At 71.2% G+C, this 57,671-nt stretch carries 45 protein-coding genes and 1 riboswitch (1 of these 46 running past the window's edge); of the genes, 29 read left to right on the forward strand and 16 right to left on the reverse strand.

All coding sequences use genetic code 11. The annotated features are described in order from the left end of the window. Positions 1-144: 144 nt before the first annotated feature. From ACFFIA_RS20625 to ACFFIA_RS20655, 7 genes are all read left to right on the forward strand, one after another. On the forward strand, positions 145-1,308 hold the full coding sequence (locus ACFFIA_RS20625; RefSeq protein WP_377253171.1) for a cysteine desulfurase family protein: 1,164 nt from the start codon (positions 145-147) through the stop codon (positions 1,306-1,308). A gap of 198 nt (positions 1,309-1,506) precedes the next feature. Next, positions 1,507-2,586 (forward strand): tRNA 2-thiouridine(34) synthase MnmA, encoded by a 1,080-nt coding sequence (gene mnmA / locus ACFFIA_RS20630; protein ID WP_377253172.1) that lies wholly within the window; start codon positions 1,507-1,509, stop codon positions 2,584-2,586. Beyond that, the gene (locus tag ACFFIA_RS20635; RefSeq protein ID WP_377253173.1) at positions 2,579-3,550 is read left to right on the forward strand and encodes a uroporphyrinogen decarboxylase/cobalamine-independent methonine synthase family protein; all 972 of its coding nucleotides are present in this window, start codon (positions 2,579-2,581) and stop codon (positions 3,548-3,550) included. Before mnmA ends, ACFFIA_RS20635 begins: the two co-directional genes overlap by 8 nt. A gap of 64 nt (positions 3,551-3,614) precedes the next feature. Then, positions 3,615-4,253, forward strand: a complete 639-nt coding sequence (locus ACFFIA_RS20640; RefSeq protein ID WP_377253174.1) for a transporter — start codon at positions 3,615-3,617, stop codon at positions 4,251-4,253. Beyond that, positions 4,250-4,552, forward strand: a complete 303-nt coding sequence (locus ACFFIA_RS20645; RefSeq protein ID WP_377253175.1) for a winged helix-turn-helix domain-containing protein — start codon at positions 4,250-4,252, stop codon at positions 4,550-4,552. Before ACFFIA_RS20640 ends, ACFFIA_RS20645 begins: the two co-directional genes overlap by 4 nt. Position 4,553: 1 nt before the next feature. Beyond that, positions 4,554-5,414: an ABC transporter ATP-binding protein gene (locus tag ACFFIA_RS20650; RefSeq protein WP_377253176.1), complete on the forward strand. Its 861-nt coding sequence runs from the start codon at positions 4,554-4,556 to the stop codon at positions 5,412-5,414. Positions 5,415-5,416: 2 nt separating this feature from the next. Next, entirely contained in the window at positions 5,417-6,154 is a 738-nt protein-coding gene (locus tag ACFFIA_RS20655) for an ABC transporter permease (RefSeq protein WP_377253177.1), read from the forward strand. Between the two features lie 158 nt (positions 6,155-6,312). Here the strand turns inward: ACFFIA_RS20655 and ACFFIA_RS20660 are convergent, their stop codons facing one another. Continuing rightward, positions 6,313-7,677, reverse strand: a complete 1,365-nt coding sequence (locus ACFFIA_RS20660; protein WP_377253178.1) for a TrpB-like pyridoxal phosphate-dependent enzyme — start codon at positions 7,675-7,677, stop codon at positions 6,313-6,315. Positions 7,678-7,718: 41 nt separating this feature from the next. Here ACFFIA_RS20660 and ligA point away from each other — a divergent pair, with 41 nt between their 5' ends. Together ligA and ACFFIA_RS20670 are read left to right on the forward strand one after the other, a co-directional pair. Next, positions 7,719-9,845, forward strand: coding sequence for an NAD-dependent DNA ligase LigA (ligA, locus tag ACFFIA_RS20665; protein ID WP_377253180.1), 2,127 nt, complete (start codon positions 7,719-7,721; stop codon positions 9,843-9,845). A gap of 123 nt (positions 9,846-9,968) precedes the next feature. Next, complete coding sequence (locus tag ACFFIA_RS20670; protein WP_377253181.1) at positions 9,969-12,023, forward strand: putative bifunctional diguanylate cyclase/phosphodiesterase; 2,055 nt, start codon at positions 9,969-9,971, stop codon at positions 12,021-12,023. Between the two features lie 9 nt (positions 12,024-12,032). On the opposite strand, the gene ACFFIA_RS20675 is transcribed toward ACFFIA_RS20670, so the two are convergent. From ACFFIA_RS20675 to ACFFIA_RS20690, 4 genes are read right to left on the reverse strand one after another with little or no spacing between them, the layout of a single operon-like run. Further along, positions 12,033-13,076 carry an NlpC/P60 family protein gene (locus ACFFIA_RS20675; protein WP_377253182.1) on the reverse strand — a complete coding sequence of 348 codons (1,044 nt, stop codon included), beginning with the start codon at positions 13,074-13,076 and terminating at the stop codon, positions 12,033-12,035. A 12-nt stretch (positions 13,077-13,088) separates the two neighbouring features. Then, positions 13,089-13,580 carry a poly-gamma-glutamate biosynthesis protein PgsC/CapC gene (locus ACFFIA_RS20680; protein WP_377253183.1) on the reverse strand — a complete coding sequence of 164 codons (492 nt, stop codon included), beginning with the start codon at positions 13,578-13,580 and terminating at the stop codon, positions 13,089-13,091. Further along, the gene (gene pgsB, locus ACFFIA_RS20685; protein WP_377253184.1) at positions 13,577-14,755 is read right to left on the reverse strand and encodes a poly-gamma-glutamate synthase PgsB; all 1,179 of its coding nucleotides are present in this window, start codon (positions 14,753-14,755) and stop codon (positions 13,577-13,579) included. The genes ACFFIA_RS20680 and pgsB overlap by 4 nt, the downstream gene beginning before the upstream one ends. Position 14,756: 1 nt before the next feature. Next, positions 14,757-16,796, reverse strand: coding sequence for a HAMP domain-containing protein (locus ACFFIA_RS20690; protein WP_377253186.1), 2,040 nt, complete (start codon positions 16,794-16,796; stop codon positions 14,757-14,759). A 302-nt stretch (positions 16,797-17,098) separates the two neighbouring features. On the opposite strand from ACFFIA_RS20690, the gene gatC reads away from it, so the two are divergent. The 3 genes from gatC to gatB all read left to right on the forward strand — a co-directional run bounded on the left by gatC (position 17,099) and on the right by gatB (position 20,440). After that, a complete protein-coding gene (gatC, locus tag ACFFIA_RS20695) occupies positions 17,099-17,398 on the forward strand; it encodes an Asp-tRNA(Asn)/Glu-tRNA(Gln) amidotransferase subunit GatC (protein ID WP_377253187.1) in 300 nt (99 codons plus the stop codon). Between the two features lie 73 nt (positions 17,399-17,471). Further along, the gene (gatA, locus tag ACFFIA_RS20700) at positions 17,472-18,950 is read left to right on the forward strand and encodes an Asp-tRNA(Asn)/Glu-tRNA(Gln) amidotransferase subunit GatA (protein WP_377253188.1); all 1,479 of its coding nucleotides are present in this window, start codon (positions 17,472-17,474) and stop codon (positions 18,948-18,950) included. Beyond that, on the forward strand, positions 18,947-20,440 hold the full coding sequence (gene gatB, locus ACFFIA_RS20705) for an Asp-tRNA(Asn)/Glu-tRNA(Gln) amidotransferase subunit GatB (protein WP_377253189.1): 1,494 nt from the start codon (positions 18,947-18,949) through the stop codon (positions 20,438-20,440). The genes gatA and gatB overlap by 4 nt, the downstream gene beginning before the upstream one ends. Positions 20,441-20,488: 48 nt before the next feature. Here the strand turns inward: gatB and ACFFIA_RS20710 are convergent, their stop codons facing one another. After that, positions 20,489-22,054 (reverse strand): metallophosphoesterase family protein, encoded by a 1,566-nt coding sequence (locus tag ACFFIA_RS20710; protein ID WP_377253190.1) that lies wholly within the window; start codon positions 22,052-22,054, stop codon positions 20,489-20,491. A gap of 46 nt (positions 22,055-22,100) precedes the next feature. Beyond that, entirely contained in the window at positions 22,101-23,297 is a 1,197-nt protein-coding gene (locus tag ACFFIA_RS20715; RefSeq protein WP_377253387.1) for a PQQ-dependent sugar dehydrogenase, read from the reverse strand. Between the two features lie 214 nt (positions 23,298-23,511). On the opposite strand from ACFFIA_RS20715, the gene ACFFIA_RS20720 reads away from it, so the two are divergent. Beyond that, positions 23,512-24,438, forward strand: a complete 927-nt coding sequence (locus tag ACFFIA_RS20720) for a 2-hydroxyacid dehydrogenase (RefSeq protein WP_377253192.1) — start codon at positions 23,512-23,514, stop codon at positions 24,436-24,438. Here the strand turns inward: ACFFIA_RS20720 and ACFFIA_RS20725 are convergent. Continuing rightward, positions 24,432-24,782: a PH domain-containing protein gene (locus ACFFIA_RS20725; RefSeq protein WP_377253194.1), complete on the reverse strand. Its 351-nt coding sequence runs from the start codon at positions 24,780-24,782 to the stop codon at positions 24,432-24,434. The genes ACFFIA_RS20720 and ACFFIA_RS20725 overlap by 7 nt on opposite strands. 156 nt (positions 24,783-24,938) lie before the next feature. Here ACFFIA_RS20725 and ACFFIA_RS20730 point away from each other — a divergent pair, with 156 nt between their 5' ends. Further along, on the forward strand, positions 24,939-25,241 hold the full coding sequence (locus ACFFIA_RS20730) for a beta propeller repeat protein (RefSeq protein ID WP_377253195.1): 303 nt from the start codon (positions 24,939-24,941) through the stop codon (positions 25,239-25,241). A 136-nt stretch (positions 25,242-25,377) separates the two neighbouring features. Beyond that, the gene (locus tag ACFFIA_RS20735; protein ID WP_377253196.1) at positions 25,378-28,038 is read left to right on the forward strand and encodes a putative bifunctional diguanylate cyclase/phosphodiesterase; all 2,661 of its coding nucleotides are present in this window, start codon (positions 25,378-25,380) and stop codon (positions 28,036-28,038) included. A 724-nt stretch (positions 28,039-28,762) separates the two neighbouring features. Here ACFFIA_RS20735 and glyA read toward each other — a convergent pair. Together glyA and ACFFIA_RS20745 are read right to left on the reverse strand one after the other, a co-directional pair. After that, positions 28,763-30,031 (reverse strand): serine hydroxymethyltransferase, encoded by a 1,269-nt coding sequence (glyA, locus tag ACFFIA_RS20740; RefSeq protein ID WP_377253197.1) that lies wholly within the window; start codon positions 30,029-30,031, stop codon positions 28,763-28,765. 25 nt (positions 30,032-30,056) lie between these two features. Further along, positions 30,057-30,143: riboswitch (ZMP/ZTP riboswitch) on the reverse strand. Between the two features lie 5 nt (positions 30,144-30,148). Further along, entirely contained in the window at positions 30,149-31,171 is a 1,023-nt protein-coding gene (locus tag ACFFIA_RS20745; RefSeq protein WP_377253199.1) for a LacI family DNA-binding transcriptional regulator, read from the reverse strand. A 295-nt stretch (positions 31,172-31,466) separates the two neighbouring features. On the opposite strand from ACFFIA_RS20745, the gene ACFFIA_RS20750 reads away from it, so the two are divergent. The 4 genes from ACFFIA_RS20750 to ACFFIA_RS20765 all read left to right on the forward strand — a co-directional run bounded on the left by ACFFIA_RS20750 (position 31,467) and on the right by ACFFIA_RS20765 (position 37,165). Further along, positions 31,467-32,735 (forward strand): extracellular solute-binding protein, encoded by a 1,269-nt coding sequence (locus ACFFIA_RS20750; protein WP_377253200.1) that lies wholly within the window; start codon positions 31,467-31,469, stop codon positions 32,733-32,735. Continuing rightward, complete coding sequence (locus tag ACFFIA_RS20755; protein WP_377253202.1) at positions 32,736-33,728, forward strand: carbohydrate ABC transporter permease; 993 nt, start codon at positions 32,736-32,738, stop codon at positions 33,726-33,728. Continuing rightward, positions 33,728-34,618, forward strand: coding sequence for a carbohydrate ABC transporter permease (locus ACFFIA_RS20760; protein ID WP_377253203.1), 891 nt, complete (start codon positions 33,728-33,730; stop codon positions 34,616-34,618). The genes ACFFIA_RS20755 and ACFFIA_RS20760 overlap by 1 nt, the downstream gene beginning before the upstream one ends. Before the next feature lie 84 nt (positions 34,619-34,702). Next, positions 34,703-37,165 (forward strand): glycoside hydrolase family 2 protein, encoded by a 2,463-nt coding sequence (locus ACFFIA_RS20765; RefSeq protein ID WP_377253204.1) that lies wholly within the window; start codon positions 34,703-34,705, stop codon positions 37,163-37,165. 301 nt (positions 37,166-37,466) lie between these two features. On the opposite strand, the gene ilvD is transcribed toward ACFFIA_RS20765, so the two are convergent. Beyond that, positions 37,467-39,311: a dihydroxy-acid dehydratase gene (gene ilvD, locus ACFFIA_RS20770; RefSeq protein WP_377253205.1), complete on the reverse strand. Its 1,845-nt coding sequence runs from the start codon at positions 39,309-39,311 to the stop codon at positions 37,467-37,469. A 197-nt stretch (positions 39,312-39,508) separates the two neighbouring features. On the opposite strand from ilvD, the gene ACFFIA_RS20775 reads away from it, so the two are divergent. The 6 genes from ACFFIA_RS20775 (at position 39,509) to serA (ending at position 48,792) form a co-directional block, all read left to right on the forward strand. Further along, positions 39,509-41,779, forward strand: a complete 2,271-nt coding sequence (locus tag ACFFIA_RS20775) for a putative bifunctional diguanylate cyclase/phosphodiesterase (protein WP_377253388.1) — start codon at positions 39,509-39,511, stop codon at positions 41,777-41,779. Between the two features lie 260 nt (positions 41,780-42,039). Continuing rightward, positions 42,040-43,830, forward strand: coding sequence for an acetolactate synthase large subunit (locus tag ACFFIA_RS20780; protein WP_377253389.1), 1,791 nt, complete (start codon positions 42,040-42,042; stop codon positions 43,828-43,830). Between the two features lie 13 nt (positions 43,831-43,843). Then, positions 43,844-44,359 carry an acetolactate synthase small subunit gene (gene ilvN, locus ACFFIA_RS20785; RefSeq protein WP_173041747.1) on the forward strand — a complete coding sequence of 172 codons (516 nt, stop codon included), beginning with the start codon at positions 43,844-43,846 and terminating at the stop codon, positions 44,357-44,359. A gap of 59 nt (positions 44,360-44,418) precedes the next feature. Beyond that, positions 44,419-45,432, forward strand: a complete 1,014-nt coding sequence (ilvC, locus tag ACFFIA_RS20790) for a ketol-acid reductoisomerase (protein WP_377253206.1) — start codon at positions 44,419-44,421, stop codon at positions 45,430-45,432. 189 nt (positions 45,433-45,621) lie between these two features. Further along, positions 45,622-46,851 (forward strand): mannosyl-3-phosphoglycerate synthase, encoded by a 1,230-nt coding sequence (gene mpgS / locus ACFFIA_RS20795; protein ID WP_377253207.1) that lies wholly within the window; start codon positions 45,622-45,624, stop codon positions 46,849-46,851. Positions 46,852-47,193: 342 nt separating this feature from the next. After that, on the forward strand, positions 47,194-48,792 hold the full coding sequence (gene serA, locus ACFFIA_RS20800; RefSeq protein WP_377253390.1) for a phosphoglycerate dehydrogenase: 1,599 nt from the start codon (positions 47,194-47,196) through the stop codon (positions 48,790-48,792). A 48-nt stretch (positions 48,793-48,840) separates the two neighbouring features. On the opposite strand, the gene ACFFIA_RS20805 is transcribed toward serA, so the two are convergent. Together ACFFIA_RS20805 and ACFFIA_RS20810 are read right to left on the reverse strand one after the other, a co-directional pair. Continuing rightward, positions 48,841-49,194 (reverse strand): hypothetical protein, encoded by a 354-nt coding sequence (locus tag ACFFIA_RS20805; RefSeq protein WP_377253209.1) that lies wholly within the window; start codon positions 49,192-49,194, stop codon positions 48,841-48,843. A 303-nt stretch (positions 49,195-49,497) separates the two neighbouring features. Further along, the gene (locus ACFFIA_RS20810) at positions 49,498-50,370 is read right to left on the reverse strand and encodes an FAD:protein FMN transferase (protein ID WP_377253211.1); all 873 of its coding nucleotides are present in this window, start codon (positions 50,368-50,370) and stop codon (positions 49,498-49,500) included. A 204-nt stretch (positions 50,371-50,574) separates the two neighbouring features. Between ACFFIA_RS20810 and ACFFIA_RS20815 the strand changes: the two genes are divergently transcribed. Continuing rightward, positions 50,575-51,606: a 3-isopropylmalate dehydrogenase gene (locus ACFFIA_RS20815; RefSeq protein WP_377253212.1), complete on the forward strand. Its 1,032-nt coding sequence runs from the start codon at positions 50,575-50,577 to the stop codon at positions 51,604-51,606. A gap of 103 nt (positions 51,607-51,709) precedes the next feature. Next, the gene (locus tag ACFFIA_RS20820) at positions 51,710-52,807 is read left to right on the forward strand and encodes a branched-chain amino acid aminotransferase (protein ID WP_377253213.1); all 1,098 of its coding nucleotides are present in this window, start codon (positions 51,710-51,712) and stop codon (positions 52,805-52,807) included. Positions 52,808-52,879: 72 nt separating this feature from the next. Here the strand turns inward: ACFFIA_RS20820 and ACFFIA_RS20825 are convergent, their stop codons facing one another. Then, positions 52,880-53,605 (reverse strand): tyrosine-protein phosphatase, encoded by a 726-nt coding sequence (locus ACFFIA_RS20825; RefSeq protein WP_377253214.1) that lies wholly within the window; start codon positions 53,603-53,605, stop codon positions 52,880-52,882. A gap of 115 nt (positions 53,606-53,720) precedes the next feature. Further along, positions 53,721-54,185 (reverse strand): PRC-barrel domain-containing protein, encoded by a 465-nt coding sequence (locus ACFFIA_RS20830; RefSeq protein WP_377253215.1) that lies wholly within the window; start codon positions 54,183-54,185, stop codon positions 53,721-53,723. A gap of 213 nt (positions 54,186-54,398) precedes the next feature. Between ACFFIA_RS20830 and cimA the strand changes: the two genes are divergently transcribed. Then, the gene (gene cimA / locus ACFFIA_RS20835) at positions 54,399-55,991 is read left to right on the forward strand and encodes a citramalate synthase (RefSeq protein WP_377253216.1); all 1,593 of its coding nucleotides are present in this window, start codon (positions 54,399-54,401) and stop codon (positions 55,989-55,991) included. Here cimA and ACFFIA_RS20840 read toward each other — a convergent pair. Further along, complete coding sequence (locus ACFFIA_RS20840; protein ID WP_377253217.1) at positions 55,965-56,990, reverse strand: endonuclease/exonuclease/phosphatase family protein; 1,026 nt, start codon at positions 56,988-56,990, stop codon at positions 55,965-55,967. The two genes, cimA and ACFFIA_RS20840, sit on opposite strands and share 27 nt — an antisense overlap. A gap of 222 nt (positions 56,991-57,212) precedes the next feature. Between ACFFIA_RS20840 and ACFFIA_RS20845 the strand changes: the two genes are divergently transcribed. Further along, a protein-coding gene (locus ACFFIA_RS20845) for a TrmH family RNA methyltransferase (protein ID WP_377253218.1) crosses the window boundary here: on the forward strand, positions 57,213-57,671 show its 5' portion. 66 nt of this gene lie beyond the right edge of the window; only the first 459 of its 525 coding nucleotides appear in the window; the start codon lies at positions 57,213-57,215; its stop codon lies off the right edge, out of view.

A 57,671-nucleotide genomic window follows, 5' to 3' on the forward strand; every position in this document is an offset into this window, starting at 1 on the left:
GCTGGCTGACTTCGGTGTGGTTGGTGATCTGTTCAAGGTCGTCCCCCAGGCGACCGACGAGATCCGCAAGCGTAAATAGCGGGCGTAGATGTCACAGGCCGGGCCGGGGAACCTCCCCGGCCCGGCGCATTAGGCTGATGTGCGATGGCCTACATGGATCACGCCGCGACGACGCCGATGCTCGGCGAGGCGATCGAGGCGTACGTCGCCGCCGCCCGCGACGTCGGAAACGCCTCGTCGCTGCACGCCCCCGGCCGGCGGGCCCGCCGCACCGTCGAGGAGTCGCGCGAGCGGATCGCCGCCGCACTCGGCGCCCGCCCCTCCGAGGTGGTCTTCACGGGCAGCGGCACCGAGAGCGACAACCTCGCCGTCAAGGGCATCCACTGGGCCCGCCGCGACACCGCCCGCGGGCGCAACCGCGTGGTCGCCAGCGCGGTCGAGCACCACGCCGTGCTCGACTCGGTGCGGTGGCTGGAGGAGCACGAGCACGCCGAGGTCACCTGGCTTCCGGTCGATCCACTGGGCCGGGTGCCGGTGGACGCGCTGCAGGCCCTGCTCGATGCCGCCGGTGACGAGATCACCGTGGTCACCGCGATGTGGGCCAACAACGAGGTCGGTACCCTCCAGCCGGTGACCGCGCTGGCCGCACTCGCCGCCGAGGCGGGCGTCCCGTTTCACACCGACGCGGTCCAGGCGGTCGGCCAGGTGCCGGTCGACTTCGCGGGCAGCGGCGCGGCGGCGCTCACCATCAGCGGCCACAAGCTCGGCGGACCCACCGGCGTGGGCGCGCTGCTGCTCGGCCGCGATGTCGCCTGCACGCCGCTGCTGCACGGCGGGGGGCAGGAGCGTGACGTACGCTCCGGCACGCTCGACGTCCCGGCCATCGCCGCGTTCGCCGTCGCGGTCGAGGCCGCGGTGAAGGCACAGCAGGAGACCTCGGCCAGCCTGAGCGCACTCCGCGACGACCTGGTTTCCCGGGTACGGCAGGCGGTCCCCGACGCGATCTACAACGGCGACCCGAGCGACCGGCTGCCGGGCAACGCCCACCTGTCCTTCCCCGGCTGCGAGGGCGACGCGCTGCTTCTCCTGCTCGACGCGCAGGACATCGCCTGCTCGACCGGCTCGGCCTGCTCGGCGGGCGTGGCCCAGCCGTCACACGTCCTGCTGGCGATGGGCGCCGACGACGACCGTGCCCGCTCGTCACTGCGCTTCACCCTCGGCCACACCTCCACCTCCGCCGATGTGGACGCGCTGGTGGCAGCCTTGCCCGGCGCGGTCGAACGGGCCCGGCGAGCCGCCGCCCGCTGACCTCGCTCCGCGCCCTGTCTCGGATATGCGAGCTTGAAAGAGCTCCACAGCACGCCGAAGACCGGGGCCAGGAGCGTGACCGTCACGGCGGCGACCGGGCCGACCCGGGCGAGCAGGCGAAACCACAGTACGCCCCTCAGCGCTCGCCAGGGCGTTCCTCGACTTCGTGGAGAAAGAGGGTCCGGTTACCGTTGTCGGGTGAGAGTCCTGGCCGCGATGTCCGGTGGGGTCGACTCGGCGGTGGCTGCCGCGCGGGCGGCCGAGGCCGGGCACGACGTCACCGGCGTGCACCTTGCGCTGGCGCGCAACCCGCAGACCTACCGTTCCGGCGCCCGTGGATGCTGCACGCTGGAAGACGCCCGAGACGCCCGCCGCGCCGCTGACGTGATCGGCATCCCCTTCTACGTGTGGGACATGGCCGACCGCTTCCACGAAGACGTGGTCGACGATTTCGTGGCCGAGTACGCGGCGGGTCGTACCCCCAATCCCTGCTTGCGCTGCAATGAAAAGATCAAGTTTGCCGCGGTGCTCGACCGGGCCGTGGCTCTGGGTTTTGACGCGGTCGTGACCGGCCACCACGCGCGCCTCGGCGCCGACGGCCTGCTGCGGCGCAGTGTGGATCTCGCGAAGGACCAGTCGTACGTGCTCGCGGTGCTGCGCCGCGACCAGCTCGACCGGTCGATGTTCCCGCTCGGCGACTCGACCAAGGCGCAGGTGCGCGCCGAGGCGGCCGAGCGTGGGTTGGCGGTGGCCGAAAAGCCCGACTCGCACGACATCTGCTTCATCGCCGACGGCGACACTCGCCGTTTCCTCGCCGACCGGTTGGGCGAGGCGCCCGGCGACATCGTCGACGCGCGGACCGGCGCGGTGCTGGGCGCGCACAGCGGGGCGTACGCGTACACGGTGGGGCAGCGCCGCGGCCTCGCCCTCCGCGAGCCGGCGGCGGACGGGCGGCCGCGCTACGTCCTGTCGATCACGCCGGTCACCAACACCGTGACGGTCGGGCCGGCCGAGCTGCTCGACGTCTCCGAAGTGGTCGCTGACCGTCCGGTGTGGACGGGCGGGCCGGAGCCGCACGGGCCGGTCGAGTGCGAGGTGCAGCTCCGTGCCCACGGTGAGAGCACGCCGGCCACCGTCGAGCTGGACGGCGGCCGCCTGCGCGCGTCGCTGCGCCGCCCGGCGCGGGGAGTGGCGGCGGGGCAGGCCCTGGTGGCCTACCGGCCCGACCCGGCGGGCGACGTCGTGCTCGGATCGGCGACGATTGGCAGCCGTGACTGACTTTCCCTGGCCGCGTGGCTCGTCGACGGGGATCGGCTCGCTGCCCGGCACCGACATCGCCGAGGCGCAGCGGATCGTCCTCGGCGAGCTGCCCGACCTCCCGCACCTGCCCGAGCTGCCCGACCGCGGCCCCGGCGCCGACATCATCGGGCGGGGCGCGGCGTTCCTGGTCGACCTGCCCGTCGAGCTGTACGCGGCCCGCTGGCGGGTCGCCGCCCGCCCCGGCCGTGACCGCCGCCGCGCCCTCGACCTGATCGAGCGCGACCTCGACCAGATGACCGAGCAGGCGGGGGAGTTCGACGGGACGTTCAAGGTGCAGGCGGCCGGGCCTCTGACGCTCGCCGCCAACATCGACCTCGCGCTCGGCGGCCGCGTGCTCCGTGACCACGGCGCGGTGCGCGACCTGAGCGAGTCGCTGGCGGAGGGGCTGCGGGCGCACGTGGCCGACGTACGCCGCCGGCTGCCCGCCGCCACCATCCTGCTCCAGCTCGACGAGCCCTCGCTGCCGGACGCGCTGGCCGGGCGGATCGCGACGGACAGCGGGCTGCACACGTACCGGTCGATCGAGGCGTCGACCGCCAGCACGCTGCTTCGCACGGTCGTGGAGGCGGCCGGGGCGCCGGTCGTGGCGCACTGCTGCGCGCCCGGCGTACCGCTCGACGTGATCCGCTCCAGCGGCGCGGCGGCGGTCGCGCTCGACCTGTCGCTGGTCGACAAGCTCGACCCGCTCGGCGAGGCGATCGACGCCGGGCTCGGCCTCTTCGCCGGTGCCGGCAAGAGCACGGGTGCCGCCGTCGCCGACCAGGTGCGCGGCGTGTGGCGACAGCTCGGCTTCCCCGATCAGCGGCTGCCCGACCAGGTCGTGGTCACGCCGGCGTGCGGGCTCGCGGGGTCGACGCTGCCCGAAGCCCGCCGCGCGCTGACGGCGGTCCGCGAGGCCGCCCAGCGCCTGTCCGAGAGCTGACGACCGGTCGCACGCGACCAGCGGGCGGTTTGCGCAAAGAGGTTTATGGCATAAAGTAGTTTGCATGACGCCGACCGACGACGATGCCCCACCCGCCTCGCCCGCGGAGTCGCTCGAGCTCATCCAGCGCGAGCAGGCGGCGGCCAGCCGGAGCGTCGCGCTCAGCCCGCTGGTCTACTTCCTGCCCTGGGGCGTGGCGTGGCTGGTCGGCTTCGGCCTGCTCTTCCTGCGCCACGGGCCGGACGACCGGGTCTTCGTGCACCTCCCCGCCTGGCTTCCGCTCACCGCCCTCTTCACCCTGGGGGCGCTCGCGATGGTCAGCACCGTCGTCGTCTCCGCGGAGAAGGGGCGGCACGTCGAGGGCCGCTCGTCCTGGCAGGGCATGGCCTACGGGTTCGCCTGGTTCTTCGCCTTCGCCGGGGTGGGCAGCACGGTCAGCCGGTTCGACCAGTTCCTGCCCGAGCCCCAGCGAGGCCTGCTCTGGGCGTCGGTCTCGGTGGGGACGGTCGGCGTGATGTACATGGCGGGCGCTGCCATCTGGCTCTCCCGCGACATGTTCGTGCTCGGCGCCTGGCTGACGCTCATCAACATCGTCGGGGTCTACGCCGGGCCGGGATGGCACTCGCTGCTGATCGCGGTGGGCGGCGGGGGCGGGATGATCCTGATCGGCGTCCTGCTGTGGCTCCGGGGTCTGCGGCTGTGAAGGACCTCGATCCGGTGATCCACGCCCAGGCGCGGCTCCGCATCATGGCCGTCCTGTCCAGCGTCGGCGAGGGCGACCGCATCACGTTCACCCGCCTCCAGGAGATCCTGGACATGACCGCCGGCAACCTCTCGGTCCACCTCACCAAGCTCGAGCAGGCCGGCTACGTCGAGGTCGTCAAGTCGTTCCGCGGGCGTACGCCGTCGACCTCCGCCGGGCTCACCCGCCGCGGGCGCCTCGCCTTCGACGACTACACCGCCGCCGTGCGGGCGCTCATCGACCAACCCAAGGAGCTGTGAAATGCCGCTCGCCCGGGCCATCGAGGCCACCCGGCGCTACGGTGCCAACCTCGCGCTCGACGGGGTGACGCTCGACATCCCCGAGGGCGGGGTGGTGGGCATGCTGGGCCCCAACGGTGCCGGCAAGTCCACATTGATCAGTCTGCTGGTGGGGCTGCGGCGCCCGACCAGCGGCCGTGTCGAGCTGTTCGGCGGTGACCCCCGCGACCCCGCGTGCCGCCGCGAGATCGGTGTGACGCCGCAGGAGACCGGGCTGCCGAGCACGCTGCGCGTGCACGAGTGCGTGGCGTTCGTCGCCGCGCACTACGCCGACCCGGTCCCGACCGGCGACCTGCTCGACCGCTTCGGCCTCGCCGATCTGGCCCGGCGGCAGACCGGCGGCCTGTCCGGCGGGGAAAAGCGCCGGCTGGCCGTCGCGCTGGCGTTCGTCGGCCGGCCGCGGCTGGTCTTCCTCGACGAGCCCACCACCGGTCTCGACGTGCGGGCGAGGCGGGCGCTGTGGGACACGATCCGGGACTTCGGGCGGGCGCATACGGTCGTGCTGACCAGCCACTACCTGGAAGAGATCGAGGCGCTCGCCGACCGGGTGGTGGTGCTCGGCCAGGGGCGTGTGCTCGCCGACGACACGGTGGCCTCGATCCGCGGCATGGTCGGCATCCACCGGGTCAGCCTCACCGCCCCCGACCTCCCCGACCTGCCCAACGTCGTCGGCCTCGAGCGGGTGGACGGCCGCACCTCCCTGTTCACCGCCGACGCCGACCAGCTGGTCCGCGACCTCGTGCACGCCGGGGTGCCCTTCCACGGCCTGCAGGTCCAGCCGACCACGCTGGAAGAGGCGTTCCTGACCCTGACCGGACGGTAGCCATGTCCCTCGCCCTGACCCATGCCCGGTTCCGCATCCTGGAGACCATCCGCGTCCCGGTCGCGGTGGTCGGCGGGGCCTTCTTCCCGGCCGCCTCGATGCTGTTCTTCGTCGTGCCGTTCGCCGGTGACGAGCCGGTCGCCGCCACGTACGCGACCGCGTCGATGGTGATGTTCGCGGTCATGACCAGCTCGCTGTTCACCTACGGCGTGGGCGTGGCCGAGGACCGCGCCCAGCCCTGGGACGCGTACACGCGCACACTGCCGGCCGGGCCCGCCGCGGCGTTCGCCGGCAGGATCCTCTCGGGGCTCACGTTCATGGGCATCTCGCTGGTGCCCGTGGTCCTCATCGGATGGTTGTTCACCGCCGCGTCGGCCTCGCCCGGGCAGCTCCTGCTCGCGCTCGGGAGCGTGGTGGTCGGCGCGCTGCCCTTCACGTTCATGGGCCTGGCGATCGGCTACGCGTTGCCCACGAAGGCCGCCCTCGCCGTCGCCCAGATCATCTTCTTTCCCCTCGCCTTCGGTGGCGGACTCCTCTCCGCGCCCAACAACGCGCCCGGCTTCGTCGAGACGATCGCGCCCTACCTTCCGACCCGCGGCGCCGTCGAGCTGGTGTGGGCCGCGGTCGGCGACTTCCGCGTGTCGCCGACATCGATGGTCGCCCTCGCGGCCTGGACCCTGGCGATGGCCGCGCTGGCCGCCTGGGCCCACCGACGCGACGAAGGCGCCCGCTTCGCCTGATCCGGCGAGGAACCCTCGGGACGATCCAAGGCAAGACAAGACATAGGGCTACCGCGATGTCCGCCGTGCTCCGGGCCGCTGCTCCCGCGGCCGCACCGTCCGCGATCCACGGGATCGCCAAGGGCTGTTTCCGTGGCGTCGCCTCTTGGGAACGATCTTCAGGCGGGCACCTTCGGCAGCGCCGCGACCGAGGAGGCCACGTCGGAGTCGGAGAGTTCGTGGTCGACCAGGTCGCCGGCGAGGTACGCACCATAGGCGGCCAGGTCGAGGTGACCGTGCCCGCAGAGCGCCGTGAGGATCACCTTCTCCTCGCCGGTCTCCTTGCAGCGCAGCGCCTCGTCGACGCAGGCGGCCAGCGCGTGTGTCGGCTCGGGGGCGGGGACGATGCCCTCGGTGCGCGCGAAGCGTACGCCCGCCTCGAAGCACTCCCGCTGCGTCTTCGACACCGCCTCGATCAGCCCCAGCTCGTAGACGTGCGAGATGAGCGGGGACATGCCGTGGTAGCGCAGGCCGCCGGCGTGGATCGGGTCGGGGATGAAGTCGTGCCCCAGCGTGTGCATCTTCATCAGCGGGGTCATGCCGGCGGTGTCGCCGAAGTCGTACGCGTACACGCCCTTGGTCAGCGACGGGCAGCTCGCGGGCTCGACCGCGCGGATGGTGACGTCCATGCGGCCGGCGAGCTTCTCGCGCAGGAAGGGGAAGGCGAGGCCGCCGAAGTTGGATCCGCCGCCGGTGCAGCCCACGATCACGTCGGGCGTGAGCCCCACCTTGGCGAACTGGGCGATCGCCTCCTCACCGATCACGGTCTGGTGCAGCAGTACGTGGTTGAGCACGCTGCCCAGCGCGTAGTTGGTGTCCGGGTTCTGCGCGGCCACCTCGACCGCCTCGGAGATCGCGATTCCGAGCGAGCCGGGCGAGCGGGGGTCCTTCTCCAGCACGGCGAGGCCGGCGGCGGTGAGGTCCGAAGGGGACGGATGGATCACGCCGCCGAACGTCTCGATCATGATCTTCCGGTATGGCTTCTGGTCGTACGAGGCGCGCACCTGCCACACCTCGCAGTCCAGCCCGTACTGCGAGCAGGCGAACGCGAGCGCGGTGCCCCACTGCCCCGCCCCGGTCTCGGTGGTGAGCCGGCGGATGCCCGCGGCCGCGTTGTAGTACGCCTGGGGGACGGCGGTGTTGGGCTTGTGCGAGCCGGCCGGCGACACGCCTTCGTACTTGTAGAAGATCTTGGCGGGGGTGCCGAGCGCCTTCTCCAGCCGGTGCGCGCGGAAGAGCGGCGAGGGGCGCCAGAGCCGGTAGACGTCGAGCACCTCGTCGGGGATGTCGATCCACCGGTCGGTGGCCACCTCCTGCAGGATCAGCTCCATCGGGAAGAGCGGCGCGAGGTCGTCTGGACCGATTGGCTGGAGCGTGCCGGGGTGCAGGACCGGCGGCGGGGGGCTCGGCAGATCGGCGAGCACGTTGTACCAACGACGAGGCATCTCAGACTCGTCGAGCAAGATTTTGGTCGGCTCACTCATGGTCAGTCAACTTAGTCGTACCCAGCGGTTACGGTGCAGTGGTGTCTGAGGAAGTCATCCCACAGCAGGTCACTGCGGAGCAGGTGGAGGCGGCTGGCAAAGAGCCGCCGGCCGATGTCCGCGAGCGTCACGCCGCGCTCGCCGCCGAGGTTTCCGATCATCAGTATCGGTACTACGTGCTCGACGCGCCGACCGTCTCAGACGCCGAGTTCGACCGGATGCTGCGGGAGCTGGAGGCATTCGAGGAGGAGTTCCCCGCGCTTCGCACCCCCGACTCGCCCACTCAGCGCGTGGGCGGCACCTTCTCCACGCTCTTCACGCCGGTGGAGCACGCCGAGCGGATGATGTCGCTCGACAACGCGTTCGACGACGAGGAGCTGGCCGCCTGGGCCGAGCGGGTCGAGCGCGATGCCGGCGGCCCGGTGCCCTACCTGTGCGAGCTGAAGGTCGACGGGCTGGCGGTCAACCTGACATACGAGAAGGGGCGGCTCGTGCGGGCCGCCACGCGCGGCGACGGGCGCACCGGCGAAGACGTGACCAACAACGTGCGCACCATCCGCGACGTGCCCGAGCGGCTCGCCGGCGACGAGGTGCCCGACTTCGTCGAGGTGCGCGGCGAGGTCTACTTCCCGGTCTCCGCCTTCGGCGACCTCAACGCGGGCCTGGTCGAGCAGGGCAAGGCGCCGTTCGCCAACCCGCGCAACGCGGCGGCCGGCAGCCTACGGCAGAAGGACCCCCGGATCACCGCCTCGCGCGGCCTCCGCATGGTGGTGCACGGCATCGGCGCCCGCCACGGCTTCCAGCCGCCGGCACAGAGCGCCGCCTACGAGGTGCTGAAGGGCTGGGGCCTCCCGGTCAGCGAGCGGTGGCAGGTCAAGCCAGACCTGCCCGGGGTGCGGGAGTACATCGGGTACTACCGGGAGCACCGCCACGACGTCGAGCACGAGATCGACGGTGTGGTGGTCAAGGTCGACCCCGTGAGCATCCAGGGGCGGCTCGGCTCGACCAGCCGGGCGCCACGGTGGGCGATCGCGTTCAAATACCCGCCCGAGGAGGTCAACACCAAGCTCCTCGACATCCGCGTCAACGTGGGGCGCACCGGGCGGGTCACGCCGTTCGCGGTGCTCGAGCCGGTGCGGGTCGCCGGCTCGACGGTGGCGCTCGCGACGCTGCACAATGCCCGCGAGGTCGAGCGCAAGGGCGTGCTGATCGGCGACACGGTGGTGATTCGCAAGGCCGGCGACGTGATCCCCGAGGTGCTCGGCCCGGTGATGGAGCTGCGGCCAGACGGCGCCCGCCGGTTCGAGATGCCCGAGCGGTGCCCCGAGTGCGACTCACCGCTCGCGCCCGCCAAAGAAGGCGACATCGACATCCGCTGCCCCAACAACCGCTCCTGTCCCGCGCAGCTCCGCGAGCGTGTGTTCCACCTGGCCGGGCGGGGCGCGTTCGACATCGAGGTGCTCGGCTACAAGGCGGCGGTGGCGCTGTTGGAGTCGGGCGTCATCCAGGACGAGGGCGACCTGTTCGAGTTGACCGCCGACGACCTCATGCGCTCCGACTTCTTCGTCAACAAGGACGGCTCGCTCGGCAGCAATGCGACCAAGCTGCTGGAAAACCTCGCGGAGGCGAAGGAGCGGCCGCTCTGGCGCGTGCTGGTCGCGCTCTCCATCCGCCACGTGGGGCCCACCGCCGCGCAGGCGCTGGCCCGCCACTTCCGTTCGATGGACGCGATCGAGAAGGCGTCGCTGGAGGAGCTCGCCGGGGTCGAGGGCGTGGGGCCGACGATCGCGGAGAGCCTGCGGGAGTGGTTCACCGTCGACTGGCACCGCGAGGTCGTCGACAAGTGGCGGCGGGCCGGCGTGCGCATGGCCGAGGAGGTGGTCGACGAGGGTCCGCGCCCGCTGGAGGGGGTCACGGTCGTGGTGACCGGCACGCTCTCGACGTACTCCCGCGACCGCGCCACCGAGGAGATCACCGCGCGCGGCGGCAAGGTGAGCGGTTCGGTCTCGAAGAAGACCGGCTTCGTGGTGGTCGGCGACAATCCAGGATCGAAGTACGACAAGGCGGTCTCGCTGAAGGTGCCGGTGCTCGACGAGGCCGGTTTCGATGTTTTGCTCGAGCGTGGGGCGGAAGCCGCTCGAGAGGTGGCACAGAGCGTGGATGAATAACGGGCGCGTCTACTCGCGTATCTCAAGTTAGTTACGACTGTTGGCGAATACTCCCTGCCTGGCGCGTTCGCGCACCTATGGTGGTGGACGGTTCGCGGACAGGTGTGACGGCGGGAGGATCGCATGGAGGCCGCAGCGTCGCGGAACTCCGTTCCTGCCGAACGGGCTCGTCCATTCTTCGCATTCGTATTGGCGGTCATCACAGTGGCCGCCCTTCTCGGCGCGGTACCGCTGGCCCGCCTGCCGGGTCAGGTGGCCGACCTGCCGGCCGCGTTTTGGGTGATGGCCGGGCTGGCGGTGCTGGTGGACGCGCGCCCGTTCACCCCGCCCGGGCGACGGCAGAGTTCGGCGGTGTTCCCGTCCACCTGCTTCACTTTTGCGATCATGCTGGGCTGGGGACTGGCGCCCGCGATCGCCGTGCAGGCCGCGGCGGTCGTGGTTTCCTCGTGGCGCATGCGACACGTGTGGTGGCGCGCCGCGTTCAACGCCTCCCAGTACGCGATCGCCCTCTCCGCCGCGTACGGGGTGAGCCGCCTCGCCGACCTCGAAAAGATCGGCTGGGGCGACGTGGCGGTGGTGGCGGCGGCCGCGGCGGCCTGGTTCGTGGTCAAGTACGGCTCGGTCACCATCGCGGTACGCCTGCTCTTCGGCGGTCGGTGGTGGGCGATGTTCCGCCAAGGGCTCCCGTTCGAGCTGCTTTCGATGGGCGCGCTGCTGCTGCTCAGCCCGGTGCTGCTGGCCGCCGCGCAGGCGAGTGCCGCGCTCATCCCGCTGGTGGTGGTGCCGCTCTACGCGGTGTACCGGATGGCCCGCCTCTCGACCGAGCAGGAGGAACGCTCCCGCGTCGACCCGCTCACCGGACTGGCCAACCGCAAAGCGCTGCTCGGCGAGGTGGCCGACCAGGTGCCCGCGCACGCCGAGCGGCTCGCCAACGGCGGCACTGACGGGCACCTGGCGCTGCTGGTGCTCGACCTCGACCGGTTCAAGCACGTCAACGACGCGCTGGGGCACGCGGTCGGCGACCGGCTGCTGGTGGAGGTGGGCGGCCGCCTCACCGGCGTCGTACGCCCCGGCGACATCGTCGCCCGCCTCGGCGGTGACGAGTTCGCGATCCTCGCACCGGGGCTGGCCGGCGTCGAGGATGCCCGCGATTTGGCCGCCCGGGTCGTGGAGGCGCTGGCCGAGCCGGTCGCGCTGGACGGGCTGCCGCTCGACGTCTCCGGCTCGGTGGGCATCGCGGTGTACCCGGCCCACGGCGAAGACTTCGCGACCCTGCTGCGCCACGCCGACGTGGCCATGTACGACGCCAAGCACCGGGGCGACACGGTCGCCGTCTACGCGCCCGAGTCCGACCACAACTCGCCGGAGCGGCTGAGCCTGCTCGCCGACCTCCGGCGGACGCTCGACCACACGGGCAGCCGCGAGATCACGATGTACTACCAGCCGCAGATCGCGATCGACACCGGCGAGGTGGTGGGCGTCGAGGCGCTGCTGCGGTGGCGGCATCCGCGGCACGGCATGGTCGACCCCGAGGAGCTGATCCGGGTCGCCGAGCAGAGCGCGGTGATGCGGCTGCTCACGCGCCGGGTCGTCGACGACGTGATCGAGCAGGTCGCCAAGTGGAGCGCCGCCGGCCTCGACCTGCGCGCCGCGGTCAACGTGAGCGTCCGTGACCTGCACGATGGCGAGATCGTCGACCAGATCGCCGACCTCCTCGTCCGGTACAGCCTCCCCGCCGAACGCGTCCAACTGGAGATCACCGAGAGCGCGCTGATGGCCGACCCCCGTCGCGTGCTGGCCACCATCGCCCGGCTCGACAAGATCGGCGTGGCCATCGCACTCGACGACTTCGGCACCGGCTACTCGTCGATGCAGCACCTGCGCCGCCTGCCGCTCGCAGAGGTCAAGGTGGACCGCTCCTTCGTACTCGGCATGGCCACCGACGCCGACGACGCCGCCATCGTCCGCTCGGTGATCGAGCTGGCCGGCGCGCTGGGGCTGCGGGTGGTCGCCGAGGGCGTCGAGGACGAGCGCACGTGGCGCCTCCTCCACGCCGCCGGCTGCCACGTGGCGCAGGGTTGGTTCTACGCCCGCCCGATGCCGGCGGAGGAGCTGGTGGCGTGGCTGTCCCGCTACCGCGCCCTCAAACCCAACGGCCCCACAGAGGAGCCCGCGTAGGGCTCCGGGTCAGATGCGGCGGGCGGTGCGGAAGCGGACGGCGTAGTGACCGGAGCCGTCCAGCAGGGAGTCGCCGCCGGTGTCACCGAGCGTGGGGCCGTTGGCCTTGGTGCGGCTGGAGATGAAGCGGTGCCGGCCCTCGCTGTCGACGCCGAGGTACATGCCCATGTGCTCGATGTGGTCGTTGAGGACCGGGCCGCCGTTGAAGAAGACCAGGTCGCCGGCGTTCAGCAGCTCGTACTCGCGGGCCTGCGTGCCGCGGTTGGGCATCAGTTGGAGGCCGGGGCCGAAGCCGGCCATCGCGTACGCGCGGCGTGGCAGGCCGGCGCCGCGCGTGTTGGTGCCGCGGAGGGGATAGCCCATGCGGTAGCCGTACACCATGCGGAGGAAGCCGGAACAGTCGAGGCTGCGGATGTGGTCGGGGTCGGGGCGTTCCTTCTTGCCGTCCGGAAACTCCCACTCGATACCGAGGTAGTCGTAGAAGTCGGAGCGCTCGGCGCGGCCGTCGGGGTCGGTGTCGGAGAGCGGGCCGAACGCGGCGTCGCGCTCGCCGCCCTCGACGTACTCCATCGCGATCGCCAGCGCGTCGGGGCTGCGGTCGGCGAGGGCCTTCTCCAGCCAGGGGCGTACCCAGGTCTCGCTCTCGGACGACTTCTGCCAGACGCGCGGAGCGATGCGTATCCAGGCGTCGGTGGTGACCGTCGCGGTGGTGTGCGCCTCCTCGGCGAACGTACGGCTGGGGCCGGTGACGCGCACCGTGCGCGCCTTGTCGGTGAAGACCGCGAGCGTGCCGCCGGCCGCGTCGACCACCAGCGTGCGGGGCGGGTCGCTCACGCGCTTGAACTGGAGTTCCTCGACGGGCGGGGGGACCGCCTCCGGCTTCGCCTCGGGGCCGGTGGCCGCCGCGGGGGTGGAGGGGGACGCGCTTCGCGCCTGGTACACGACCAAAGTGCCGACTCCGAGCACGAGCAGGGCCGCGGCGCCCGCGCCGAGCCAGCGCCGCCGGTCGGTGCGGCGCCGGTCGGCCCGCCAGTCGCCATCGTGCTGGTACATCGACACTCCCTCCTACGTCACCGGCACCAGGCCGGTGAGGATGCCGCTGATCACCACGCCGTACGTCGCCGCGGAGACGACGGTGGTCGCGAGGATGGTGGCGCCCTTGGGCTGGCGGATCAGCTGGTACGCGATGAGGCCCGGCGCGACGAAGCCGAGCGTCTGGTGGGCGAAGAGCAGCGGTACGTCGCGCTGGATGATCAGGAACGCGGTGACCTGGAGCAGCACGCTGAGCAGTACGACGGCGGCGAAGAGGCGCTTGCCGTAGAGGATGACGATCTTCTGGAGCACCTTCATGAGCCCGAAGGTCACCACCGTCATCACCACCATCACGCCGGCTTGGAGGTGGTCTTCGACCATGGCGAGCGCCATCCAGCCGGGCGTGATCATGCCGCCGGGGGAGAGGTTGGTGGTGAGGTAGCAGACCAGCGCGAAGATCAGCCCCACGCCGAGACACATCGTCGCCAACTGCGGGCTCAGCTCCCCGCCCGGGATGACCGTCAACGCGCACCCCGCAGCCGGGCCAGCTCGTCGAGCAGCACCTCGCCCTGCCCGTGGATGTTGCCGACCGCCACCACCGAGGCCGTGCCGCGTACCTGGCCCATCAGCGCGTCGAGCATGGCGCCGGGGCGCTGCCGCCCGCCGAGGTCGAGTACCCGGCCCTGCCACCGTTCCGGAATCCTGGCCAGCGCGCTGCGGGTCGGCTCGCCGATCAGCAGTACGCGGTCCGGGTCGAGCCGCGGCACCAGTGCTCCCATCTGCCCGTTGCGCTCGACCCGGTCGGGCCGGCAGTTGATCACCAGGTGCACCGGCCGCCGGATCAGCCCCTGCTGGGCGAGCTGGCGCACGTTGAGCAATGTGGACTCGGGGTCGTTGGCGGCGAAGACGTTGGCGAAGCGCAGCCGCCGCCCGTTCGCCTCGTACGTCTCCACGGTCAGCACGCCGGGGTCGGGCGGCGCGTCGTACATGCCCTTCAGCGCGTCCCACCGGTCGATGCCCATGAGCTGGGCGACGGCGAGCGCGATCGCCACGTTCTCCTTGAACGTGATCCAGCCGAAGCCGCGCATCTCCTCGTCGGTCACGGTCTCGGGGTCGATCGCGACGAGGCGGCACCCGCGCCTGGCCGCCTCCTCCTGGAGGATGTGCAGCCGCTCCCGCTCGGCCGTCACGCACACGCCGCCGACCGGCATCGAGCGGCTCAGCGAGCGGGCCACGTCGTCGAGCGTGGGGCCCATCTCGGCCAGGTGATCCTCGCGTACGTTGCACAGCACGCCGATCGTCGACTTGATCAGCTTCTCCTGGTTGATCTCCTGGAGCGCCGGCATCACCGCCATGCACTCCATCACCAGCGCGTCGGGGTGGAACATCGCGGCGCGGCGGACGATGCCGATCTGCTCCACCACGTTGGCGATGCCGAACTTGCGGTAGATCGGCTCCTCGCTGCCGTCCGTGAAGATGAAGCGGGCGGCCGTACCGGTGGTCTTGGCGACCACGGCGAGCCCGCCGCCGCGGAGCGCGCCCGCGCAGAGGCGGGTGATCGAGCTCTTGCCTCGGATGCCGTTGACCAGGATGCGCGTGGGGATGCGCCGCAGGTTGGCCTCGTGCCCCCGCTGCTCGACGATGCCCGCGACGAGCAGCACGAGGCAGCTGGTCGCGAAGACGCCGTACAGGAAGAGCACGTCAGCGCCTCCCCGCGCGGCGCGCGCCGGTCTTGCGGCGGTTGGGCGGGCGGCGCACGACGACCGTGGGCGCCGCGCCGGTGCCACGCAGCCGCTCGGCGCCGCCGAGGCGGGTCGGCCCGTGCACGCGTACCTGGCGGCAGATCTCCAGGCAGCTCGCCACCGCGCCGATCTCGTCCGGCCGGTGCGGGGAGATCACCGTCTCGGTGTCGCCGTCGGCCATGCGGTCCGCGGCGGCGGCGAGGCGGCGCAGCGGTACGAGCAGCACGAAGTAGTGCCAGCCGAGCGCGATCACGGCGAGTACGGCCGCGGCGCCGCCGAGCACCAGGCTCGCCCGGCGCAGGCTGTTGACCGGCAGTGCGAGATCACCGACTGCCTGCTCGGCCACCACCGACCAGCGCAGCCCAGCGGCGGAGCTGGGCTCGGCCAGCGGGGTACCGGCGACGAGCGCGGCCCCGGCGACCCTGGCCCCGGCGCGTCCCTGGAGTGCGGCCGTGGCGGTCGCCCGCGCCTCTCCGCCGGCCAGCGGCTGGAACGCCCGGAAGCCCTCGGTGTCGAGGATCGTGCGCAGCTCGGCGTCGACCACGCGGACCCGCCCGTCGGCCCGGCGCAGCAGGTCGGCGAGCTGCGGCACGTCGAACTCGACCACCACGCTGTGCCCGTCCGGCCGGTGCGCGTACGCGTAGATGACCGGCAGGCGCCCGCCGGTGTTGGCCAGCCGTACGCCGCTCTCGCGGGGCAGCGCCTCCTCCTGCCGCAGCGGCTCGCGCCCGGCGGTGGTGACGACGCGCCCCTCGGGGTCGGTCACGTACGCGCCCCGGTAGCGGCTGTCGCTCCCCACCAGCCCCTCAAGCGCCGGGCCGAGCCGCTGCGGTGCGGTCTGGGCGTTCTGCGCGGCGGCGATGGTCACCTGCCGCAGCCCGCCGTCGAGCGACTCGCCGAGCGCCACCGTCGCGGCCCGCACCTGGTTTTCGCTGTCCAGGACCACCTGCGCGGGTACGGGCACCGGCCCGCCGGCGAACGCGTACCCCACCGCGCCGGACCAGCCGAACACGATCGCGGGGATGCCGAGCAGCAACACCACCGCCGGTACCCCACGGGGGCGGGCGCGGTCATCGAGGGCGGCGGCGATGCGGCGTACCTCGGCGGATCCTTTGATCTTGCCTGGCGGTGCGCGGTCGCCGCAGGCGTCCGCCTTGGCGCGGGCCAGGAGCCGCCGCACGGGGCGGACCACGGCGGCGCGGGCGACCCAGAACGCGAGCAGCGCGGCCACGACCAGCCCGCCGGCGGGCACCAGCCCTTTCCACGGCGAGCCCACGTCGATCACGGGCGCGGAGACGGTCGAGGCCACCGCGAGGCCGAGCGAACCGACCGGCGCGGCGACCACCAGCAGCGCGCTCCCGGCCGGCCCGCCGCTCGACCGCACCGCCCGTCCGTCCACCGTCTCGGCGAGCGTGCGCCGGATGACCTCGCCGGCCGGTCCGCCCGTGGGCGGCGCGCCCTGTACGACCGCGCTCTCCCCGCTCGGCAGCCCCACCAGCACCGACTGCTGGGCGTCGGGGGCGAGGCGCAGCGGCCGTACGCGCAGCGAGGTCATGCCGGCGAGCAGCCGCCCGTCCGGCAGCGGCGCGACGATCAACGCGCGCGGCTCGGCGCCCTGGAGCAGGGGCGTGACGGTGGTGCTGGGTACGTCGGCCGGCACGTTCGCGACCGGGACCGGCTCGCCGCGCGCGGCCACCGGCTGGCGGGTACCCCCGTCGAGCACGACCGCGCCGGCCCACGCGGTGCCGCCGCCCGCGGCCGTGGCGAGCAGTGCCGCCGGGTCGCCGCCCGGCTGAACCCGCTCGGCGGCCGTCTCCATCTCCTCCACACCGGTGGTCACGGTCGCGTTGAGGGCGCGGGCCAGGCTGGTGACCAGCCGGTTCTGCGAGTCGACCACCGCCTGCGGGATCACCCGTCCGTGGAACATGCCCAGATAGACGGCGCTCACCACCGCGAGCACGAGCAGCGCGCCGAGCAGAGCCACGGAGGGTGCGCGCACGCCGCTCGGAAACCTCGGTGCGGGTAGTTGCTTGTCCAGCGCGATCCGCCGCCATGCGACGAGAGGATCGGCGGCAGGCAGGATCACCTCACGCCGTATGGGCATACCGGGTTATACGGAGTGAGACCGCGAGGAGTTCGGTCGACAGCGCACCGTTTTGCTCGGCGCCGCCGGTGTCGGGGGAGTCGGGCGCGGGACGGCGGAGGGTGGCTAACTAAACTCACTGGGGTCATAAACTCGCTCGGGTCACCGGGCGAGTGCCACGCTCGGTCCACAAGCCGGTCGTCTCGAAGGGGGCACTCATGGCCGCCATCTCCCGCGAGGAGGTCGCGCACCTCGCGCGCCTGTCGCGGCTCGCCGTCTCGGAAGAGGAGCTCGACCTCTTCGCCGGCCAGCTCGACGTGATCCTCCAGGCGGTCGCCCGCGTGGGCGAGGTCGTGGCCGAGGACATCCCGCCGACGTCACACTCCGTGCCGCTCACCAACGTGCTGCGAGACGACGTCGAGATGCCCTGCCTCACGCCCGAGGCGGCGCTCGCCGGCGCGCCCGACGTGGAAGAGGGCCGGTTCCGCGTACCCCGGATCTTGGAAGAGGAGGCGTGACCGTGAGCGAGCGAAGCATCAGATTTAGTGCGTTTGGAGCCTTGCGGCCGCCCGCAGCGAAGCGAGGACGGCCGTGAGTGACCTGACGAGGATGAGCGCGGCGCGGCTCGCGGCCGCGATCGCGAGCGGCGAGGCTTCCGCCACGGAGGTCACCGAGGCGCACCTCGCGCGGATCGCCGAGGTCGACGACCGGGTGCACGCGTTCCTGCACGTCGACGCCGAGGGCGCGCGAGCCGCCGCACTGGAGATCGACGAGCGCCGCTCGGCCGGTGAGTCGCTCGGCCCGCTGGCCGGCGTGCCGGTGGGCGTGAAGGACATCGTGGCCACGCGGGGCGTCCCCACCACCGCCGGCTCCAAGATCCTTGAGGGCTGGCGCCCGCCCTACGACGCCACGATCGTCGAGCGCATGCGCGCGGCCGGGCTCGTGATCCTCGGCAAGACCAACCTGGACGAGTTCGCGATGGGCTCGTCGACGGAGTACTCGGCGTACGGCCCCACCTACAACCCGTGGGACCTCACCCGCATCCCGGGCGGATCCGGTGGCGGCAGCGCCGCCGCGCTGGCCGCCTACGAGGCGCCACTCACCGTGGGCACCGACACCGGCGGCTCGATCCGCCAGCCGGGAGCCGTCACGGGTACGGTCGGGGCGAAGCCCACCTACGGCGGCACCTCCCGCTACGGGCTGGTCGCCTTCTCCTCCTCTTTGGACACTCCGGGGCCGTGTGCGCGTACGGTCGAGGACGCCGCCCTGCTCCACGCGGTGCTGGCCGGCCACGACCCGCGCGACTCCACCTCGATCCCGCAGCCGGTGCCCGACGTGGTCGGTGCCGCCCGGCAGGGCGCGACCGGCGACCTGACCGGAGTGCGGCTGGGGCTGGTGCGCGAGTTCGGCGCCGAGGGGGCGGAGCCGGGCGTGGCGGCCGCCTTCCGCGACGGGCTCGACGCGCTCACCAAGCTCGGTGCCGAGGTCGTCGAGATCTCGTGCCCCCACTTCCAGTACGCGCTGCCCGCCTACTACCTGATCGCGCCGAGCGAGTGCTCCTCCAACCTGGCGCGCTTCGACGGCGTCCGCTACGGCCTGCGGGTCGGCGACGACGGCGCCAAGGCGCTCGAGGAGGTCATGTCGCTCACCCGCGAGGCCGGCTTCGGTCCGGAGGTGAAGCGGCGGGTCATCATCGGCACGTACGCGCTCTCCAGCGGCTACTACGACGCCTACTATGGGCAGGCGCAGAAGGTGCGCACGCTGATCACGCGGGACTTCACGGCCGCCTTCGAGCAGGTCGACGTGCTGGTCTCGCCGACCACGCCGTTTGTCGCCTTCCCGCTCGGCTCGCGCACCGCCGACCCCTACCAGATGTACCTGGCCGACCTCTTCACGATCCCGGTCAACCTGTACGGCGGCCCGGCCATCTCCGTCCCCTGTGGACTGTCGGAGGGGCTGCCGGTGGGCTTCCAGGTGATGGCCCCGACGCTCGCCGACGACCGGATGTACCGGGTCGCGGCGGCGCTGGAGTCCGCGGTCGGCACGCTGACTCCCAGGGAGCTGTCATGACCGTCACCCTTCCGACCTACGAAGACGTCGTCGCCCGCTACGAGCCGGTGATCGGCCTGGAGACGCACGTCGAGCTGGGCACGAAGACGAAGATGTTCTGCGGCTGCCCGATCGACTTCGGCGGCCAGCCCAACACGCGGATCTGCCCGGTGTGCCTGGGGCTGCCCGGCTCGCTGCCGGTGGCCAACCGGGCGGCGATCGAGGCCACCATCCGCATCGGCCTCGCGCTCAACTGCACGATCGCCACCTGGTCGCGCTTCGCCCGGAAAAACTACTTCTATCCGGACATGCCGAAGAACTACCAGATCAGCCAGTACGACGAGCCGCTGTGCGTTGACGGCTGGCTCGACGTCGAGGTCGAGGGCGAGATCGTGCGGATCGGCATCGAGCGCGTCCACCTTGAGGAAGACACCGGCAAGACGCAGCACGTGGGCGGCGCGACCGGGCGCATCCACGGCGCGACCGAGTCGCTGGTCGACTACAACCGCGCCGGCATCCCGCTGGTCGAGATCGTCACCAAGCCGGTCCCCGGCACGGGCGCGCTGGCCCCGATCGTGGCGCGGGCGTACGTCACCGAGCTGCGTGACGTGATCCGCTCGCTCGGCGTCTCCGACGTGCGGATGGAGCAGGGTTCGCTGCGCTGCGACGTCAACACCTCGCTGATGGCCGTCGGCTCGACCGAGTGGGGCACGCGCACCGAGACGAAGAACGTCAACTCGCTCCGCTCGGTCGAGCGGGCCGTACGCGCCGAGATGCTCCGCCAGGCCGCGGTCCTCGACGGTGGTGGCCGGATCACGCAGGAGACCCGCCACTTCCACGAGGACACCGGCGACACCACGTCCGGGCGCTCCAAGGAGACGGCGACCGACTACCGGTACTTCCCCGAGCCCGACCTGGTGCCGCTCGCTCCAGACCCCGCCTGGGTCGCCACTCTGAAGGATTCGCTGCCGGAGCTGCCGCGCGTGCACCGCAAGCGGCTCCAGACCGAGTGGGGCCTTTCCGACCTCGACATGCAGTCGGTGGTCAACGCCGGCGCGGTCGAGCTGATCGAGCAGACGGTGGCGGCCGGCGCGTCGCCCGACGGCGCCCGCAAGTGGTGGCTGGGCGAGCTGGCCCGGCGCGCCAACGAGGCCGGCATCGAGTTGATCGAGGTGGGCGCCACGCCCGCGCAGGTCGCCGAGCTCCAGCGCCTGGTCGACGAGGGCAAGCTCAACGACAAGCTGGCCCGTACCGTGCTGGAGGGCGTGATCGCGGGCGAGGGTTCGCCGACCGAGATCATGACCGCTCGCGGCCTCGAGGTCGTGTCGGACACCGGCGCGCTGACGGCCGCCGTCGACGAGGCGATCGCCGCCAACCCCGACGTGGCCGCCAAGATCCGCGAAGGCAAGGTGGCGGCGGCGGGCGTGCTGGTCGGCGCGGTCATGAAGGCCACGCGTGGCCAGGCCGACGCCAAGACCGTCCGCGAGCTGATCATCTCCCGCCTGTCCTGACGCGCGCTGTCCGCTCGCCGCACGCGCCCCGCGCGCGGCGAGCGGGGCTCAGCGGGTCGGGGTCGGGGCGGGGCGCTGGCCCTCGGCCGGCGCCACCTGCTCGTCCTCGATGACCTTCCGCTCCAGCGTCACCTGCGACTGGCCGGTGCCGCCCACCTTGATGTCGTCGTACGCCTGGAGCGCCCGGGTCTCGCTGTCGAAGTACAGCACCGACATCACCAGCGGCTGCGGCTCCTCCTTCTCCAGGCCGCGCAGCCCGGCGCCGCCGGTCGAGCCCTCCACCATCAGGCGCGTGGCCATCTGGCCGGGCACCTGGTCGAGCGTGCGTACGTCGCGGGAGTGCGTGTGCCCGGCCAGTACGAGCGGGCAGGTGCCGGAGAGCGCGCCGGCCGAGGCGGGGTCGTGTACGAGCGCGATGTCGACCGGCTGCCCCGAGCCGCGGATCGTGGCGGCCAACTGCTCGCCCGCGCCGATGACCTGCTCGATGGTCTGCTTGGAGGCGCCGGAGCCGGCCGGTGAGGTCGCCTTGTCGGGCGTGAACCGCGGGTCGCCGATGCCGGCGATGGTGAGGCCGGCCACGTTGGTGATCGAGTTGTCGAGCACGATCGCGTTGCGCTGGCGGGCCACGGCGGCGCCGGTGGCGGCCGAGTCGTGGTTGCCCCGGATGAAGACGTACGGCACCTTGAGCAGGCCGATCGAGGCGACGTACGACGCCTCCGGCTCGCTGCCCCAGTCGGTGATGTCGCCCGTGTCGATCACCGCCTCGATGCCGAACTGCTCCACGACGGTGCGCATCATCGGCCACGTGGTGGGGTTGAGGTGCAGGTCGGAGACGTGCAGGACGCGGGTCGTGCCCTCCGCGGGCTGGTACACGGGCAGGGTGGAGACCGTGGTGTAGATGCGGCTGACGTTGGCGACGAGCTGCTGGAGCTGCTCGGCGTACTTTCCGTAGTCGTTGGCGATCTGGCGCGCGTCACCGACCACGGCCGGCGCGTTGACCAGCAGGCCCTCGTAGCGCGGCTCCTCGATCGAGTCGGGATGGATGGTGGCGATCGCGCTGCCCAGGCTTCCCCCGACGATGGCCAGCGCCAGCACGCCCGACCAGGCGACCCGGCGGACGTTCCGGAAGACCAGCGCGGCCAGTGCCATGGCGAAGAGCACGGAGACCCCGACCGTGCGCATGGCCAGCTGGATGAGGCCCTGCCGGACGTCCGTGACGGCGGTCTGGCTGGCCCGCGTGATGCCCGCCGGGTCGTCGATCAGCGCCTCGGTGCGCCCGGGGTCGAGCGCGCCGAGGCTCACGTTCAGGTGGACGGGGCCGTCGTGGCTGTTCAGGTGGAGCGAGCCAAGAGGGGGGATCGCCACCTCGGTGTCGCCGACCAAGGACGGCATGATCGACATCTCGGCCCGGAACGGGCCGACGTCGGTCTCCGTCCGCGCGCCGAGGAGCACGCCCGCCACCACACCGACGACGGCCACCGCGAGGACGAGCAGTCCGAGCCCGATGCGGCGGGCGGCAGTCGACCGGAAAGCGGACGGAATGGGGCGAAGTGCGCCCACAAAGCGTCGCACCGCTGAAGCGATGCGACGGTCACTGTCCGTGCGCTCTTCCATCACAAGATTCTGCCGTGCCCGGCACCGCTAGTGCCAAAACCTGGCCCTAGCTTTTTCCAGCTCCGCCCCCCGAGAAGACCAGCCGGAGGATCCGGTCGTCTTCGGGCTTCGGCTCGCCGCGGCCGTCGTGGTTCGAGGTCGTCACCCAAAGTGAGCCGTCCGGCGCCGTGATCGCTGTCCGGAGGCGCCCGAACTGCTCGTTGAGCAGCGACCGCGGCTGCCCGAAGACGGTGCCGCCCTGAGTGAGCTCGACCGACCACAGCCGCTGCCCGCGCAGACAGGCGGCGATCAGCAGCCGCTCGACCACGGCCAGGCCGGAGCAGGACGCGTCGGCGGGCGACCAGACGACCATCGGATTGGTGTATTTGGGATCGTTTCCGCGCCCCTCCACCACCGGCCAGCCGTAGTTCTTGTTTGGCTGGATCTGGTTGATCTCGTCCCAGGTGCTCTGCCCGAACTCGGTCGCGTACATCCGCTTGCCCTGGTCCCAGGCGATGCCCTGCACGTTGCGGTGCCCGTAGGACCAGACCAGCGAGTTGGGGATCGGGTTGCCCGGGGCGGGCTTGCCGTCCGGCCGCATGCGCAGGATCTTGCCGCCCAGGTTGCCCGTGTCCTGCGCCAACCCGCGCTCGGAGGCGTCGCCGGTGGTGGCGTAGAGGAAGCCGTCGGGGCCGAAGGCCAGCCGCCCGCCGTTGTGGATGCCGGAGAGCGGGATGCCGGTCACGATCGGCACCGGACGCTGCCCCAGCGTGAGCTTGGCGATGCGGTTGTCGGTCTCGGTGGAGTAGTACACGAAGACGGTCTTGTCGTCGTCGTAGTCGGGGGAGACGGCGATGCCCATCAACCCGCCCTCACCCTCCGCGTGCACCTCGGGGAGGGTCTGGACGGTGGTGACCTTGAGCCCGTCGGTGCCGGACTCGGGGCCGACCTTGAGGATCTTGGCGGTGTCGCGCTCGGTGACCAGCGCGCCCCGGTCGGGCAGGAAGGCGATGCCCCAGGGCACGCGCAAGCCCTTGGCCACCACCGTCGCCGCGATCTCCTGGTCGTTGCCCGACGGCGGAGTGGCGGTCACGCTGGGCGTGGGAAACGTGGGCGGCTCGCCGGCCTCGTCGGGCTTGGGCGGGCCGAAGGTGCAACCGCCGACCGCCAGGGTCAGGGCCAGGGCGGCGACGGTGGCACGGTACGGGGGGCGCGCGTCCACCCGGCCAGGGTAGCCGCGTGCGCTGTGTGTGGAGGTGACCACGCGCAGGACGAGGCGGATGCCACGCGCGAGGTTCCGCTCAAGAGGGAAGTGCGCTGGGCGACCCACCCCCGCATCAGCAGGAAGCGGAGCAGCACGGGGCCGGCACGGCATGCGGCAGTGCCGGGGTCATGCGGGTCGAGGCCGCGGGGGAAGCTGGCGGGCGCTTGTCCGGCGGCTGTACCCCGGCCGTGCGCTGCCGTTACTGTCGTGAGCTGTGAAGATCTGGATCCCTCACGAGCAGGGCACGGGGTTGATCGGCGAGGTGCCGGCGGGCGTGACCGTGGAGGTGGCCGCGCGCCCCGACGCGCTCCCGTCCGACCTGGGGGGCGTGGAGTTCTGGGTCCCGCCCTTCCTCGCCCTCGCCGAGTCGGCGAGCCTGGCCGCCAAGATGCCCGACCTGCGCGTCGTGCAGCTCCTCTCGGCGGGCGCGGACGCCTGGGTCGGGCGGCTGCCCGAGGGCGTGTTGCTCTGCGACGCGCGGGGCGTCCACGACTCGCCGACCGCCGAGTGGGTGATGACGGCGATCCTGTCGTACGTGCGGGCGTTCCCCGCGTTCATCCGGGCGCAGGCGCGCGGCGAGTGGTCGTACGGCGAGCACGCGCCGACCGACGAGCTGGCCGGCAAGCGCGTGCTGATCGTGGGCGCGGGGTCGATCGGCGCGGCGCTCGCGGCCCGGCTGGCGCCTTTCGAGGTGTCGCTGACCCGGGTCGCCCGCACCGCCCGCCCGGACGAGGGCGTGCACAGTGTCGAGGAGCTGCCCGACCTCCTGCCGCACCACGACGTGGTGGTGCTGATCGTGCCGCTCACCGAGCAGACCCGGGGGATGGTCGACGCGCGCTTCCTCGCCGCGATGCCCGACGGCGCACTGCTGGTCAACGGCGCGCGGGGGCCGGTCGTGCAGACCGACGCGCTGGTCGCCGAGCTGGCCAGCGGGCGGATCGCGGCCGCCGCCGACGTCACCGAGCCCGAGCCGCTGCCCGCCGGTCATCCACTGTGGAACATGCCAAACTTCCTGCTCACCCCGCATGTGGGCGGCTCGGTGCGCGGGCTGCTGCCGCGGGCGTACCGGCTGGTGGGCGAGCAACTGCGCCGCTTCGTCGACGGCACGCCGCTGATCAACGAGGTGACCGACGGCTACTGATCCCGGTTGCCGGCCTCGGCGAGGCGGGGCAGGTCGCGGTCGCGTACGGAGGTGAGCGGCACGACCTGCCCGTCGGTCAGCCGGGCCAGCACTCGGCCTCGGTGGTCGGCGCCAAGCTCGCTGACCTCCGACCAGGGGATGCGGCGCTGGCCGAGCAGCGCGCGCACGCGCAGCCCGTCGGGGCTCACCTCGGTGCCGGCGCGCAGCGCCCAGGCCGCCACCAGGAGCGGCACGAGCAGCACGGGCAGGTAGTACCAGCCCGCGGTGGCCAGCGGCAGCGCCCCGATCAGGGCGATGAGGGCCGCGATCGCGATGGCGCCGTGCGGCCGGAAGCGGATGGTCACGCCACCGATCCTTGCACGGGTTACTTTCCGTCATACGGCGGGCATGGTGTGCCGCCATGGGCACCTTGCTAGCGATCGGCACGGGAAAGGGCCTCTTCTTCGCTTCCGATTTCCTCGCTTCCCGATTTCCTCGCTTCCCGATTTCCTCGCTTCCCGATGCTCGCCCATCCGTCGCGCGGTGGCGTGGTCTACAACTTCCCGCTGGTCCGCGACGCCGAGCGCTTCCCGGTCGACCACCGGTGCCGGGTCGTCCGCTCGCCCGACGCGGGCACGTCGTGGGAGCCGCTCACCGCGGGACTGCCCCCGGAGCCGTACTATCCCTCCGTGCTGCGGGACGCCATGTGCGCCGACGACGCCGATCCGGCGGGCGTCTACTTCGGCACTCGTTCCGGCGAGGTCTACGCCAGCCGCGACGAGGATGGGGAGGTGCGGATCCTTCCATCGGTCGCGGGAGGCTGACCTGCCGTCCGAAATCTTGGTTCGATACTGACCCGTAACCCGTGTGGCCGGCGTTTCGTTACCGGTCATAGGTGCGGTCTCGCCAAAAGCGGAGCCGCGCCGTCCCCCCTCACTCCCTCGTGAAGAGGACCCGGCAGTGACAGTGCCGTACAACCCTGGCGCCCGTACCCGGTTCGGTGCCGTCCCCACAGTGGACATCGCCGTGTTCGCCGCAGCCGCGGTGTGTCTGGCCGGCTCCATCGCCGGCCTCACCCCTCCCGCGTTCGGCCTTGTGGCCGGCGTGGGCGGGATCGCCGCGCTGGTGACCTACCGGCTGGTGCGACTCGCCCTGCACATCCACTCGACCCAGCACAGCTTCGGCCCGTGCCGCGGCGCCGGCTTCCTGGGCATGGGCGCGCTGGCCGGCGGGGTCACCGCGGTCGCGCTGCCCCAGGTCGACGGCGCGCACCAGGCGGCCGTGAGCGCGGTGGGGCTGGCCGCGGCCGTCGCGATGTACGTGCTCGGTGTCCTGCTCCTGCCCGGCGCCGCCACCAACATCGGCGTGCGCCTCCGCCGCGTCTGCGACGGCGTCAGCATCGGGATCAGCCTCGCCTTCACTGGCTGGCTCCTGCCGCCGCCCGGTGGCATGCCGCCGGCCGCACTGGCCGGGTTCCTCTTCGCGGTCGGCGGGCTCTCGATCGTCACGGTGACGGCGCTGCGCGCCGCCCGCTACCGCCGCGCCGCGCTGCTCTGCGGCGTCGGTGCCGGCGCCGCCGTGCTCGGCCTCGGGATTCAGACGATGATGATCGCGTACGGCGTGAGCCACCGCGGCCTCCTCCTCGCCGCCGCCCTGGTGGCGATCGGACCGGTGTTGGTGCTGCTCGGCGCCTACCGCGCGGACGCCGACGGCGAGCTGCCGCCGCCCAACGATCCCGAGACGCGCCTGTCCAGCTATCCGCTGCTGACCGTGCCCGCGCTGCTCGCCATGCTGGCCGCGCTCTACCACCTGATCACGGTCGGCGAGTTCGACCACACCGCGATCCTGCTCGGCCTCATGGTCATCCCCACCGTCGTGGTCCGCGAGATCATGGCCGCCGCCGACGTCCGCCGCTTCGCCCGCCGGCTCGTCGAGCAGGAGGCCCACTTCCGCTCGCTCGTGGCCGGCGCCAACGACCTCATCATGGTGGTCAGCGAAGACCTCGTCGTGCGCTGGCAGTCGCCGGCCGCGGCCCGTCTCTTCGGCCTCTCCGACGCCGACGTGATCGGGCGGCCGTTCCCCGCGCTCATGCACCCCGAAGACGCGCCCGAGGTGACCTCGCTGCTCACCGCCGTACTCGCCGAGCGCCAGGCACCGGGTCGCCCGCCGCTGGTCGAGGCCCGCCTCCGCGACGGATACGGCGCCTGGCGCGACACCGAGTCCACAGTGGGCGACCAGCGCGACGTGCCCGAGGTGGCCGCGCTCGTCGTGCACGTACGCGACGTTGGCGAGCGCCGCCACCTCGAGCGCACGCTGCACCAGCTCGCCTTCACCGACCAGTTGACCGGCCTCGCCAACCGCCGTGAGCTGATGCGCACGATCGTCAGCCAGCGTCAGGTCGAGGGGCACACCGGCGCGCTGCTCGTCATCGACCTGCACGGCATGGCCGACGTCAACGAGGTGCGCGGCCGCGAGGTCGGCGACGTGGTGCTCGTCGAGGTCGGCCGCCGGCTGCGCACCGCCGTGGGCTCCGACGACCTGCCGGCCCGCCTGGCCGGTGACGAGTTCGCGGTGGTCACCGTCGAGGGGCCGGTCCTCGCGTACGCGCTCGGCACGCGCCTGCTCACCGTGCTCACGGAGCCCTACCAGTTGCCGGGCGCGATCGTGCACCTCAAGGTCAGCATCGGCCTGGCCGAGGTCTCCGGTGGCGACAGCGTCGACGACGTCCTCCGCCGTGCCGACCTCGCCCGCCGCCGCGCCCGCCAGCTTGGCCGCGACCGCATCGAGTGGTACGACGCCTACCTCGAAGAGCAGTTGGTCCGCCGCATGGACCTCGAACGCGAGCTGCCCGGCGCCGCCGCCCGTGGCGAGTTCGACCTGGTTTACCAGCCGGTCCTCTCGTTGCCCGACCGGCAGCCGGTCGGCGTCGAGGCGCTGCTGCGCTGGCGCAACAACGCGCTCGGCACGGTGCTCCCCAACGAGCTGCTGCCCGTCGCGGAAGACCTCGCGCTGCTCGAAGAGATCGGCCAGTGGGTGCTCACGCAGGCGGCCAGGCAGCTCGCCGCCTGGACCGTGCCCGGCCGCGACCTGTGGATGTCGATCAACGTCTCACCCCGCGAGCTGTCCGCCGCCGACTACGTCACGCGGCTCAAGGGCGCGCTCGCCGAGCACGGTGTCCCGCCCGAGCTCTTCGTGGTCGAGGTGGCCGAGTCCCGCCTCCCCACCGAGGCGGCGGCCGCGATGGTCAGCCAGCTCGCGGCGCTGCGGTCACTGGGCGTACGCACGGCCCTGGACGACTTCGGCGCCGGGCAGGCATCGTTGCAGCAGCTCCGCCGCCTCCCGGTCGACCTCCTGAAGATCGACGGCGCCATCATCGCCGCCCCGAGCGACCAACTCCCCGCCGACCTCCAGGGCCACAGCCGCCCACTGATCGACGTCGTGGCCGACCTCGGCCGCCGGCTGGGCGTGGAGATCATCGCCGAGGGCCTGGAGTCGATGACCCAGATCCGGCAGGCCCAGGAGGCGGGGTGCGGGCTGGGGCAGGGGTTCGCGCTCGCCCGTCCCGCGCCTGCGGAGCGCATCGAAGCCTTCCTGGAAGAACACCGCGCCCCGAGCAACTAGCGATCTTTTCGCGCTTTCCGTTGCGGTCGATTCCGGTGTGACAGAGGGGAGCTGCCGCGATGCCCGTCGTGCTCGCGGCCGTTGCTCCCGCGGCCTCATCCTCCGCGTCCCCACGATCGCGGCGCGCGCGACGCCGCCGACGTCGGCGTCGGTTCGGATTGCCCACCGGGCGGGCAGCCTCTGGATCGCTTGGGTTGATCGAGGGCGTGCCCGCGTGCTTTCGCGCGTGGCGAAGAGTTCACCTCTAGGGTCAACTGGTCGCCACGGACGGACCACCTCCCGACCCAGTCAGCCCGGACAAGGGGCTTTGTCGGGGACATAGCCCCTTGAGGCCGGTTTGAAGGGGCAGTGTCCCCGACAATCGCCCACACCTGCCGCCGGGTCCAGCGCGGCAACCACCGGGCCTGGCGTCCACGCCGAGAGTCGCGTATCCCGGCGTCCGGGGCAGGTTGGGTGCACCGGTGCGCCCAGCTCGACAGCTTCTCCAACCCGACACCAGGCCCCAGCGCGGCCCATACGCACTGCTTGGCAGCTTGAGCCCTCTGGCCGGAGGCTACCTGGCGGATGGCCATCCGGCTCGTTCGAGCTTCCTCAACCGCCTCATTGCCTCAAGCCCGGTGGGTTCGTGCCGTCTTCGCCATTCGCAGACACGCCTCGAGGGAAACGCCATGGCTGCTACGGAGCCCGTAACAGCCATAGCGTTCCGCTGACCCGAGAGAGATCGTCAGGCGGACTTGTAGCCCGGTATGGGGTAGGTGGCCAGCAGGTCGCGGACCTCGCCCGCGATCCGCTCGAGCGCCGCCTCGTCCTCCTTGATGGCGGCCGTCACCGCGTCGTCCATCCACGCGGCCACCTGCGGCATCTGCGCCTCGGTCAGGCCGCGCGTGGTCAGCGCCGGCGTGCCGAGCCGGATGCCGGAGGGGTCGAAGGGCTTGCGCGTGTCGAACGGCACCGTGTTGTAGTTGAGCTCGATGCCGGCCCGGTCGAGCGCCTTGGCCGCGGGCTTGCCGCCGATGCTCTTGCTGGTCAGGTCGGCGAGGATCAGGTGGTTGTCGGTGCCGCCCGAGATGAGGTCGAAGCCCCGCTCGACGAGGGCCGCGGCGAGTGCCTTGGCGTTGGCGACCACCTGGGCCGCGTACGCCGCGAACGGCGGCTGCGACGCCTCGTGCAGCGCGACCGCGATGCCCGCCGTGGTGTGGTTGTGCGGGCCGCCCTGGAGGCCGGGGAAGACGGCGCGGTCGATGGCGGTGGCGTGCTCGGCGGTCGACAGGATCATCGCGCCGCGCGGGCCGCGCAGGGTCTTGTGGGTCGTGGTGGTGATGACGTCGGCGTGCCCGACCGGAGTGGGGTGGGCGCCACCGGCGATGAGGCCGGCGATGTGGGCGATGTCGGCGGCGAGCACCGCGCCGACCTCACGGGCGATCTCGGCGAACGCGGCGAAGTCGATCGTGCGCGGGATCGCGGTGCCGCCGGCGAAGATGACCTTCGGGCGCTCGCGGCGGGCGAGGTCGCGCACCTCGTCGAAGTCGATGAGGCCGGTCTCGCGGGAGACCCCGTACGAAACGGAGTTGAACCACTTGCCGGTGGCGGAGACCGACCAGCCGTGGGTCAGGTGGCCGCCCATCGGCAGGGACATGCCCATGACCGTGTCGCCCGGCTGGAGGAACGCCAGGTAGACGGCGAGGTTGGCCGGGGAGCCGGAGTACGGCTGGACGTTGGCGTGCTCGGCACCGAAGAGCGCCTTGGCCCGCTCGATCGCGAGCGTCTCGATCGGGTCGACGAACTGCTGACCCTCGTAGTAGCGCTTGCCGGCGTAGCCCTCCGAGTACTTGTTGGTGAGCACCGTGCCGCTCGCCTCGAGCACCGCCGTGGAGACGTAGTTTTCCGAGGCGATCATGCGGAGCTTGTCGTGCTGCCGCTGGGCCTCACCCTCGACGAGGCGGGCCAGCTCCGGGTCGGCGGCGGTCAGGTGTGGGATCGGTGGCTCGTGCACAGCGACCTCCTGGCATGTCGACGATGACCGGCACCCAGGCGCGCGGTGCCGTGAATCGTGGTCGCTCCCCGGTGGTCTCTTCCACCTCAATGCGCCAGTCGCGAGTACCCCGTGATGTTAGCCCGTCGTGCGCGGAGACGCGGTACTCCCACGAGGAGTCAGGTGCGCGGTCTCATCCTGGTACGCCCCGATCTGCCGACCCTCGATCGCGGCGAGCAACTGCCGGGCGGCGTGGCCGCCGTACGCCGGGATGTCTCGCCCGATCGCGGTCAGCGGAGGGTGGGTGAGCTGGCACAGTGCGGAGTCGTCCCAGGCCACGATCGAGAGGTCACCGGGGACGGCGAGCCCCATCTCCTGCGCCACCGCGAGCCCCGCGATGGCCATCACGTCGTTGTCGTAGATGATCGCGGTGGGGCGGCCGGCGGTGCTGAGCAGGCGGCGCGTGGCGCGGGCGCCCTCCTCGCCGGTGTAGTCGGAGGGCACGCTCACCGACTGCTCCAGCCCCAGCCGCTCGCTGGCGTCGAGGAACGCCTGCTTGCGGATCTCGGTGTGCAGCAGGCCGGGCAGCCCGCCGATCCGGGCGATGCGGCGGTGGCCGAGCGCGACGAGGTACTCCATCGTCTCGACGAGCGCGGCGGCGTCGTCGGCCCACACGCTGGCCAGGCTGCCGGTGTGGCCGGGGCCGCCGATGACGACCGCGGGGAGTTGCAGCTCCTCCAGTACGGGCACGCGCCGGTCGTCGACCCGCAGGTCGCAGACAAAGACGCCGTCGACCCGTCGCTCGCCCCACCAGCGCCGGTACACCGCTATCTCCGCGTCCTGGTCGGCGACGACCTGGAGGGTCAGCGCGTACGAGCGGGCCGACAGCTCCGCCTCCACGCCACTGATCAGCTCCATGAAGAACGGCTCGATGCCGAGGATGCGCGCGGGGCGGCAGAGGGCCAGCCCGACCGCGTTGGCGGTGGCCCCGGAGAGCGCGCGGGCGGCGCTGTTGGGGTTGAAACCGATCTCCTGGGCGATCGCGATGATGCGCTGCCGGGTCGCCTCGGAGACACCGGGCTGCCCGTTGAGGGCATACGACACGGCGCCTTTCGAGACTCCGGCACGCCGTGCGATGTCCGCGATGGTGGGTCGCTTCACGCCGCCTCCTCACCGCGTGAGGAGCCGCCGCTCGCGCAAGCCGCCGAGCCCGGTGGCTCAATCGCAAGCTCGCTCACGTGGCGCTCCTTAGTAACAAGCGGTCTTACGCTACCTCGTGGCCAGCGGAAACGGGCCAGTCGCCGAACGCTTGTCCGGTTAAGTTCCTTTCCGTTAGCGGACGATCAAGCCGTTAACACGCCATTGACACTCTGTGGGACCGGCCGTACCGTGTGCCTACTCAACCGGTTCAGTCAATACTTATCGATGCTGTGGCGCTAGTCATATGGAGGCAGACATGCGTACGCGATTGGCGGTCGTCACGGCCGCGGCCGCGATGACCGCACTCGTGGCCGGCTGCACCACCTCCGGCGGCAGCGACGAGCCGGCCCAGGACGCCGAGGGGCCGGCGACCCTCACCTTCTGGAACACCGGCTCCGACGAGCACGCGGCGGCGCTCCAGGCGGTCGCGGACGTCTACAAGCAATCCCACCCCGACGTGACGATCAAGGTCCAGGCGCTCTCCTGGGACGACGGCCATGCCAAGGTGCTCACCGCCGCCACCTCCAAGACCGGGCCGGACATCATCTCCGGCGGCATGTCGTGGGGCATCGAGTTCGGCGAGCTGGGCGGCATGATCGACCTCAACACGCACGACATCGGCAGCATCAAGCAGCAGACCCGCCCCGAGGTGCTCAAGGCGATCACCTCCTCCGACGGCGCGGTATACGGCGTCTCCTTCGACAACGCGTTCTACCTGCTCTTCTACCGCCCCGACCTGCTGCAGAAGGCTGGGCTGAGCGGCCCGCCGAAGACGTGGGAGGACCTCACCGCCGCGATCACCAAGCTCAAGGCGGCCGGTGTGAAGACCCCGCTGGTGGAAAACTGGAACACCTTCGAGTGGCTGCCCTGGTTCAACTGGCTGAAGCAGGCCGGCGGCTCGCTCTACGCCGACGACTGCTCTAAGGCCACGATCGACAGCGACCAGGCCGTGCTCGCCACCACCACGTGGGCCGACCAGTTCCGCGAGCACGGTGTGCCGAAGGCGGCCACCGACTCGGCCGCCGGCATGGCCAACGGCGAGGTCGCGATGGCGATCGACGGCTCGTGGGTGGCCAACGCGATCGACACCACGCATCCGCAGCTCAAGGGGAAGTGGCAGGTCGCAGCGCTGCCGACCGGTCCGGCGGGCGCCGGCACGTTCGTCGGCGGCCGGATCATCGGCGTGATGTCGTATACCAAGTACCCGAAGGCGGCGGCCGACTTCATCAAGTGGACGTACACCGACGAGGCCATCCAGCTGCTCCAGAAGGAGGTCTACAACCGGGCCGGTGAGCTGTGGCTCTCGCCCCGGTCGGACCAGCTCAACACGCTCAACACGACCGACAACGTCAAGCAGACGCTCGCGACCACCATGGAGACGGTCAGCGGCCCGCCCAACTGCAAGGGCTGGGAGGTCAGCCAGGCCGAGGTGACCAAGAAGCTCCAGTCGGTCGTCAACGACAACGTCGATCCGAAGAAGGCGCTCTCCGAGGCCGCGACGATCATGAACAACAACCTCAAGTAGATGGCCACGCCGACCACCACCGCGCCGGCGCCGGGGGCGCCGGCCGCGGGGGGCCAGGGTCCTGGTCGGGTACGCCGGGCGAAGCGCTCGCCCGAACTGCGGCGCATGCGGCTGCGGCGAGCGCTTCCCGGGTACGTGATGCTGCTCCCGTTCGCGGTGCTGTTCATCGGTTTCCTCGTGTGGCCCCTGCTCAACTCGCTGTACTTCGCGTTCACCAACTACAACGGGGTCAAGCCGCCGTCCTTCCTGGGCATCGACAACTTCCAGCGGCTGTGGTTCGAGGACGAGCGCTTCCGCCAGGCGCTCGCCAACTCGTTCGTCTACGTCGCCGCCGCGGTCACGCTCACCACCGTGCTCGCGCTGACGCTGGCGGTCGCCTTCCAGGGCACGAGCTGGCGCGATCGCATCATGCGTACGCTCTTCTTCCTGCCCGCCGTCACCTCCACCATCGCGGTCGCGCTGATCTGGCGCTGGATCTTCACCGTGGAAGACTTCGGCCTCGCCAACACGGTGGTCGGCTGGGTCGGCGTGGAGCCCGTGCAGTGGCTCGCCACACCGGCGCTGACGATCCCGATCCTGGTGGTGATGGCGGTCTGGGGCGGCTGCGGATATGGCATGGTCATCTTCGTGGCCGGGCTCAACGCGATCCCGGAGGAGCACTACGAGTCGGCGCGGCTCGACGGGGCCAACGCGTGGCAGCAGTTCTGGTACATCACGCTGCCCCAGCTCAAGCCGGTCACCACGTACGTGGTGATCACCAGCCTCATCTCCGCGTTCCAGGTCTTCGAGGCGGTCTACATCGTCTTCCGGGGCGTGAGCAGCGTGGGCGGCGTGCAGGACAGCGGCCTGATGCTGGTGCCCTACCTCTACGACATGGGCTTCACGAAGTTCCAGCTCGGGTACGCCTCGGCGATCGCCTGGTCGCTCTTCATCATCATCTTCATCGTGAGCATGATCCAGCTCCGGGTCACCAAGGCGCTGAGGGAGCTGTGATGCGACGCAACCTGTGGCCCGCGCTCGGCCGCATCCCGCTGTACCTCTTCGGCCTCACCATGCTGGTGCCCTTCTACTGGATGCTCACCGCCGCCTTCAAGCCGGTGCCCGAGCTGACCAGGAATCCGCCCAGCTTCGTGCCGCACGACCCGACGCTGGACGCGTTCTACGACGCCAGGTACACGCCGGAGCAGCGAGGGGAGCAGGTCGTCGCGGGGCTCTTCCAGCGCTTCGTCGACGTGCCGGGCGGCTTCGGGCGATTCATGTTCAACAGCCTCTTCGTCGCGTCCACCATCACGGTCGTGTCGCTGCTGCTCGCCGCGCTCGCCGCGTACGCGCTGACCAAGATGGACCTGCCCGGAAAGCGGGTCATCTTCGTGGTCATCGTGGCCTCGATGATGGTGCCCTGGCAGGTCAGCCTCATCCCCAACTACCTGATCGTGCGCAACCTGGGCTGGCTCAACAGCTACGAGGGATACATCATCCCCGCGCTCGCCAAGGCGTTCGTCGTCTTCTTCCTGGTGCAGTACATGCGCTCGATCCCCGACGACCTGGTGCACGCCGCGCGGGTCGACGGCGCGGGCGAGTGGCGGATCTGGTGGCGAGTGGTGATGCCGCTGATGCGGCCGGCGCTCGCGGCGATGGCCATCTTCGTGGTGCTCGCCGAGTGGAACAACTTCCTGTGGCCGCTCATCATCGTGCAGAGCGACAACATGGCCAACCTCCCGGTCGCGCTCTCCCGGCTCAACGCGTCCAACGCCTACAACCCACAACACTTCGCGGTCATCATGGCCGCGTCGTTGCTCACCTCTCTGCCCACAGTCATCGTCTTTCTCATCTTCCAGAAGCACTTCACCAGGGGCATCGCGCTCTCCGGGATCAAGGGGTAGGTACATGACCGAGCGAAGCGAGGGAATCATCAGGCTCAGTGCGTCTTGTGCCTCATGCCCGCCCGCGGTGAAGCGAGGACGGGCATGAGTGTTTTTCGACCGCTGCACGACGGTTGGACGGTGGCCCCGGCCGCCGGACCGGCGGTGCCGGCTGACTTTCCGGTCAGTCAGGTGCCGGCGGCCGTGCCCGGGTGCGTCCACACCGACCTGCTGGCAGCCGGCCGCATACCCGACCCGTACCTGGACGACAACGAGACCGCGCTGGGCTGGATCGGCCACGCCGACTGGGTCTACGAGACCGCGTTCGAATGGGACGCCACCAGCCGGTCCCGCGTCGACCTCGCCTGCGCCGGCCTGGACACCGTCGCCACGGTCTTCCTCAACGGCGCCGAACTGGGCACCACCGCCAACATGCACCGCTCCTACCGCTTCGACGCGCGCCCGCACCTGCGCACCGGCGAAAACCGGCTGCGCGTCCACTTCGGATCGGCGTACCGGTACGCCGAGGAGGTGCGGGCCGGGCTCGGCGACCGGCCCAACGCATACCCCGACCCGTTCAACTTCGTCCGCAAGATGGCCTGCAACTTCGGCTGGGACTGGGGGCCCAACGTCGTCACCGCGGGCATCTGGCAGCCGATCGGCCTGCACAGCTGGGACACCGCGCGGCTGGCCGCCGTCCGTCCACTGGCGACGGTGGCGGACGGGGTCGGGCGGGTCGCCGTACACGTCGAGGTCGAGCGTGAGTCCGACGAGCCGCTCTCGGTGAGCGCGGCGGTCACGGGCTTCCGGGCGGAAACCACCATCGCGCCGGGGGAGCGCACGGCCGTGGTGACGGTCGAGGTCCGCGACCCTGAGCTGTGGTGGCCGAGGGGGTACGGCGAGCAGGTCCGCCACCTCCTCGACGTGACCCTCCGCTCGGCGGGAGGCGACGCGGTGGACACCTGGCAGCGGCGGATCGGCTTCCGCTCGGTGCGCCTCGACACCACCGCCGACGCGCACGGCACGCCCTTCACGCTCGTGGTCAACGGGGTGCCGGTCTTCGCCCGCGGGGTCAACTGGATCCCCGACGACACGTTCGTGACCCGGATGACCCGCGAGCGCTACGCGGAGCGGTTCGCCCAGGCCATCGCCGCCAACGTCAACCTGCTGCGCGTGTGGGGCGGCGGCCGGTACGAGTCGGAGGAGTTCTACGATCTCGCGGACGAACTTGGGCTCCTCGTCGCGCAGGACTTCCTCTTCGCCTGCGCCGCATACCCCGAGGAGGAGCCGATCGCGAGTGAAGTGGTGGCCGAGGCGCGCGAACAGGTCGCTCGGCTCGCCAGCCATCCGAGCCTGGTCGCCTGGTTCGGCAGCAACGAGAACATCTGGGGTTTTCACGACTGGGGCTGGCCGGAGCGGCTGGCGGGGCGCACCTGGGGCGAGGGCTACTACCTGGAGGTGCTGCCGGCCATCGTCGCCGAGCTGGACCCCACGCGGCCGTACTGGCCGAGCAGCCCGTACTCCGGCCCTTCCCGGCACCCCAACGAGCCGGCGCACGGCAGCATGCACATCTGGGACGTGTGGAACGAGAAGGACTACGTCCACTACCGCGACTACCGCCCGCGGTTCGTGGCGGAGTTCGGCTACCAGGGTCCCCCGGTGTACGCCACGCTGCGCCGCGCGATCAGCGACGAGCCGCTGGCGCACGACTCGCCGGGGATGCTCCACCACCAGAAGGCGATCGACGGCGACGCCAAGCTCCAACGTGGACTCGACGCGCACCTGCCCGCGCCCCACGACTTCGACGACTGGCACTACCTGACCCAGGTCAACCAGGCCCGCGCGGTGGCCGTTGGCGTCGAGCACTTCCGGTCGCTCCGTCCACTGTGCATGGGCACGGTCGTATGGCAGCTCAACGACTGCTGGCCGGTCACCTCGTGGGCGGCGATCGACGGCGACGGGCGGCGCAAGCCACTGTGGTATTCGCTGCGCCGTGCGTACGCCGACCGCCTCCTCACCATCCAGCCGCGCGACGGCGAGCTGGTGCTCGTGGCGGTCAACGACGGCGCCGAGCCGTGGCAGGGCACAGCCGCCGTGACCCGCCTGGCCGTCACCGGGGAGGGGCGCGCGAAGACCGCGATCGAGCTGGACGTGCCACCGCGCCGCGCGGTGACGCTTCCGCTCCCCGGCGACGTGGCCGGCAGCGAAGACCCCAGCCGCGAACTGGTGCTGGCCGACGCGGACGGCCTGCGGGCGTGGTGGTTCTTCGCCGAGGACAAGGACATCGCCTACCCCGCGCCGGAGTACGAGGCGACGGCCGAGCCGCTCTCCGACGGCTGGCGGGTCACCGTGCGCGCCGGCACGATCCTGCGTGACCTCGCCCTGTTTCCCGATCGGCTGGACCCGTCCGCCTCCGTCGACGAGCTGATGGTCACGCTGCTGCCGGGGGAGTCGGCGACGTTCACGGTGACCGCCCGCCCCGACCTCGACCCCGCTGCGCTGACCGCCCGCCCGGTGCTGAGGTGCGTCAACGACGTACAGCCCCAGACTCCCGGGAGTACCTCATGAGATTACGAACCCTCCTCACCGCGCTCGTCGCCCTCGCCGTCGTCGCTCCCGCCGCACCGGCCGTCGCCGCACCGTCCACGAAGGACGGCTTCGTCGTGCGGCACGGCGCCGAGCTGAAGCTCGACGGCAAGAAGTTCCGCTTCGGCGGGACCAACAATGTCGTGCGACGCGGCGGCGCTGGCCGACGTGCGCGAGATCTACGTCTGGGCACACCCCGGCGAGTTCGACATCGACAACGTACGCGCCGAATGACCCACCTCCCCTGGCCCTCGCTCCGGCGGGTGCCAGGGGTCGGGCGTGGTCAGGGGACCAGGCGGTATGCGCCGTCGCTGGCGGAGGTGGCCATCGAGGCGTACGCGCGCAGCGCCGCCGACACCGGGCGATCCCGGTCGACCGGCGTGTACGGCTTGTCACGCTTTTCCTGGGCCACCTTGCGGGCGTCGAGCACCTCGTCCGGCACGTTGAGCACCAGCGAGCGACCCGGGATGTCGATCACGATCTCGTCGCCGTCTTCGACCAGCGCGATCAGGCCGCCGCCGGCCGCCTCGGGGGAGACGTGCCCGATGGAGAGGCCGGAGGTGCCGCCGGAGAAGCGGCCGTCGGTGATCAGCGCGCAGGCGCGGCCCAGGCCCCGGCCCTTGAGGAACGAGGTCGGGTAGAGCATCTCCTGCATGCCCGGCCCGCCCTTGGGCCCCTCGTACCGGATGACCACCACGTCGCCGGCCTGGACCAGCTTGTTGAGGATGCCGTCGACCGCCGCCTCCTGCGACTCGAAGACGCGTGCCGGCCCGCTGAACCGCCACACCTCCTCGGGGACGCCGGCGGTCTTGACCACGCAGCCGTCCGGCGCGAGGTTGCCGTGCAGGATGGCGAGCCCGCCGTCGGCCGTGTAGGCGTGTGCCTTGTCGCGGATGCAGCCCTCGGCCGCGTCGAGGTCGAGGCGGTCCCACCGGTTTTCCGTGGAGAACGGCTGCGTGGTGCGCACCCCGCCGGGCGCCGCGTGGAAGAGCTCGATCGCCTCGGGCGTGGCCGTGCCGCCGCGCACGTCCCAGTCGGCGAGCCAGGTGTCGAGCGAGGTGGCGTGCACCGCGCGCACGTCACGGTGGAGCAGGCCGGCCCGGTCGAGCTCGCCGAGGATGGCGGGGATGCCACCGGCCCGGTGGACGTCCTCCATGTGGTACTTGGGGGAGTTGGGCGCGACCTTGGACAGGCAGGGCACGCGGCGGGAGATCGCGTCGATGTCGGCGACGCCGAAGTCGAGCTCCGCCTCGCGGGCCGCCGCCAGCAGGTGCAGCACGGTGTTGGTGGAGCCGCCCATCGCCACGTCGAGCGCGACCGCGTTTTCGAACGCGCTCGACGACGCGATCGACCGGGGCAGCACCGAGGCGTCGTCGCCCTCGTACCACTGCTTGGCGATGTCGACGACAAGCTTGCCGGCCTGCTCGAAGAGCGCGCGGCGCGCGGCGTGGGTCGCCAGGGTCGAGCCGTTGCCCGGGAGGGCCAGGCCGATGGCCTCGGTGAGGCAGTTCATCGAGTTGGCGGTGAACATGCCGGAGCACGAGCCGCAGGTGGGGCAGGCGGAGCGCTCGATCCCGCCGAGCTGCTCGTCGGTGACCGCGTCGTTGGACGAGGCGATCATCGCGTCGATCAGGTCGATCTTGTCGTGGACGATGCCCTCGATGGCGACCGTCTTGCCGGCCTCCATGGGGCCGCCGGAGACGAAGACCGTGGGGATGTTGAGCCGCATCGCGGCGATCAGCATGCCCGGCGTGATCTTGTCGCAGTTGGAGATGCAGACGAGCGCGTCGGCGCAGTGCGCGTTGACCATGTACTCGACCGCGTCGGCGATCAGCTCGCGGCTGGGCAGCGAGTAGAGCATCCCGCCGTGGCCCATCGCGATGCCGTCGTCGACCGCGATCGTGTTGAACTCGCGCCCGACGCCGCCGGCCTCGGCCACCGCGTCGGCGACCAGGCCGCCGAGGTCTTTGAGGTGCACATGCCCGGGTACGAACTGGGTGAAGCTGTTGGCGATCGCGACGATCGGCTTGCCGAAGTCGTCGTCAGTCATGCCGGTGGCGCGCCACAGGGCGCGGGCGCCGGCCATGGTGCGACCATGCGTGGAGGTCTTCGACCGCAGCTCAGGCATGAAACCAGTCTGTCACGTTTCAATATTCGGGATCAGCCGGACGGGGCATTGCTGCCTACCCCGTCTGTTTAGGCGCTTCGTGCCAATCCGTCGCGGGTCGCACAAGCAGTCCCCCATGGCCCGCGGATATCCGGCAGCATGGGTTCGTGCCCCTCCCCTCGGTGGTGGCGGCCGTCGCGACGGCGGGCGTGGTCTTCGTGCTCGCCTGTGTCGTGCGCCTGGCCGCGTCGGCGCGAGCGCGCGCCGGTGCGACCCGTCATGCCCACCGGCTGCTCGCCGCGGGGGCGGCGGCCGGAGCGCTGACCACCGCCGGGGGCATCGCGGGCAGCCTGGCGGTGCGCGAGCACGTGGTGCACGAGCGCTCCGACCTGACCTCGCTGGGCGGCCTGCTCGCGACCGGCGTCGGGGTGAGTGGCGTGCTGCTGCTGGCCGGCCTCCTGGCGCTCCCGGGGGCGGCGCCCTCGGTGCGCGGCGCGTTGCGCTACCTGCTCGACGGCTTCGTGATCGCCGCGGCGGTGTGGTTCGTCTGCTGGGTGGCGGTCACCGAGCCGACCCGTTTGCTCGGCGACAGCACGCCGCTGTGGTGCGAGCCGGTGCTCGTCCCGGCGGCGATCGCCGCGCTGACGCTCGGCGTCGCCGTGATCATCGTGATCCGCGCGCCGCGCCCGCGTGGGCCGATCGTGTGGGTCGGTGCCGGCGTGACGCTGGCGACGGTGGCCGGCATCGGCGTCGCCGGCGGCGTCTGCAAGGGTCAGCCACTGTTCGCCGACCTCAGCGCGGTCGTGCTGTCGGCCGCGTTCGGCGTCGTGGCGTTCGCCGCCCGCCGCACCGACCGGCCGTCCGCCCCGCGCGTGCCGGAGGGCGACGACAGCCCGGCGGTCGACGACGAGCTGAGCCGCCGGGGCAGCGCCTACGCGTTCCTGCCGATGGCCGCGATGGCCGCCTCGGCGATCTACCACCTGGGTCGCGGCGGCACCTTCGACGTGGTCGGCATCGTGAGCGGCATCCTGGAGGGGTTCGCCCTCGTCGGCCGACAGTTCGTGGCGCTGCACGACGTCCGGGCCTACGCCGAGCGCCTGCGCGACCGGGAGGCGCACTTCCGCGAGCTGGCCCACACCGACCCGCTCACCGGCCTGGCCAATCGGCGTGGCCTGCTGAGCGCGCTGGAGGAGGAGCAGGCGGCCGGCGCCCGGGCGGTGCTGCTCGCGCTCGACCTCGACGGCTTCAAAAACGTCAACGACATGCGCGGCCACGACGTCGGCGACGCGGTGCTGGTCGAGGTGGGGCAGCGCCTCCGGATGAATCTGCGGCCCGGCGACGTGGCCGCCCGCCTCGGCGGCGACGAGTTCGCGGTGCTGATGTGGGCGCGCCCCGAGGAGGCCAAGCGGGCGGCCGCCCGGCTGCTCGGCGTGCTCGGCGGGCCATACGAGCAGGCGAGCGGCACCGTCTTCCTCTCGGTCAGCATCGGGCTGGCCAGTTGCGAGAGCGTGCCCGACGTCACCACGCTGCTGCGCAACGCCGACATCGCCCTGCGCTGGGCCAAGTCACACGGGAAAAACCGGGTCGAGCTCTACGACGTGGCCTACGACGTGAAGCTGCGCCGCCGCACCGAGCTGGAGCACGAGCTGCGCGGCGCGATCGACCGTGACGAGCTGCACCTGCAATACCAGCCAGTGGTCGTGCTGCCCGACGTGCGGCCGGTCGGCGCCGAGGCGCTGTTGCGGTGGCAGCATCCCCGGCTCGGCAAGGTCGGGCCCGACGAGTTCATCCCGCTCGCCGAGGAGTGCGGGATGATCAACAGGCTCGGCGCCTGGGTCCTGCACCAGGCCTGCCACCAGCTCTCCCGGTGGCTGGCCGAGGGGCACGACGTGTGGGTCTCGGTCAACGTCTCACCTCGTGAGCTGCACGCCAGCGGTTACGTCGATCAGGTGAAAGACGCGCTGCGGGCACACCACGTGCCGGCCCAGCGGCTCGTGCTGGAGGTGACCGAGCACGCCGTCTCCACCGACGTCGAAGAGCTGATCCGCCGCCTGCGCGACCTGCGCGAGACCGGCGTGCGGATCGCGCTCGACGACTTCGGCGCCGGCTACTCCTCGCTGGGCCAGCTGCGCCGGCTGCCGGTCGACATCCTGAAGATCGACCACTCGCTGGTGGTGCGGCAGATGGTCCGGGTCGTGGTCGAGCTGGGGCACCAGTTCGGCCTGGAGGTGATCGCCGAGGGGATCGGCGAGCAGGAGCAGATGGCGATGGTCGTCGAGGCGGGGTGCAAGCTGGGCCAGGGCTACCTGTCCGGCTGGCCGGTGCCGGCCGAGCACTTCGAGGCGCGCTTGGAGTCCGCCACGTCGCCCGCTCGAGTCGTGCCGGTGCCCCAACAGGAAACCGACCGACACCAAAATGCTGGGCCTACGCCACGCCGCGCCCACAATGTGAGAGCAGTTGACTCATCGCGTGAGATGCGTCAGGCTTAGCCACATGCCGACTTGGTCGTCTCGAGTACTTACCTGAGCGCACTCTCCCCGCTGGAGAGTGCGCTGGCCCCGTGCGTTCGCACGCGGGCCTTTTTTGTGCCTGACAGACGTAGCGTGTCTACAGGCCCAGTGCGCCCAAACAGACGCCGCGTGTCTACCGAAGCCATGTGTCCCGAGACCGCCGACCACGAGCCAGAAGGCTGAACGCCATGACGAGACCCACACCTGAGACCCTCGCCCACCGAGCACCGTCACCGGCGATGCTCGCCGCCGCGGCCAACGCCGCGCCGGCCGCTCCGTCCGCCCCCGCCAAGGTCTCCGGCGCGGTAAGCCTCGTCAAGTCGCTGGAGGCGCTCGGCGTCGAGGTGATGTTCGGCATCCCCGGCGGCACGATCCTGCCGGCGTACGACCCGATCTACGACTCGGCCATCCGGCACATCCTGGTCCGCCACGAGCAGGGCGCGGGTCACGCCGCCACCGGATACGCCCAGGCCACCGGCAAGGTCGGCGTCTGCGTCGCGACCTCCGGTCCGGGCGCGACCAACCTGGTCACCGCGATCGCCGACGCGTACATGGACTCGGTGCCGATCGTCGCGATCACCGGCCAGGTCTCGCGGGCGGCGATCGGCACGGATGCCTTCCAGGAGGCGGACATCCAGGGCATCACGCTGCCGATCACCAAGCACAACTACCTGGTGACCACGGCCGACGAGATCCCGCGGGTCCTGGCCGAGGCGTTCCACCTCGCCGCGACCGGGCGGCCCGGACCGGTCCTCGTCGACATCCCCAAGGACGTGCAGCAGGCCCAGACCACGTTCAGCTGGCCGCCGACGTTGGAGCTGCCCGGCTACCGGCCGACGCTGCACCCGCACGGCAAGCAGATCCGCGAGGCGGCCCGGCTGATGTCCTCGTCCCGCCGCCCGGTGCTGTACGTCGGCGGCGGCGTGCTCAAGGCCGGCGCCACCGAGAGCCTGCGCAAGCTCGCCGAGCTGACCGGCATCCCGGTCGTGACCACGCTTATGGCGCGTGGCGCGTTCCCCGACTCGCACCAGCAGCACCTGGGCATGCCCGGCATGCACGGCACGGTCGCCGCGGTGTACGCGCTCCAGAAGGCCGACCTGCTGGTCGCGCTCGGCGCGCGGTTCGACGACCGGGTGACCGGCAAGCTCGACTCGTTCGCGCCGGACGCGGCGGTCGTGCACGCCGACATCGACCCGGCCGAGATCGGCAAGAACCGCACCGCCGACGTGCCGATCGTGGGCGACGCGCGGCACGTCATCGACGAGCTGATCCAGGCCGTCTCGGCGGAGCGGGCGGCCGGGCGCGGCGGCGACCGCGCCGACTGGTGGGCTCAGCTCGACGACCTGCGCGAGCGCTACCCGCTGGGCTGGGACGACCCGACCGACGGCACGCTCGCTCCGCAGTACGTGATCAAGCGGCTGGGCGAGATCGCCGGCCCGGACGCGATCTACGTCGCCGGCGTGGGGCAGCACCAGATGTGGGCCTCCCAGTTCATCTCGTACGAGAAGCCGCACACCTGGCTCAACTCCGGCGGCGCAGGCACGATGGGCTACGCCGTCCCGGCCGCGATGGGCGCCAAGGTCGGCAAGCCGGAGACCACGGTGTGGGCGATCGACGGCGACGGCTGCTTCCAGATGACCAACCAGGAGTTGGCCACCTGCGCGCTGGAGGGCATCCCGGTCAAGATCGCCATCATCAACAACGGCAACCTCGGCATGGTGCGGCAGTGGCAGACGCTGTTCTACGGCGAGCGCTACTCCAACACCGACCTGGGGACCCACAAGCACCGCATCCCCGACTTCGTCAAGCTGGCCGAGGCGCTCGGCTGCATCGGCCTGCGCTGCGAGAGCGCGGACGACGTCGACAAGACCATCAAGGCCGCCATGGAGATCAACGACGCCCCCGTCGTGATCGACTTCGTGGTCGGCAAGGATGCGATGGTGTGGCCGATGGTGGCCGCCGGCACCAGCAATGACGAGATCATGTTCGCCCGCGACATGCGCCCGAGCTTCGACGAAGACGACCTGTGAGGCTGAGCTACCGATGACCAAGCACACGCTCTCCGTTCTCGTGGAGAACAAGCCGGGCATCCTGGCCCGCGTGGCCGGGCTGTTCGCTCGCCGCGGGTTCAACATCGACTCGCTGGCGGTCGGGGAGACCGAGCACCCCGAGGTGTCCCGGATGACCATCGTGGTCAACGCCGAGGAGTCCCCGCTGGAGCAGGTCACCAAGCAGCTCAACAAGCTGGTGCACGTCCTGAAGATCGTCGAGCTGGACCCGACCGTGGCCGTCCAGCGGGAGCTGCTCCTGGTGAAGGTCCGGGCCGACCGCCCGGTCCGCTCGCAGGTGCTCGAGACGGTCAACCTGTTCCGCGCGCGGGTCGTAGACGTCGCGCCGGACACGCTCACGATCGAGGCCACCGGCACGGCTGACAAACTCGACGCGCTGCTGCGCGACCTCGAACCGTACGGAATCAAGGAGATGGTGCAGTCCGGCATGGTGGCCATCGGGCGCGGCTCGCGTTCGATCACCACGGGTCCGGCGCTGCGCGCCGCCTGACATCGTTCGGCGGCCGCGGGCACCGCGGACGCCCGGAAACGAACCAAGAAAGGGAAGAAATGGCCGCTGAGGTCTTCTACGACGACGACGCCGACCTTGGGATCATCCAGGGGAAGAAGGTCGCCGTCATCGGGTACGGCAGCCAGGGTCACGCCCACGCGCTCTCCCTCCGGGACTCCGGTGTCGAGGTGCGGATCGGCCTGCCCGAGGGGTCGAAGAGCCGGCCTAAGGCGCAGGAGCAGGGCCTGACCGTCGGCACGCCCGCCGAGGTAAGCGCCTGGGCCGACGTCATCATGCTGCTCGCGCCGGACACCGCGCAGCGGAAGATCTACGCGGAGTCCATCGCGCCCAACCTCACCGCGGGCAAGGCGCTCTTCTTCGGGCACGGGCTCAACATCCGGTACGGGCTGATCGAGCCCCCGGCCGACATCGACGTGGCGATGGTCGCGCCGAAGGGCCCGGGTCACCTGGTCCGCCGCCAGTACGTGGACGGCAAGGGCGTACCGTGCCTCGTCGCCGTCGAGCAGGACGCGAGCGGCAACGCGCTCCCGCTGGCCCTCTCGTACGCCAAGGGCATCGGCGGCTCCCGGGCGGGCGTCATCAAGACGACGTTCAAGGAGGAGACGGAGACCGACCTCTTCGGCGAGCAGGCGGTGCTCTGCGGCGGCGCGGCGGCACTGGTGCAGACCGGCTTCGAGGTGCTCACCGAGGCCGGCTACGCGCCCGAGGTGGCCTACTTCGAGTGCCTCCACGAGCTGAAGCTGATCGTCGACCTCATGTACGAGGGCGGCATCGCCCGCATGCGCTACAGCGTCTCCGACACCGCCGAGTACGGCGACTACACCCGTGGCCCGCGCGTGATCGACGAGCGGACCAAGGAGGAGATGCGGCGCATCCTGGGCGAGGTCCAGGACGGCACCTTCGCTCGCGAGCTGATCGCCGAGGACGACGCCGGCCGCCCCAACTTCACCAAGTACCGCGAGCAGGGCGCCGCTCACCCGATCGAGGAGACCGGCAAGAAGCTGCGGGCGATGATGAGCTGGGTCGACCGCCCCATCACCGAGACGGCCTAGCCGTCCGGTTCCACCGCGTCACGCGAGGCGCCCTCCGGCCTGTCCGGGGGGCGCCTCGGTCACGGAACGGCCGAGACTGCGTTACCGGCACATTGCGTGCATGGAACTATTCCGAACGGCGCCGCTACCTTCCCCTCAATCTGTCTTCGCTTACGCGCGCTTAATCGCACCCTCAGGTACGGTCGATTCATGCGTCTGGAGCAACCGCACCGAACCGAGCGCTTCGGCGCCGTCCGGATCCACGAGCTTCAGCGCGTCATCGAGTTGGACTCGGGCGGGCAGCGCAGGGCTGACCAGGGCGGTTCGCATAGCCAACTGGTGCCGCCAGACGCCATGCGGGCGGTCGAGGAGGAATTGGTCGTCGTTATTCCTTGCATGAATGAGACACGCAGAGTAATTGAGGGCGTGCTCTCTGGAATTCCGCACGACTGCCTCATCGTTCTCGTCAGTAACAGCGCGCGACAGCCGATCGATCGGTACGAGATTGAGGTGCAGAGCCTCGAGCAGTTCTGCCGCTCGGCGGAGCGTCCGGCGATGGCGATCCACCAGCGCGATCCCGGCCTCGCCGCGGCGATCAAGGCGGCTGGCCTTCCCGAGCTCATCGACGACGAGGGTCTGGTGCGCACCGGCAAGGGCGAGGCCATGCTGATCGGCATGGCGATGGCCGCGATGACCGGCCGGCGCTACCTCGGCTACGTCGACGCCGACAACTACGTACCCGGCGCGGTCAACGAGTACTGCAAGGCGTACGCGGCCGGCCTGCACCTGGCCTCCGCCGACAGCCCGTACTCGATGGTCCGGATCTCCTGGCACTCCAAGCCCAAGCTGCGCGACGGACGCCTCTTCTTCAGCCGGCGGGGGCGTAGTTCCGAGGTCACCAACATGTTCCTCAACCGCCTCGTCGCCGAGTACTCCGGCTTCGGCACCGAGGTGATCGCCACCGGCAACGCCGGCGAGCACGCGCTCAGCTTGGAGTTGGGGCTGCGGATGCGGCTGGCGGGCGGGTTCGCGGTCGAGCCGTTCGAGTACGTCGAGCTGTTCGAGCAGTTCGGTGGCGTACTCCCGGCCGTGTCGTCGCAGGTGCTGCCGCACTCGGTGCCGGTGTTGCAGATCGAGACGCGTAACCCGCACTTCCACGACAACAAGGGCGAAGACCACGTCAAGGGCATGCGCATGCAGGCGCTCAACGTGCTGTACCACTCGCCGGTCGCCCTGCCCGCGGTACGCGAGGCGATCCTGGAGTTCATGGTCGCCGAGGGGGCGCTGGCGCCGGGGCAGGAGCCGCCGCGGGAGCGGATCTACCCGCCGGTGGGGGCACTCGCGTTCGAGACGTTCCTCGAGACGCTGTCGTCGGAGGCCACCTCGTTTCGCCAGGTGGGCCGCGAGCTTGCCCGTGTCGATCGTCACCCCGTGGCCTGAGCGCCTCCGGGTCGGCTGGCTGAGCGCCTGACGCGTGCCGGTTACGTCCTTTGTGATGGCTTTGTGAGGGCGCTCACGCCGAGGCGGGAGCGACGGAGCGTCCTGGTGCGCCTACCATCGCGGATGAAGGGCACGCACGCTTTCCCCACGCCGGTCGTCGTTGTGGCGCCCGCCGTGACGGAGGGCGAAAGACCGCGAGAGCCGTCCGCTCGCGGGGAGGCGCAGGGCGCAGAGCGGCGCGCTGTTCACGGCCACAACTCACTCAAGGTCGACGCGTCGCCAACGACCCGCCCACAAAACCTACGAGGACAGATGACTCCCGTCGCATTGACTCCCGTCGTACTGACTCCCGTCGTACTGATCGCTGAAGAGCTCGCTCCCGCCGCCATCGACGTGCTCGCGCACGACTTCGACGTCCGTCATGTGGATGGCACAGACCGCACGGCTCTCCTCGCCGCGCTGGCGGAGGCCGACGCCGTGATCGTCCGCTCCGCCACTCAGATCGACGCGGAGGCCATCGCGGCGGCCCCGCGCCTCAAGGTGGTCGCCCGCGCCGGCGTCGGCCTGGACAACGTCGAGGTTCCCGCCGCCACCGCTCGCGGGGTCATGGTCGTCAACGCCCCCACCTCCAACATCGTCTCCGCCGCCGAGCAGGCCGTCGCGCTGCTGCTCGCGGTCGCGCGCAACACCGCCAGCGCCAGCGCCGCGCTCAAGGCCGGCGAGTGGAAGCGTTCCAAGTACACCGGCGTCGAGGTGCAGGGCAAGACCGTGGGCGTGGTCGGCCTCGGGCGCATCGGCGTGCTCTTCGCCCAGCGCATCGCGGCCTTCGGCACGCGCCTGATCGCGTACGACCCGTACGTGCAGCCGGCTCGCGCGGCCCAGCTCGGCGTCCGCCTGGTCGGGCTCGACGAGCTGCTACGGGAGAGCGACTTCATCTCGATCCACCTGCCCAAGACGCCGGAGACCGTGGGCCTCATCGGCGAGAAGGAGCTGGCGATCGTCAAGCCGGGCGTGCGGATCGTCAACGCCGCGCGCGGCGGGCTGATCGACGAGCAGGCGCTCGCCGACGCCATCGCCGAGGGGCGCGTGGGGGGCGCCGGCATCGACGTCTACTCCAAGGAGCCCTGCACCGCCTCGCCGCTGTTCGCGTTCGACAACGTGGTGGCCACGCCGCACCTGGGCGCCTCCACCGCCGAGGCGCAGGACAAGGCGGGTCTCGCGGTCGCCAAGAGCGTCAAGCTGGCGCTTCAGGGCGAGTTCGTGCCGGACGCGGTCAACGTGCAGGCCGGCGGCGTGGTGGCCGAAGACGTGCGGCCGCTGCTCCCGCTCGCGGAGAAGCTGGGCAAGGTCTTCACCGCCGTCGCCGGTGGCGTGGCCGCGAGCGTGACCGTCGAGGTGCGCGGTGAGGCCGTGGCCAACGAGGTTTCGGTGCTCAAGCTCGCCACCACCAAGGGCCTCTTCGCCTCGGTGGTCGAGGAGCAGGTCACCTACGTCAACGCGCCGCTCTTCGCGGCCGACCGGGGCGTCGAGGTCGACCTGACCACGTTCGCCGACTCGGTCGACGAGCCGACGCTGGTCACCGTCCGCGGCGCCCTGCCCGACGGCCGCACGGTCAGCGTCTCCGGCACGGTGGTCGTCAGCGGCACCAAGGAGATCATCCGGCTCACCGAGGTCGACGGCTTCGACATCGAGCTCACCGCCGACGGCATCCTGCTCTTCTTCCGATACGTCGACCGTCCCGGCGTCGTCGGCGCGATCGGTTCGATCCTCGGCGAGTCGGGCGTCAACATCGCGGCCATGCAGGTGGCGCGGCGCGAGGCGGGCGGCGAGGCGCTGATGACCCTCACCGTCGACTCCTCGGTCGGCGCGGAGGTGCTCACGCAGTCGGCCGACGTGATCGGCGCGACCGCGGCGAGCGCGGCCGACCTGCGCGAAGAGTGAGTTTGAGCTTTCGTGCGAAGGGCTCCCCGCGGCGCGGGGAGCCCTTTTTCACGCGACCCGGCTCGGTGGGGGATAGACCGTGCCGTCCTGCAGGTCGAGGAGCATGAGGTCGTGCTCGCCGGCGAGGCGCTCGATCGCCTCCAGCACGGCGTCGGCACATGACTCGCTGAGGCACATCAGGACGTGGTCGGTCGCGACGTGCAGGGGAGTGTCGGTCCACGGGCTGTCCGCGACCGGCTCCTTGTCCGGGTACTGGGCGGTCAGGTCGGCGTAGAACCCGCCGATCCGTCGGTCGACTTCGCCCTCCGCGTGCTCACCTTCGCGGCACAGCTCGTGCGCCGCCCGTACGTCCGCTGGCGTGGCGCCATCGTCCAGGGCCCACACGACGAGGTCAAAACTCACGGGCACAGATATTGCCACCCGGTGAACGTGAGTGGGCCACCACCCCGCGCGACACGCGGCCGGAGTGGCTGCCTTGCGTCCGGCGGGGGCCAATCGATAGCGTATTCAATTGGTTACGCACCGCGTGGGAGTGTCTTCGGGTGACGCGGCTGCCGTGGTGTGTTGCCGCACCTCCCGTGTGCGCGAGCCACGCGTGCTCGAACTTATCGATCAGCCTCCGCGGTCACTTGCCGAGACCGCGGAGGCTGATCTTCCTTACCCCCTGGAGTGAAGCTCTTCAGGTGTGGCCGCGCGGTGCGCGGGTCAGGCGGGACGGCAGTCGGCAAAGAGCATGCGGTAACCGTCGACAGTGGGAAACCAGCCCAGGCCGGCCGGACCGGCGGCGTAGAGGGCGGTGGCGTAGGCGTCGGCGATGGCCAGGTCGGGGCCGGTGACGACGGCGCAGCCGGCGTGGCCCACCATCTCGCCGCTGTGCGGGTCGACCACGTGACCACGGTGACCGGTGATGCCGGAGGTGCCCACCGCGCCCTCGGTCATCTCGAGGATCATCGCGATCCGCTGCGGCGCGCGGGGGTGGTGGATCGCGACGCGCCAGGGGCCACCGTGCGGTGCGTTGCCACGCACGGACAGGTCGGCCTCGCTGACCACCGCGTAGTCGGTGATGCCTGCGGCGACGAGCCGCGCCGCCGCGCGCTCCACGGCCCAGCCCTTGAGCAGCCCGCCCGGGTCGAAGCCGCCGGGCACCGCCCAGGCGTCGAACCAGCCGTCGGTGGCCGCCCGCATCATGTCGCAGCGGGCCACGATGTCGGCGAGCGGCGGGTAGGCGTCGGGGGAGACCTCGCCGCGGCGCAGCAGCGAGACCAGGCTGCCGCGGCGGAGAGGGCTGTAGGTCACGTCGATCGCGCGCAGTTCGGCGACCGCGTCGGCGATGGCCAGGCTGACCTCGCGGCGGGTCATCCAGTCGGGCGCGACCAGCATCAGCGAGAAGTCGGCGGCCGAGGTGTGCACCGCGTGGCGGGCGACCAGGCGGCCGGTGGCGGCGGCGGTCGAGGCGCCGAACGGCCGGTTGGCCGGGCCGTGGTAGCCGAGCCAGAGATCGGCCCGCCCCCGCCCGTCTCTCGGCCGCCCCACCCGTGCGACGCTCCTGCTCGGCAACGGGGCCCGCTGAATTGCCATGATGGACAAGGTAGGCGGTCAAGTTGACTGGATCATGGAGATTCGCTGAGAAAGACCTGTGTACCGGATGATGGGATCCGCGTACCGAGAATCGGGACGGGCGATTAACGTTCCTTCAGCATAGGTTGACCGCGCTGGTCGTGACGTCGTGTGCCTGCGACGCTACGGTCGGCGCCTTGAGGTGTCATGACGAAGGGGTTTGCTGTGACTCGCATCGCGGTGGTGGCCGGCGACGGCATCGGGACCGAGGTGGTCGCGCAGGCCCGCAAGGTCATCGACGCTGTGCTGCCCGGCGTGACCGCGACGGAGTACGACCTCGGTGCCGCACGCTACCACCGGACGGGCGAGGTGCTGCCCGACTCGGTGCTCGCCGAGCTGGCCGAGCACGACGCGATCCTGCTCGGCGCCGTGGGCGACCCCACCGTGCCGCCGGGCGTGCTCGAGCGCGGGCTGCTGCTCAAGCTCCGCTTCGCCTTCGACCAGTACGTCAACCTTCGCCCCGCCCGCCTCTGGCCCGGCACCTCCAGCCCGCTCGGCCAGGTCAAGGCCGGCGAGATCGACTTCGTGGTGGTGCGCGAGGGCACCGAAGGGCTGTACGCGGGGGCCGGCGGCACGCTGCACCGCGACACGCCCGCCGAGGTCGCGACCGAGGAGAGCCTCAACACGCGGCACGGCGTCGAGCGGGTCATCCGCGACGCGTTCGCCCGCGCCGAGCGCCGCGAGCGGCGCAAGGTGACGCTCGTGCACAAGACCAACGTCCTCACCCACGCCGGTTCGCTGTGGTCGCGCGCCTTCGACGCGGTCAAGGCCGAGTTTCCCGACGTGGAGACGGAGTACCAGCACGTCGACGCGGCCGCCATGTTCCTGGTGACCCAGCCGCAGCGCTACGACGTGGTGGTGACCGACAACCTCTTCGGTGACATCCTCACCGACATCGCCGCCGCGGTGACCGGGGGCATCGGGCTCGCCGCGAGCGGTTGCATCAACCCGGCGCGTGAGTTCCCCTCGATGTTCGAGCCGGTCCACGGCTCGGCTCCCGACATCGCCGGCAAGGGGCTGGCCGACCCGGTCGCGGCCGTGCTGTCGGCGTCCCTCCTGCTCGACCACCTCGGCCATGCCGACGAGGCCCGTCGAGTATCCGAGGCGGTCGCGGCCGAGTTGGCGTCCCGCACCCCGGGCGCCCCGCTGCGCACCGCCGAAGTCGGCGACCGGCTCGCCACCGCTGCCGCGGGCTGAGCGGTCCTCTTTCCTCCTTCTCGCTCCACCCCTCCTTCCCGGGCGCCTTTTTAACGAGCGTTCGGGGTATCCTGCATACCCATACTTTTGGAGGTCCAGCGCGATGAGCGGTGGTGACAAGCTCGACTTCGAGATCCGTCCGAATCCTCAGCCGGTATCGGCCGCCGAGCGCGCCGCGCTGCTGGCCAATCCGGGCTTCGGGCGCATCTTCACCGACCACATGGTCACGATTCGATACGCCGACGGCAAGGGGTGGTACGACGCCCGGGTCGAGGCGCGCGCCCCGATCCCGATGGATCCGGCCTCCGCTGTGCTGCACTACGCCCAGGAGATCTTCGAGGGGCTGAAGGCATACCACGCGGCCGATGGCGGGGTGACGCTGTTCCGCCCGGACGCCAACGCCCGGCGCTTCAACATCTCGGCCGAGCGCATGTCCATGCCCCCGCTGTCCGAGCAGGTCTTCCTCGACTCGCTGCACCACATCATCGAGGCCGACCGCGGCTGGATCCCGCCGACCGAGGACGGCAGCCTCTACCTGCGCCCGTTCATGTACGCGAGCGAGGTCTTCCTCGGCGTGCGGCCCGCACTCGAATACCTGTATGTCCTGATCGCGTCCCCCGTCGGCTCGTACTTCTCGGGCGGCGTCAAGCCCGTCGCGCTGTGGGTCTCCCAGGAGTACACGCGGGCGGCGCCCGGTGGCACCGGCGCGGCCAAGTGCGGTGGCAACTACGCCGCCTCGTTGGCCGCCCAGGCGGAGGCGATCGAGCACGGTTGCGACCAGGTGGTCTTCCTCGACGCGGTGCAGCGTAAGTACGTCGACGAGCTCGGCGGCATGAACGTCTTCTTCGTGTACGACGACGGAAGCATGGCCACCCCGCCGCTGACCGGCAGCATTCTGCCCGGCATCACTCGCGACTCGGTGCTGGCGCTGGCCGCGCGCGAGGGGCGCCGGGTCGAGGAGCGCCCGGTGAGCTTCGACGACTGGCGGGCCGACGCCGCGAGCGGCCGGCTCCGCGAGGTCTTCGCCTGCGGCACCGCGGCGGTGATCACTCCGATCGGCACCGTCCGCTCGCCCGAGGGCGAGATCGTGATGGGCGACGGCGGCCCGGGCGAGGTGACGATGGCACTGCGCGAGCAGCTCGTCTCCATCCAGCGCGGTCGCGCCGACGACCCGTTCGGCTGGGTCCACCGCGTCCTGTAGCGCTTGGCGCCTTGGCAAAGGGCGGTGCCCGTGTGGGCACCGCCCTTTCACATCGCGTGCTTTGGCGCGGCGTCAGCCGAGCAGGTGCGTGCGGAGGTTGTCGAGCTGCTCGGGCTTGACGCCGGCCGCCATCAGGTAGCCCTCCGCCGAGCCGTGGCGTTCGCGAAGCTCGCGCAGGAACAGGAGCATGGCCTCGGCGGGGGAGGAGAAGTACGGCTGCGGGACCTCGTGCACCGGCACCTGGCGCCCTTTCAGAAACTCCGTGAACCGGACCGACGCCGCTGTGCTCAGCGCGTAGTCAGCGGCGATGTCCTCGTCGCTCACGCCGAGCACCGAGAGCGTCAGCGCGCACACCACGCCGGTGCGGTCCTTGCCGGCCACGCAGTGCACGACCACCGGGGAGGCCGCCTCGTCGGCGATCACGCCGACCGCGGCCGAGATGCCGACCGAGCCCTGCTCGGCCAGGTCGTGGTAGCGGTTGGCGAGGTAGCGGGCGACCCCGATCTTCTCCTCGTAGGGGATCTCGTCCCAGTCCTGGTGCTCGGGGTGGATGTGGCGGTAGCCGAGCCCGTCGTAGGCGGGGACGCGGCCGTCGCGGGTGACCTCGCGGGGGCGGCGCAGGTCGATGACGGTGCGCACGCCCAGCGCGACGAACGCGTCGGCGTCGCCGCGGTCGAGGCGGTGCAGCGAGTCGGAGCGGAAGAGACGGCGCCAGCGGACCGCTCGGCCTTCGAGGCCGAGGTAGCCGCCGACGTCGCGGAAGTTGAAGGTGGTCGTGAAGGGCAACGTGCGATCCACGCCGTCACGGTAACCCAGAAAACAGCCGAAGCGCGCCGTCCTTGTAACGCAGGAGACAACCGGGGCGCCCCGCGCGATGCGCGAGACGCCCCGGTCCTAGAGGGAGGGAAATGATCTAGTACAGACCGCCGTAGTACGAGCCCACCTTGTCCCGGTACACGGGCTCGGTGTACGTGTCCTCGTCGAACTCGGGCGCGGACTTGATCTCGTCCTTGGCCCGGTCCACGTACACCTTGCGTTCGTCGTGGTCCGCGCTGTTGACGACACCGGCCGGCAGCAGGACCTTCTTGCCGAAGATCCACGGACCCGTGTCGACCACCAGGTAGCTGGAGTTGACCTCGTAACTGCAGCGATCGATCTTGCCGATACTGCCGTCGGTCGCCTCCACCTTGTAGCCGACGAGGTCCGCACCGGTCACCCCGGAGTCATCGCGATACGTCCACGGGTCGAACGCGCGCTGGCCCGGCACGGCACCCGGCATCGCGCCACCGACCTCGTTGGGGTTCGGGGGTTGGTACGGGGTCTGGGGATCGTGCCTGTTCACGGCTATCACTCCTTCCGAGCACCGTGGTACCCCCATAGACGCAGACCTAATCCACTCGACCGTGACCACGGTAACTTCCCGAGATGTGGACCATGCTTTCCAAACGTGCCGGCGCGGTGGCAGAGTGTTGACGTGACCTACCTTGCCCTCATTATTGGCACCTAGCGCGCCGGCACCCCTCACGCCGAGCGCGCAGACCTCCCGCGACCGCGGGGGGTCTTTTTGTTGGGATGAGAAAGGAAGAGCAGGATGACCTTCCAGGTGTACGACACCACGCTCCGTGACGGGGCTCAGCGTGAGGGGATCAGCTACTCCGTCGTGGACAAGCTCGCCGTGGCGCGTCTCCTCGACGAGTTCGGCGTCGGCTTCATCGAGGGCGGCTGGCCAGGTGCGATGCCCAAGGACACCGAGTTCTTCGCGAGAGCCCGCAACGAGCTGCCCCTCAAACATGCCGTGCTGGTGGCGTTCGGCGCGACACGCAAGGCCGGTGTCGCCGTCGCGGACGACGCCCAGGTGCGCGCCCTCCTCGACGCCGAGACGCCGGCCGTCTGCCTCGTCGCCAAGTCGGACATCCGCCACGTGGAGCGCGCGCTGCGTACGAACGGGGCGGAGAACCTCGCCATGGTGCGCGACACCGTGGCCCATTTCGTCGCCGAGGGGCGGCGGGTCTTCCTCGACTGCGAGCACTTCTTCGACGGCTACCGCTTCGACCCCACGTACACCTCCTCGGTCGTCTCCACCGCCCTGGAGGCCGGGGCCGAGGTCGTGGTGATGTGCGACACCAACGGTGGCATGCTCCCCTCGCGGGTGACCGCCGCGATCGGTGAGCTGGTCGAGCGCCTCGGCGTGGGGCCGGAGCGCCTCGGCATCCACTGTCAGAACGACACATCCTGCGCCGTCGCCAACACCGTCGCCGCCGTCGAGGCGGGCGTGAAGCACTTCCAGTGCACCGCCAACGGATACGGCGAGCGCCCCGGAAACGCCGACCTCTTCGCGGTGGTCGCCAACCTCCAGCTGAAGCTCGGGCTGCCCGTCCTACCGGATGGCTGCCTGGACCAGATGGTGCGCGTCTCGCACGCCATCGCCGAGATCGCCAACATCGCCCCCGACACCCACCAGGCTTACGTCGGGGCCGCCGCATTCGCCCACAAGGCGGGGCTGCACGCGAGCGCGATCAAAGTGGACCCGGTGCTCTACAACCACATCGAACCGTCCATTGTGGGTAACGACATGCGGATCCTGGTGACCGAGATGGCCGGCCGGGCCAGCATCGAGCTCAAGAGCCGCGAGCTCGGCCTGGATCTGGCCGGCCATCCGGAAGCCCTCTCGGCCGTGACCCGCCGGGTCAAGGAGCTGGAGGCGCGGGGGTGGTCGTTCGAGGCCGCGGACGCCTCGTTCGAGCTGCTCGTCCGTTCGGAGCTTCCGGGCGAGGGCGCCACGCGGCCGTTCGCCCTGGAGTCCTACCGCGTCCAGGTCGAGCACCGCGAGGACGGCGCGGTCGTCTCCGAGGCCACCGTCAAGGTCCGGGTACGGGGCGAGCGCGTCATCGCCACCGCCGAGGGCAACGGCCCGGTCAACGCGCTCGACGAGGCGCTGCGGGTCGCGCTGCGGCGGCACTACCCCGAGCTGGCCCACTTCGAGCTGGCCGACTACAAGGTGCGCATCCTCGAAGGGAGCCACGGCAGTGGCGCCATCACCCGCGTGCTCGTGGAGACGGCCGACGGCAGCGGGCGCGACTGGACCACCGTGGGCGTGCACGAGAACGTGGTCGAGGCGAGCTGGCACGCGCTCGTCGACGCGCTCACGTACGGGCTGTCACCCGCCCACATCGCCGCGCGGTAGCGCCAGCTCCGCGTACACCGGGCGGTGGTCACTGCCCGGCAGGCGCAGCACAGACACGTCGCGTACGCCGACGCGGCGGTCCACCAGCACGTGGTCGATGGTGACCGGCGGGATGCGGTCGCCAGTTATCCTGGCCGCCATTCGCCGGATGGCGGGCACGCCGTCCGACGAATGGCGGTGGTTGGGCAAGTACGGCCCCCAGGTGCCGGTGAGCCCCGCGCCGGCAGCGTCGGCCGCGTCGCGGTAGCCCGAGGCGAGCAGGCGGCGCAGCGGCGCGTGGTCGAGCGTGGCGTTGAAGTCGCCGGCGAGGATGCGCACCGGCCCGTCGGGCGTGGCGCGTGGCTGCGCGTCGAGGTCGCGCTCCCAGTCGGGGAGCATCTCCAGCGAGTACGGCGCCGCCGGATGCACCGACTCCACTGTGGCCGGTACCGCGCCGGGCGCGGTGAGCGTCGCGTACGCCTGCGTGAAGCCGCCCGGGTTGCGCCGCACACCGCCACCGGTCAGCGGGAGGCGGGAGTAGAGCCCGGAGCCGGCGGTGCCCACGATGGGATTGAGCTGCCGGTGCGGCATCAGCTCGGCCAGCCCTTCCGCGTCGAGGCGGTCGGCCGCCGCGGGGGTGAACTCCTGCACCGCCAGCACGTCGACGTCGTACTCGCGGATCAGCCCCACCAGCGTCCGCGCGTCGCCCGCGCCGGCCAGGAGGTTGGCGGTCAGCACGCGGAGGGTCGGGCCATCGGCCCTACCGGCGCCGCCGCCGATCGCCCGCGGCGCCACGACGGCGATCAGCGCGAGCGCGGCGACCACCGCGACGCCCGCCGGCCACCAGCGCCGCAGGGCGAGGGCGAGCGCCACGGGGACGAGGCTCCAGCCGGCCACGTACGGCGTGAAGGCGAGCAGTTGCACGAGCGGCCCGCGCTCCACGCCCAGCAGGCGCACCGCAGCCCACAGCACGCCCGGTGCGGCCACCAACCAGCAGAGCACCGTCAGCCCTCTCGCCATGCCACGACCGTAGCCGCCGGAAACGGCGAGACTGCGAAGGAACGGGGTAAACCTGTTGTTTGGTCTGTGTGGTGTGTGCGGACTGGCGGCCCGACCGAGCACCTGACCGTCCGCGGGCCTTCGCCCGGGCCGGCGTCGTCACCTTCGACCGCGCGGTGACGATGGTCTGGAGTAACGTGGTGGGATGACTCTCGAGACGAAGGGCGCGTCCGCCCACCGCCGATGAGCGCGGGCCGGTCGATCCGGCTTCGCACCCGCCGCGAGCTGCACGCCAGCCGTCGCCGCCGCGAGCACCCCTGCTGGGACCATCTGATCGCCGCACCTCTGTGGCCACTGCACGGCGTCAATCTCGGCACGCTCCTGCGCACCTGTGACGCGGTGGGCGCGTGCCTGGCGGTGCCGCCGTTCCCGTGGGTACCGGAAGCACTCGACAAGGGCAACACGCTGCGCCGTCCCGCCTGCGTGCACTGGGTCGGCAACCCGCTCGGCTGGCTGGCCAAGCAGCGGGCCGGCGGTACGCACGTGCTCGGTGTGGAGCTGGCCGAAGAGGCGGTGCGGCTGGCGGACCTGCGGGCGGCGCGCCGGCGTACGGTCGCGGTGCTGGGGCACGAGCAGAGCGGCATCCCGCCCGAGGCGCTGGACCTGCTCGACGACGTGGTGGAGATCCCGATGGTGGGCATG

Source organism: Phytohabitans kaempferiae (genome assembly GCF_042433955.1).
In the GTDB taxonomy this organism is placed as follows: Bacteria; Actinomycetota; Actinomycetes; order Mycobacteriales; family Micromonosporaceae; genus Phytohabitans; species Phytohabitans kaempferiae.

Coding starts and splice junctions, on each gene's coding strand:
- ACFFIA_RS20760 (WP_377253203.1), top strand. CDS start 33,728: ATGCGACGCAACCTGTGGCCCGCGCTCGGCCGCATCCCGCTGTACCTC.
- ilvN (WP_173041747.1), top strand. CDS start 43,844: ATGACCAAGCACACGCTCTCCGTTCTCGTGGAGAACAAGCCGGGCATC.
- ACFFIA_RS20640 (WP_377253174.1), top strand. CDS start 3,615: ATGACGCCGACCGACGACGATGCCCCACCCGCCTCGCCCGCGGAGTCG.
- ACFFIA_RS20670 (WP_377253181.1), top strand. CDS start 9,969: ATGGAGGCCGCAGCGTCGCGGAACTCCGTTCCTGCCGAACGGGCTCGT.
- ACFFIA_RS20840 (WP_377253217.1), bottom strand. CDS start 56,990: ATGGCGAGAGGGCTGACGGTGCTCTGCTGGTTGGTGGCCGCACCGGGC.
- mpgS (WP_377253207.1), top strand. CDS start 45,622: ATGCGTCTGGAGCAACCGCACCGAACCGAGCGCTTCGGCGCCGTCCGG.
- ilvC (WP_377253206.1), top strand. CDS start 44,419: ATGGCCGCTGAGGTCTTCTACGACGACGACGCCGACCTTGGGATCATC.
- ACFFIA_RS20730 (WP_377253195.1), top strand. CDS start 24,939: ATGCTCGCCCATCCGTCGCGCGGTGGCGTGGTCTACAACTTCCCGCTG.
- ACFFIA_RS20750 (WP_377253200.1), top strand. CDS start 31,467: ATGCGTACGCGATTGGCGGTCGTCACGGCCGCGGCCGCGATGACCGCA.
- ilvD (WP_377253205.1), bottom strand. CDS start 39,311: ATGCCTGAGCTGCGGTCGAAGACCTCCACGCATGGTCGCACCATGGCC.
- ACFFIA_RS20765 (WP_377253204.1), top strand. CDS start 34,703: ATGAGTGTTTTTCGACCGCTGCACGACGGTTGGACGGTGGCCCCGGCC.
- cimA (WP_377253216.1), top strand. CDS start 54,399: ATGACCTTCCAGGTGTACGACACCACGCTCCGTGACGGGGCTCAGCGT.
- ACFFIA_RS20820 (WP_377253213.1), top strand. CDS start 51,710: ATGAGCGGTGGTGACAAGCTCGACTTCGAGATCCGTCCGAATCCTCAG.
- ACFFIA_RS20655 (WP_377253177.1), top strand. CDS start 5,417: ATGTCCCTCGCCCTGACCCATGCCCGGTTCCGCATCCTGGAGACCATC.
- ACFFIA_RS20780 (WP_377253389.1), top strand. CDS start 42,040: ATGCTCGCCGCCGCGGCCAACGCCGCGCCGGCCGCTCCGTCCGCCCCC.
- ACFFIA_RS20675 (WP_377253182.1), bottom strand. CDS start 13,076: ATGTACCAGCACGATGGCGACTGGCGGGCCGACCGGCGCCGCACCGAC.
- ACFFIA_RS20660 (WP_377253178.1), bottom strand. CDS start 7,677: ATGAGTGAGCCGACCAAAATCTTGCTCGACGAGTCTGAGATGCCTCGT.
- gatC (WP_377253187.1), top strand. CDS start 17,099: ATGGCCGCCATCTCCCGCGAGGAGGTCGCGCACCTCGCGCGCCTGTCG.
- gatB (WP_377253189.1), top strand. CDS start 18,947: ATGACCGTCACCCTTCCGACCTACGAAGACGTCGTCGCCCGCTACGAG.
- ACFFIA_RS20755 (WP_377253202.1), top strand. CDS start 32,736: ATGGCCACGCCGACCACCACCGCGCCGGCGCCGGGGGCGCCGGCCGCG.
- ACFFIA_RS20830 (WP_377253215.1), bottom strand. CDS start 54,185: ATGGGGGTACCACGGTGCTCGGAAGGAGTGATAGCCGTGAACAGGCAC.
- ACFFIA_RS20710 (WP_377253190.1), bottom strand. CDS start 22,054: ATGGAAGAGCGCACGGACAGTGACCGTCGCATCGCTTCAGCGGTGCGA.
- ACFFIA_RS20810 (WP_377253211.1), bottom strand. CDS start 50,370: ATGGCAATTCAGCGGGCCCCGTTGCCGAGCAGGAGCGTCGCACGGGTG.
- ACFFIA_RS20650 (WP_377253176.1), top strand. CDS start 4,554: ATGCCGCTCGCCCGGGCCATCGAGGCCACCCGGCGCTACGGTGCCAAC.
- ACFFIA_RS20625 (WP_377253171.1), top strand. CDS start 145: ATGGCCTACATGGATCACGCCGCGACGACGCCGATGCTCGGCGAGGCG.